This is a genomic window from Pseudoalteromonas sp. MelDa3, assembly GCF_002863625.1.
GTDB lineage: Bacteria > Pseudomonadota > Gammaproteobacteria > Enterobacterales > Alteromonadaceae > Pseudoalteromonas > Pseudoalteromonas arctica.
Map to the genome: position 1 here is coordinate 1 of NZ_PJBR01000015.1, position 46,926 is coordinate 46,926.

Here is a 46,926-nt window from a genome sequence, read left to right on the forward strand (position 1 = left end):
AATTATAACGATAACTGATTAGTTAGATGGTCCAATTCTTTCGTTAATGCTCTATACTAATAACAATAAAAATTTATGGTGAAGGTAAATGCTAAAAAGAAATATTTTGTTGAATGTAACAAAAAATAATAAATTAATGCTCGTTGCAACAATAATATTTGTTCTTATAGCTTTGCCTTCTCTATATATGTTCGATCAAAAAGTAAGAAGTGATGTTTACCATTCAGCTCAAATAGAATTAAAACGTGAGCTTGAAACAAAAAGCCTTTCACTAAAAAACCATCTTAAAGATAGTGTTACCGCTATTCGCTTTTTAGACGCAACGCCCCCGATTAAAGGCATTACTCGCGCCACTGAAAACAAGAAAATAGATCCCTTGTTAGGCACGCGCATTGACGTTTGGGAAGAGCGCTTAGCGAGTATTTTTAGTGGTTTTATGCGCACAGACGACAGCATACTTCAGGCTCGCTATATTATTCTCGCAGATGGTGGGCAAGAAGTTGTCAGGGTTGATAGAAACCAACTCGGAGAAATTAATCGGCTGCAAGGCCTGCAATTACAAAAGAAAGGCCAACGCGATTACATGATAAAAGCGAGTATGCTCGATAATAAAAGTGTTTATATTTCTCCTATTAACTACAACCGTGAAAATGGGCAGATACAAGAACCTTATATAAGTACTTTTCGTGTAGCTAAGCCTGTTTTTGATGAAAAAAATAAAATTTTTGCAATATTAGTCACTAACTACTTTGCTGATAAATTAATAAAAAGTTTAACGGTTGAATCTCCACAAGGAACACAAATTTACCTAATGAATAATGAAGGTGAATTTTTATATCATCCAAACTCTCAATTACGCTTCGGTTTTGAATTTAATAAAGCAAAAACATGGACTGAAGAATTTTCCACTGCAAGCACAATGGCAGAGCAAGGCACTTTACCGCTAAGTAATTACCCAATTGCTTACACGTTAAAAAAACGTATTTCGCTTGATGGTGATATTGCCATGTTACCTTTAGAGCTTGGTGTAAGTGTTGATACTAAAACGTTGTTTGCAAAGGTGAACGAAAGGCGTCAAAACTTTATTGCAATGCTAGTGGTATTCTTTAGCGTATTTTTAGTTATTGCCTTTTTATACCAACGTTTTATAAACCGTAAGTTGTTAATTAATTCTCTAAAAGAGCAAAACAATAAAGTAATAGAAAATTCTTTGGATGCTATTTTTACAATTGAGAAAAACGGCGAAATTGTTCACTTTAATAATACAGCTAAAGAGGTTTTCGGTAATTCAATCTCAGGCACTAGCCCTGACTTTGTTTCTTTATTTAACTTAAATGAAGCCGATAATAACTGTATAGAAGAGACTATTTCAAACGGATCAAAAATGCCGTTTGAAGCTATCTACACAGATGGTTATGGCAACAAACAATACTTTTCAATTACACTCAGTAGTATTTTTGATGTCTACAATAACCGTTATCAGGTAGCGGCTATTTTAAGAAATATTAGCTCATTAAAAAATACTCAATCAGAGCTTGAAGGCTTAAACAGTACTTTAGAGCTAAAAGTATCACAAAGGACTGTTGAGCTAGAGCGAGCAATTGATCAAGCATTAGCAGCGAGCCAAGCAAAAAGTGACTTTGTAGCAAATATATCTCACGAAATACGCACACCGATGAATGGCGTTTTGGGTATGCTTGAAATGCTCAAAGAAGATGGCTTAAGTGAACAACAATACCATTACTTAAAATTAGCTAATAGTAGTGCTAACTCTCTGATGAATTTGATTAACGATATTCTCGATTTTTCTAAAATTGAAGCGGGTAAGCTTGATATTGATAATCATACATTTGATGTTGTTACAGTATGTAGCGATATGATTAGCTCTTTAGCGTTACAAGGCCAGCGCAAAGGTCTTGAAGTATTTTTAGATACTAAAGATGTAGTAGACAGAATGGTTATTGGCGACAGCCATCGCCTTAAACAAATTTTAATTAACTTAGTTAATAATGCTTTTAAATTCACTCACCGAGGTGAAGTAAGTTTAACAATTGGTTCTAAGTACATTACCGACTCAAAGTTATTAATGAGCTTTACAATAAAAGACACTGGTATTGGTATAGCACCAGAGAACATAGACAAACTATTTGAAGTGTTTACACAAGAAGACTCAAGCACAACCCGCCACTTTGGTGGTACAGGCTTAGGTTTATCTATATGTAAAAAGCTCGCTCAGTTAATGGGTGGTAATATCACTGTTATAAGTGAAAAGGGCGTTGGTAGTACATTTACAGCAACGGTTGAGCTACACGTCGCACAAGAGAAAAAACTAAACACAGGTATTGAACTTGCTACTAGCATTAGCGTAGCTGCATTAATAGCGCGCGATAATGTCTATCAAAATGTGTGCGATTTATTGCTATTAACTTGTAAAGTAAATGCAGAAAACATTATAAGACTCGACTACTTTAGTGAGCATAAAGAGTTTGAGGCTGACTTATTATTGATTGATGATGAGCACCCTCAAATTGATGCCCTTATTAATTACTGTAAACAGTTTAATAAAAAGTATGTTTTAATTTTACGCGACATGGTGACCGATAAACCAACTAAAATGGTGTTACCTGAAGGTAGCCATATTTTAAATAAACCGCTTACCCAAGATCAATTCAGCTATAAGTTAGCCAGCTTATTTGGTGCTAGTAATGACTGTATTATAGCGCCACCCAAAGGCTTAACAGAAGAACAAGTAGAGCCTGACCTTTCTGCTTATCATATATTATTAGTAGACGATAATATGATAAACATTGAAGTAGCTAAGGCGATTTTAAAACGTACTAAAGTAAAAATTACCTGTGCATCAGATGGCGTAGAAGCATTAGAAGCATTGAGAGAAAACACAGAACAATCCTTTGATGTAATTTTAATGGACTGCCAAATGCCTAATCTAAATGGGTACGATACAACGAGTGAAATCAGAAATAGCAAAGCCGGAGTCGATTACACACACATTCCTATTATTGCTATGACAGCAAGCGCGATGGAAGGTGATAGAGAGCGTTGTTTAACTGCAGGCATGAACGACTATATTACTAAACCAATCAAGCCAAGAACGCTAAAAGATAAGTTAATCACCTGGCTAAGTTAATAGTTATTAATTGAGAATCAGCTGCTTATGCAGCTGATTTTTTTGGTTTAGCATCCGTTGATATATTTAACTTTGTTATGTCGGCGCTATCGAGTACGGATTGTGTGTCTGACCAATGTAGTAATTCAATTTTTCCATCTTGCTGCTCTACTAGCGCTGTACAGCTCTCAATCCAATCTCCATCGTTACAATACATAATTCCGTCATCAATTTTTATTTTGGGATGATGAATGTGTCCACAAATAATACCGTCTACGTTTTGCTTTTTAGCTTCATGAATTGCGGCATCTTCGAAGGCTTTAATTGCTTCACGTGCTTTGTGTACGCGAGCTTTTATCCATGATGCAAGCGAGTAGTAATTACCACCAAATAGCTTTCGAATACGATTGGTCCAGCGGTTTAAAAATAATAAAAAGTCGTATCCTGCATCACCCGCGATACTAATAAGTTTGTTATAGCGTGTCGCCGAATCAAAATCATCACCGTGTACGAGTAAAAAACGTTTATTAGCTTTAGTAGTGTGAATAAACTGCTGGTGGATTTCAATACCAAATAACGTTTGATTTATATAGTTCCTAAACGTTTCGTCATGATTACCGGGTATATAAATGACGCGTGTACCGTTAACTGCTTTTTGTTGTATACAGCTCAATACTTGATAATGCGAAGGGTGCCAATAAAACTGTCTTTTCATCGACCATAAATCAATAATATCACCCACTAAATAAAGTGTGTCGGATTCTACCGAGTTTAAAAAATCGAGCAAATAATCGGCTTTACAGTCTTTGTAACCTAAATGAACATCTGATATCCAAATAGTAGGGTAGTGTTGCTTCTTACGCTGTTGATTGTTTGTCATGCCCGTTATCCATAGTGTAATAGTTAACACTGTAGATAAACCCAATGACACTTATGAGACACTTTAGCGAAGCCTCTATGACAATTTATACAAAGTCATGCAATTAAAATATTTATATAGAGCTAGGGCGTGTTGACCTTTCGTGATTGATTTTTACAGCAGACTGTTTGGTTTTTCGGCAAGGAAGAGAATATGTAGCGTGGTTATTCTCCATAAATAGGCGATAACGCAGTATAAATGCCAAACATGCGCTGCCCTTTGAGTTCTTATAGGGACTATTAACTCTTTGTTGCCTACATGGATGTCGGTAAGGGGCGTAAGCAGGACGCGGAAGCTTTGCTCGGCTTTACTTATTCTTACATGGATGTAAGTCAGTAGAATAACGCAGGAGCAGTTATCGAGTCTACTAGGTTACAAACTTCGCGCTGCGATTAAATCGTCCCTAGATTGAGCGAATTTCAACCACGAGATCAATGCGCCTTAGGAAAGGTGAGTTGATGATCAGCTACCATTACGCATTGCTATTAATTGCGCATAAAAAAGGCCGCATTTTAAATGCGGCCTTATAGTCTGTTCTAAGCGAGGGTGTTATTAACCTTTAACGGCTGCTTTAATTGCATCAATTGCTGTATCGATATCAATCATTAGCTTTTCACCTGTACGGCGGTTTTTAAGCTCAACTTTATTCTCGTCAAGGTTACGCTCACCAATTACTAGCGTAAATGGCACACCAATTAGCTCCATGTCATTAAACATAACGCCAGGGCGCTCTTTACGATCATCAAATAACACATCAAGACCTGCATCTTTTAAACCTTGGTAAAGGTTATTTGCAATATCAGGAATACGATGCGATTTGTGCATGTTCATTGGAACAATTGCTAAATCGAATGGCGCGATTGATTTTGGCCAAATGATCCCGTATTGATCGTTGTTCTGCTCAATAGCAGCGGCAACAATACGTGAAACACCAATACCGTAACAACCCATAGTCATGGTTTGGTTTTTACCACCTTCGTTTAACACGCCGGCTTTCATGGCTTCTGAGTATTTAGTGCCAAGTTGGAAAATATGCCCAACTTCAATACCGCGTTTAATTTGCAAAGTACCTTCACCACATGGGCTCATATCGCCTTCAATAATATTACGAATATCAGCAACGTCGTAATCAGTTACGTCACGATCCCAGTTAATACCGCTGTAATGCTCGTCGTCTTTATTTGCACCGGCAACAAAATCAGCAAGTATGTTAGCTGTTCTGTCAACAATAATAGGCATTGATAAGCCAACAGGGCCTAATGAGCCAGGCTTTGCGCCAATAGCAGCAACAATATCCGCCTCTGTTGCCATTTCAAGCGGAGAGTCTACTAAAGGGTGTTTTTCAGCTTTTAGTTCATTTAATTCGTGATCGCCACGAAGTACAAGTGCCACTAAACCACGTACTTCATTTTCATCAGGCGTACCATAAACAATTAACGTTTTAACACCGCGATGTGGCTTAACACCGTAGTGTTTTTTAAGCTCATTAATAGTTTTAGCGTCAGGTGTTGGAAACGCTTTAAGCTCTTTTGATGCTTCAGGGCGAGCTTCAATAGGTGCCAGTGCTTCTGCTTTTTCAATGTTAGCGGCGTAATCACTGCCATCACTAAATGCAATGGCATCTTCGCCCGATTCAGCAAGTACATGAAACTCATGCGATACGCTACCACCAATAGAGCCTGTATCGGCTATAACAGGGCGGTAATCAAGGCCTAAACGCTCAAAAATGTTACAGTATGCTTTGTGCATTGCTTGATAAGTTGCATCTAAACACTCTTCACTTAAGTGAAAAGAGTAGGCATCTTTCATTGTAAATTCACGAGCACGCATTACACCAAAACGAGGACGACGTTCGTCGCGTACTTTAGTTTGTACTTGGTATAAAGTAACCGGTAGTTGTTTGTAGCTGCTTATTTCTTTACGAACAAAATCTGTAATAACTTCTTCGTGTGTTGGGCCAAGTGCAAACGTACGGTTATGACGGTCTGTAAAGCGCATAAGCTCAGGACCAAATTCATTCCAACGACCAGACTCTTCCCACAAATCAGCAGGTTGAATAACAGGCATTAGCATTTCAATGGCTCCAGCTTTGTCCATTTCTTCACGTACAATGTTTTCTACTTTACGTAGCACGCGTAAACCAGAGGGTAACCAAGTGTATAAACCCGAAGCGACGCGACGGATCATACCGGCTCTAAGCATTAACTGATGCGATACAATTTCAGCATCTGATGGCGTTTCTTTAAGTGTTGCGAGTATATATTGGCTTGTACGCATGTTTTTTCCGAAATAGAGTAATTATATTCTTTTAATAGAGCTTAAGTTTACCAGCGGATGCTTTTACACTAAAGCGCTAAGTGAGTTATTTAGTTTTTTTCTATGCTTGTTACTAAGTTATGTGCATCATTAACCTGCCAGCGAATATTAAAGTCATAGAGAGTCATCCCGTAGCTTTGCATTTCTTCTTTTTGTTTTTTATAAGCAGGGCGAGGATCTTGTTTTAAAACATTGGCTATAAAATCATGTAAGTCTGGGTATTGTGATTGGGCATTAACGAACTCAATTGCCTGAGGGCTAAATTCAACCGTCATTTGTGTTTCAGGGCGCGTGTCAGCAAAGCCAGCGCTTGCATCGGGCATTGAGTCTGAATAAGGTAAATACGGTTTTATATCAATGATTGGTGTGCCATCAAGTAAATCAATCCCAGCAAGTAATAAGCTAAGTTGTCCGTTTTTATATTCAATGCCTTCAAGTTTTACTGCGCTCATTCCAATCGCGTTGGGTCTAAATGTAGCGCGGGTAGCGAATACGCCTTTTCGCTCATTACCACCTAATCGTGGAGGGCGTACCATAGCAGAATAACCTTTATCAGCTGTTTCGTGAAAACGAAATAGCAACCAAATATGAGTAAATTCATCGAGCCCGCGTACAAATTCTTCGCGATTAAAATCAGGTGCAAAAATAAGCTTTGCTTTAGCTTGGGGCACTAAACGCGGTTGCCTAGGTATAGCAAACTTTTGTTTATAAGGAGATTCAATGTGGCCAATAGCCGAAATGGTGTAATCGCTCATAGTACTCGGGTACAAATAAAATAGAGCGCTATTCTACCCGCATTTAGTCTTTATCGCATTAAGGTAAGAAAGTTTATTACTTATAAACCGCTCGGTTTAAATCTTTAATTAGACTGAATGGTTTATATGATTGTATTAGTTAAAAAGAGCCTGAAACAAAAAAGGTAAGCCCTTAGGCTTACCTTTTATACATGTTAAATATTAATTAAAACATGTACTGAACTGATACAGATGCTACATCCATATCTGGATCAATATCGTCATCAAGTTTGTAGCGTTCGTACTCTAAACGAAATTGTACATTTGTTGTAAGTGCGTATTCAATACCCGCACCATAAAACGCATCACCACCATCTGTAGAAGCTGTTACACCGCCTACTGGTAAATCTTGTGTGTAATCAGCATCCCATTCAAGCCAACCGCCTTTTGCATACACAGAAAAGCTCTCAGTGATAGGATAGCCCAGACGTGCGGCAAGCGATACGCCATCAATTTCAGCTTTGCTGTCGATATCACTCACTTCATCAAAGTTTTGATATGCAAGCTCTAAGCTTAAGTATTCATTAAATTGTGCACCAACGTAACCTTTAAGCATTTGTGCATCGTCGTCAAAATCAGTGTCGTTATCGCTATCTTCAAATTCAAAAGAATATTGACCGTAACCAATACCTGTGTAGATACGTGGAGAATCGAAATCAGAAATGTCAGCGTGTGCTGCAGAGTTAAAACCCATTGTTGCTAAAGCAAGTGCAGAAAGAGAAAGTGTTTTAATCATTGAATAGCTCCTTTAAAATAATTTAAATGTTTGATTAAACTTATCAAACGACAATTATCTAGTTGCAGCGAACATGCCAATTTTAAAAATGATATTAAAACGCCATAATAGCTACTTTTGTATTAGTTATTATGGCGTTTAGATTGTTTTATAAACAAACTGAACTTTTTGATGATTTTGTTTTCAAATATAAGTTGTATGTTTTACAAAACATTATGAGTTTTTTACATGCCTATTGGATACATTCTTAAATGATTATTTTGGCACCTAAACTGTATGAAGCAAGTTTTCTGTTTCTATCGCAATTTCTTTCATTTTTATAGCGTAGTTTTCTAATTTAATATCTTCTTCGGTCACGGCTTTAAACGAAGGCACTTCTATTGGGTAACCCGTTTCATCCATAGCAATAAAGCTGATAACACAATGATTTGTTTCAACCATATTTTGTGTTTTTGGATCGCCACAACGCACTTGAATAAATATTTGCATGCTACTTCTACCCGTATGGGCAATTTTAGCTTCTACTTCGACTATTTGACCCACTAAAATAGGGCGTCTAAATTTAACACCCGCAACCGAAACCGTTACGCAGTAGTGACCACTCCAACCCGCAGCACATGCATAGCCTGCTTGGTCAATCCATTTCATGACGGCCCCACCATGAACTTTACCACCAAAATTAACATCGGTAGGCTCTGCTAAAAAACGAAAAACAACTTTTGACGACGGCATAGCTAACACTCTTATTATTAAAACTACTATTAGCATAACGTAAAAAAGGGGCCGAAGCCCCTGCAATTTAGGATATGTTTATAATTTATATGTAAAAAAAGTGATTATATGTGTATATAACGCATAATTTAGTTACATATTAGGGTAGTTTGGCCCACCAGCACCTTCTGGGGTTACCCAGGTAATGTTTTGGCTTGGGTCTTTAATATCGCAGGTTTTACAGTGCACACAGTTTTGGGCGTTAATAACAAACTCTTTATTGCCTGCTATTTCTTGTACTTCGTAAACGCCTGCTGGGCAATAACGCTGTGCGGGTTCATCAAATTTAACTAGATTTACGTTAATAGGAATTGACGCATCTTTGAGCTTTAAATGACAAGGCTGTGATTCTTCGTGGTTAGTATTTGATAAAAACACACTTGAGAGTTTATCAAAGCTAAGGTATCCATCTGGCTTTGGGTACGCTATTTTGTCAGCAGCGTTAGCATCTACAAGGGTCGAGTGATCGGGCGTATTATCTTTAAATATAAACGGTAAACCACCATTAAAAATGTTTTGATCAAGCGTGTTATACGCACCACCTATAAATTTACCTAATTTGTGCATAGCAGGGCCAAAGTTACGAGATTGATATAACTCTTTATATGCCCACGATTGCTCAAACGCAGTTTGATAATTAGCTAAATCGGTATTTGCCAACTCATTTTGCAATGCTTCAAAAATAACCTCAGCGGCAATCATTCCTGATTTCATTGCGGTGTGATTACCTTTAATTTTTGCAAAATTAAGTGTGCCTGCATCGCACCCTATAATTAAGCCACCAGCAAAATGCATTTTTGGTAATGAATGTAAACCGCCCTTAGCAATAGCACGCGCACCGTAAGCAATGCGTTCTGCGCCTTCAAGTACGTTTTTAAATACTGGATGGTGCTTCATTCGCTGAAACTCATCGAACGGGCTTAAATGTGGGTTTGAGTAATTTAAGTCAACAATTAAACCTACAACGACTTGGTTGTTTTCACTGTGATACATAAATGCACCACCATTAGTATCGCCGCTAAGTGGCCAACCAGTACCATGAACAACTTTGCCAAGCTCATGCTTACTTTCATCAATTTGCCAAATTTCTTTAAAGCCTAAACCGTAATGCTGCGGCGATGAATCTGCATCAAGTGCAAACTCATTAATTAGCTGCTTACCTAAATGACCTCGGCAGCCTTCTGCAAATATAGTGTATTTTGCACGAAGCTCCATGCCTGGCATGTAACCGTCTTTTTTATTACCGTCTTTGTCGACTCCCATATCGCCAGTGATAATGCCTTTTACTGCTTTATCTTCAATTATTAAAGAGTGTGCGCTAAATCCTGGAAAAATCTCTACGCCTAAGCTTTCAGCTTGTTCTGCTAGCCATCGACATACATTACCCATAGATACAATGTAGTTACCATCATTATGAAATGTTTTTGGCGTAGCAAAGTGGGGGATTGATGTCGCTTTTTGCTCGTTATTAAACCAATAAATTTCATCGTTAGTTACTTTGGTTGTAACCAGTGCGCCAAGCGCTTGCCAATTTGGTAGCAGTTCATCCAAAGCTTTGGTTTCAAAAATAGCGCCTGAGAGTATATGTGCACCCACTTCAGAACCTTTTTCGACGACGCAAATCATGCACTCTTGTTGTTTTTCTTGTGCTAATTGCGCGAGTTTAATTGCACTTGAAAGCCCCGCAGGGCCAGCGCCAACAATTACTACATCAAATTCCATGGTTTCACGTTCGACCATAATAACCTCTTTATATATGACGGACTTATTCGAATGTTTACTACGCATTTAAATAAGGTGTACAGCCTATTTTTAACCTTGCAAATTAAACGTTACAGACTGTGAATAGTTAAAGGTTATTTTAGGTTGACGTTTACGTCAACAGGAAGTAGTCTAATTTCATAAAATAAATAAGTTGACGTGCACGTTACCTTGTAGGTTTAAATAATTATGGAGTTCCTATGAAAGTTCTCGTACCAATAAAAAGAGTGATTGATTACAACGTAAAAGCACGCGTTAAAAGTGATAACAGCGACGTGGATTTAACCAACGTAAAAATGGCAATGAACCCATTTTGTGAAATTGCTATAGAAGAAGCAATCCGCCTTAAAGAAGCCGGTACAGCCAATGAAGTTGTTGCTGTTACTATTGGTCCTAAAGCATCGCAAGAGCAATTGCGCACAGCATTAGCACTGGGTGCCGACAAAGCCATTCACATCGAAACCGATGAAAAGCTCGAGTCACTCCATATTGCAAAGCTACTCGCTAAAATTGTAGAGCAAGAAACGCCTGAACTTGTTATTTTAGGTAAACAGTCAATTGACTCAGATAATAATCAAACAGGTCAAATGCTTGCTGCGCTTACTAATCGTGGGCAGGGTACATTTGCATCCAAGGTTGTTATTGAAAATGGCAAAGTAAACGTGACCCGCGAAGTTGATGGCGGGCTGCAAACGGTAGCACTTAATTTACCGGCGGTTGTTACAACTGATTTACGCTTAAACGAGCCTCGTTACGCATCACTGCCAAATATTATGAAAGCCAAACGTAAGCCGCTTGAAGTAGTAGCAGCTGATTCGCTTGGTGTTGATTTAACACCGCGAATGCAATTAATAAGCGTAGAAGAGCCAGCTAAACGTACCGCAGGAATTATTGTTGAAGACGTTGCACAGCTTGTAGAAAAATTAAAAACAGAGGCAAAGGTGATTTAAATGAAAACACTCGTAATTGCAGAGCACGACAACGGTGCCTTAAAACCAGAAACCTCAAAAACTATTAACGCTGCAGTAAAAATGGGTTTTCCTGTTGATGTGCTTATTGCAGGGAACAGCCTAAGCGCAATGAGCTCACAAGTGGCCAGCATTGTTGGCGTAGCTAATGTTTTAGTTGCCGATAATAGCGTTTATGAACATCAGTTAGCTGAGAGCATGACCGATTTAGTTTTATCGCTTAGCGACACCTACAGCCACATTGTTGCAAGTGCTACTACAACAGGTAAAAACTTTATGCCACGTGTTGCTGCGTTATTAGATGTTGCGCAAATTTCTGAAATTATCGCAGTAGTGGACGCCGATACATTTAAACGTCCAATTTATGCAGGTAATGCAATCGCAACGGTTAAATCACTCGACAGTAAAAAAGTAATTACCGTACGTGCCAGTAGCTTTGATTTACAAGGTGAGCAATCAGCTGCTGCTATAACAAGCATTGATACAGTGTCTGATTCGCAATTAAGTAGCTTTGTAAGTGTTGAACAAACCGAATCAGAACGCCCTGAACTTACGGCTGCCACTGTCGTTATATCGGGTGGTCGCGGTATGCAAAACGGTGAAAACTTTGCACTACTTAATGGTATTGCCGATAAACTAGGTGCAGCTATTGGCGCATCGCGTGCAGCAGTTGATGCAGGCTTTGTACCTAACGACATGCAAGTAGGGCAAACAGGTAAAATTGTAGCGCCTAATTTATATATTGCAGTAGGTATTAGCGGTGCTATTCAGCATTTAGCCGGTATGAAAGACTCAAAAGTAATCGTTGCGATTAATAAAGATCCTGACGCACCTATTTTTCAAGTTGCAGATTACGGTTTAGTGGCTGACCTATTTGAAGTACTTCCACAGCTAGAGAATGCTTTATAGCAGTTAACTTAAAATTTATTCTGGTTGAAAGCCGTTGTGCTCTTTGTGTGCAGCGGCTTTTTTATTCGGTAAATTAAAGACACAAAAAAACCAGCCAATTGGCTGGTTTTTAGTATTTATAAACGGCTAACTTAGTATTAGTAAGTTGCGCTGCCTTTAGTACGAGGGAAGGCAATAACGTCACGTACGTTGCCCATACCTGTTACATAAGCAACTAAGCGTTCAAAGCCTAAACCAAAGCCTGAGTGCGGCACGCTACCGTATTTACGTAGATCGCGGTACCAGCTGTAATCTTCTTTGTTTAAGCCCATTTCTTCTAAGCGTGCATCAAGTACATCAAGGCGTTCTTCACGTTGTGAACCACCAATGATCTCACCAATACCTGGTGCTACAATGTCCATTGCGGCAACGGTCTTACCGTCTTCGTTTTGGCGCATGTAGAATGCTTTAATGTCACGTGGGTAGTTTTTAATAACTACCGGTGCTTTAAAGTGCTCTTCAGCTAAGTATCGCTCGTGCTCAGACTGTAAATCTACACCCCATTCAACAGCGTACTCAAACTTTTTACCACAGTTTTTAAGGATTTCTACTGCTTCAGTGTAATTTACCTGCGCGAAGTCTTTTTCTACAAATTCTTCCAAACGCGTAATTGCAGTTTTTTCTACACGTTGTGCAAAAAATTCCATGTCATCACGGCGCTCTTCAAGTACGGCTTTAAACACATACTTAAGCATATTTTCAGCAAGTTTTGCGATGTCTTCTAAATCAGCAAACGCAACTTCAGGCTCTACCATCCAAAATTCTGCAAGGTGGCGTGATGTATTTGAATTCTCTGCACGGAATGTTGGGCCAAACGTGTAAATTTTTGACATTGCAGACGCGTAAGTTTCGCCATTTAACTGGCCAGATACAGTAAGGAATGCTTCTTTACCGAAGAAATCTTCGCTGTAATCAACTTCGCCTTTGTCTGTAAGCGGTAAGTTTTGCATATCAAGCGTAGATACACGGAACATTTCGCCAGCACCTTCACAGTCACTTGCCGTAATAATTGGCGTGCTGATCCAGTAAAAGCCTTGCTCGTGGTAAAAACGGTGAATAGCTTGTGCTAAACAGTTACGTACACGAGTTACCGCGCCAATCATATTTGTACGAGGGCGAAGGTGAGCGTGCTCACGTAAGTACTCAATGCTGTGGCGCTTTGCCGACATTGGGTATGAATCTGGGTTTTCTACCCAACCTAATACAGTCACTGTATTAGCTTGAATTTCGTAAGATTGACCTTGACCAGCAGATTGTACTAAAACACCAGTAACAGACACAGAACAACCGGCTGTTAAGCTAGTAACTTCATCATAATTATTCAGTGAATTAGGAACTACCGCTTGAATAGGATCAAAACACGAACCGTCATGAACGGCTAAAAATGAAATTCCTGCTTTTGAATCGCGGCGAGTACGGATCCAGCCCTTAATTGTTACTTGGCTGTCTACCGCAACATTGCCTTTTAATAGCTCTGAAATCGCTAAATGGCTCATCTTCACTCCAATGATATAAGTTGCCTAACTATTTTATTTTAACTGTGCGCAGCACTCGGGCATAAATTGCACATAAACGGCGCTGCACTTGAACCCTGTATCTTACCTAGTAAAGTTGAATAAAAAAACTATTGTGGGCAACTCTTTAAAAGTTTTTATGCATGCGGTTTATTTTTAAACAGTTTTTAGAGTTTAATTGCTACTATTATGATTTGTTGCTCTTAAATTTAATGATTTTGTGGCATTATTAACAAACAAATCAAATTAATATTTATTCACACTTAAAAAATCGATGCTATGAAACAAGTTTTTATTTTACGAGGACTACCAGGAAGCGGTAAGTCTTACTACGCGCAAAGCCTTGCTGACGAATTAGGTGGAGTTGACGAAAGCCAATACCTAATCTGCTCAACTGATGATTACTTTATTAATGAGCTGGGCGAATATCATTTCGATAAATTTAAATTGTCGCAATTTCATAATTTAAATTTAGCGCGCTTTATAAACGCACTTGCTCAAGGTATGCCATTGGTGATTGTAGATAACACCAATATTAAAAAGTGGGAATTTATAGCTTACACCCAAGCTGCTGTTGCTTTAGGTTATCAAGTAAAAGAAGTGATAGTGGGTGAAGTGAAAGACAAATCAATGCAGCACTTATATGCTAAACGTAATTCGCATAATGTCCCGCTTAAAACAATAAGCAAAATGGCCTACATGTTTGAGTGGTAGTGCTAAATTTTAGACTGCACGTCTAAATTATTTTGAGTTATAGTATCTAAGTGAGCAGTGATTTTATCATTGCTCCAATCCCACCAAGCTATATCTAGCAGCGTATTTATTGTTTTATCGTCAAATATAAAAACCTACTTAAGGAAAACCTTCCATTGGTGAAGGATTATCGGGGTTTGGTCCGTTCATTGGGTTTTCTCTAATTAATTATGGACGTGTTACTTTTCAGTATACTTTTGTTTAATTGCTAAAATCTCTTCTTGAACTGCAAAAAAAGCATCCACTACTGCGGGGTCAAAGTGCTTCCCACTACCTTCTTTAATAATGGCAAATGTTTTTTCTTGTGAGAATGATTTTTTATAAGGACGTTTTGACGAGAGAGCATCAAATACATCAGCTATAGCAACTACGCGTGCTGCAATTGGAATTTCATTACCTTTTAAGCCATCAGGATAACCAGAGCCGTCCCATTTTTCATGATGTGAGCGGGCAATAATTTCACCGAGTTTAATAACCTCAGAATCAGAACCTGAAAGTATGCTGGCGCCTACAACGGTGTGCTGTTTCATTATTTCCCATTCTGCAGCATCTAATTGTCCTGCTTTAAGCAAAATATGGTCAGGTGTAGAAATCTTTCCGAGGTCATGCATCGACGCTGAAAATAAAATATTTTCAACTGTTCCCTCATCTAGCCCTACACTGCGTGCAACGGCCTCAGAATACAAACTCATGCGTTGAATGTGCGCACCCGTTTCTTCATCTTTGTATTCAGCAGCTTTGGTTAGCCTATTAATTGTTTCTAGTGATGCGGCTTTAATGCTTTGCATTGCTTGCTTTAGTGATTCAGTTCTTTGAGCAACTTCAGCTTCTAATTGTTTCTGATAATTTGTTCTTAAATCGTTATAGTCTTTAATCTTAAGAAGGGACTTAACGCGCGATAATAGCTCGTTTTTATCTACAGGCTTTGTAATAAAATCATCGCAACCAGCATCAATCCCTTTAACTCGCTCTTTTGTCTCTCTTAAAGCAGTAATAAGGACGATAGGTAATAGCTTTAATAGGGCGTCTTCTCTAACACGGCGTGTTACTTCAAAACCGTTCATACCTGGCATCATTATATCAAGTAAAATAAGGTCTACAGGTTGTTGTGCTAAGATATCTAATGCTTGTTTCCCGCCAGTCGCTGTTACTGTTTTATATCCCTTGGGTTCAAGATAAGCTTGCATGAGTTCAATATTTTGAAGGTTGTCATCTACAACCAAAATTAAAGGGCTATCTTTCATTAACTGTTCCTGTGTATAAAGGTTTAAATAATTGTAGTCATTACTTTATATATAAACTTATTTGTTGAGCAAACGTGCGTGTATCTATAGGCTTAGAAATATACGCACTGTTAGGTATACACAGTAATTGGTCTATATCTGCGGGTAAAACAGAAGCGGTAACAAAAACAATAGGAATATCTGCCGTTTCTTTTTCATCACGCAAAATTTTCGCAACTTCTGTTCCAGACATATCTGGGAGTTGGACATCTAATATAATAATTTTTGGAGTCTCACGCTTTATTGTTAAAAGCGCATCTCTTGCATTCATAGCAGTGAATACTTCAAAATTTGCCATGAGTAAAAGATCTTCCTCTAGCAATAGGTTATTCGCATTATCATCAACTATAACTATTTTGGTTTTCATTATGCTTTACCACAGACTTTTGTTTAATTGGCAAAGTTATACGAACCGATGTGCCTTTATTAACACCTTCAGATTCAATAACAAACTCGCCTCCATGCAACTTTACTAGACTTTTTGCGATTGGCAGCCCAAGTCCTGTACCTTCTGTTAATCTAGAATAGGGGGTTTCTATACGGAAAAAACCTTCAAATATTTTTTCCATATTTTCAGCAGCAATACCTATACCCGTATCCCAAATTATTATTTCTATTTCTGTATCAGTATGTCGTGTTTTAACGCCAATTTGACCCTCATCGGGTGTAAACTTCACTGCATTTGAAAGCAAATTATAAAGTATCTGTTTAACCTTAAGGGAGTCAGCTTCAATTGGTGGCAAGTCATCAGCAATATCAAGACACATATTCAATTTTTTCTGGTTAGCTGTATCTGCTGTAAGCCCTGTAATTTCGTGCAATACTTGGCGTATCGGCAAATGAGAGATAGTGAGACTCATTTTGCCTGCTTCAATCTTTGCCATATCCAGTATTTCATTAATAAGTAACAGTAAATGTTTGCCGCTCACCAATACATTTTTAACATACTGTTTTTGTTTGTCATTTAAAGTGCCAAATGTCTCATCGTAAAGCACCTCAGAAAAACCATTTATAGAATTAAGTGGGGTTCTTAGTTCATGCGACATATTTGCTAAAAACTCTGATTTAACTCGAGCAGCACTTTCCAAGTCACTCGTTAGCACTTCTAGCTCTTTATTCGCTTTTACGAGTCCTTCTTGAATCGCGTTACGTTCAGTAATGTCCTCGATAGACAATAAAATAATACGATCTTTTGACTGAGTACGTTTAATTTGCCTTGCGTTGAGCAGCATTGTACGCCAACCAATTGTTTTAAAATTGTGCTCAACTTTATAATCATCAAAGCTCGTTTTTTGAGGCAATATGGTTTCTAATAATTCACGAAGCTTGGGAATGTTCCATTGATTATTACCAAGGTTGTATATTAGTTTCCCGACTGTGTCTTTATGATTAGCGCGAAAAAACTCATAAAATGAGCGGCTTGCCGTAACTACTCTTAAGTGTTGGTCTAAAACAATCAGTGGTTCTCGAACCGTGTTTACAATACTTTCAGAGTATTCTAAGAGTTCTTTCTTGGTACTTATTTTATTCACTATCTAGATCCTTTGTACCATTAAGGGCTGAACAACTTTATAAACGTTTAAAGGATAATTAAGGTTCAGCAATGCTTGAATATAGCTTTATTTTTATAATACGTTCGCTAAAAGCAATGCTTAATAATGTGTTTTAATGTTTGTGTGTGGTTTTAACTAATATAAAAGACGTAACCTGATAAGTGATATCTGAGAGGAACTGTTTAACATTAATCTTTGTTCAGTAAACAGCAACAGCTGATTAATAGCAAGAGGTTCATAATTTAACCTGCATATTATTATTGTTTATTGACTATAGTGAGTTTTTTAAAGGTAAAAAGTATTAGTTTTAAGCGAAATAGGGTTTTAACGGAGAACGTATTTAAACTGAATTTTGGGTCTAAATAGTAAGTATTGATGTAGGTATTAATGTTTAAATTAATGCCTACATCAATATTTTAATCAGTCTATAGATTTATAAACCGCTAATGGGTGCGAGGTACTTAGTGATACATGCACTTCGTCGCCAGGGTTTACCACAACTTCATGGCTTACTCGGCTAGTTACAACCGTAGAGCACGCAAGTTTTACAGCGCACAAGCGGCTGCCACCTTCAAAACGTACCCAAATTACTTCGCCGTTATTGCCAACACTGCTTTGTACAAGTAACACATCGTCTGGTCGAAGTAGTACATCAACGTCGCCACTTTCACAGTCAACGCCATGAGCGGGAGCATTACCAATTGAGGTAGTGGCTTGTCCTTGGCTAAATTGGCCGCTAATAAAGCTGGCTTCACCTAAAAAACGTGCTACAAAGCGATTGTTTGGGGTACTAAAGCAGCGCTCGGGTGTATCGATTTGCTGAATTTTACCGCCTTTAAGCACACCAACACGATCGCCAACTGAGAGTGCTTCTTCTTGGTCGTGTGTTACCCAAATCGCCGGTACGCCAGCGGCTTTAAGTGCGTTTCTAATATCCCAACGAAGCATGTCTTTAAGGGCGGCATCTAAGTTTGAAAGCGGCTCATCAAGTAATACAAAATCTGGCTGATGGGCAAGGGTACGCGCCAGTGCTACACGTTGCTTTTGTCCGCCAGAAAGTGTTGCTGGTTTTTTATCTCTAAAATCGCTCAGTCCAAGTAGGTTTATCCAATACTCGGCAGGGGCTGTATCTTTTAATCTAAAGCAAATATTTTGCTGTACGGTTAAGTGCGGAAATAACGCAAAATCTTGAAAAACCATACCTACACTGCGTTTTTCAGGAGGTATTGTTAATTTGGGTGTAGCGCGCCATTTACCTGTGTTTATTTCGCCTTCGCTAATAGGTATAAGGCCAGCAAGGGCTTGTAAAATTGTACTTTTACCACAACCTGTTGGCCCTACAAGCATAAGGATTTCGTTTTCACCCAGCGATAAGTTTAAATCGCTTACTACGCGGTTACTGCCATAATCTATAGACAACTGACTTACAGATAGCATTGTTTCTTAAATCCTTAATGTTCAAACTGGTTGCGTTTTTCGCCAGACATCATAATAGCTAACCCGCAGGCAGATATCACTACTAACAATAATCCAGGAATAGCAGCGCGACCAAAGTAGCCCGCTTCGTATACACGCCATAAATAGGTAGAGAGTGTTTCAAACCCTGTTGGGCCAAGGAGTAGCGTGGCTTCTAGTTCGCGCATTGACTCTAAAAACACCAATGCTGCACCGGCAATAATACCGCGCATAGTTAAAGGCAGTGTTATACGAGTAAATACTTCACGTGGGCTTGCCCCTAATACGCGCGCAGACTTTACTAAGCTTGGATCTAAGTGTTCAGTGCTTGTTCTAACAGAGCCTACAGCAAGTGGTAAAAATCGCAGCATATAAGCAATAATAAGCAATCCCAGTGTTTGATATAAAAACGGTAACTGCAAACCACCGTAAACAAGCGCTGTGCCCATTACTATGCCCGGAATACCAAAACCAAAGTAAGTAACACGCTCCATTATACGACCCGCTTTTCCACTCAGTGCGGCATGTGCAACGGGGATCGCAACGATAACAGCTACAATTGCCGCAATACCCGATGCATACGTAGAGTTCCACGCAATATTAAAATCAAATGAGCTAAAACCATCACGAGCTAACCAAAGCGAAAATATAGCCAAAGGCAAGCCAATAGCAAGCAGTAAAACAGGTGCAAACGTAATAAATATTGCACTTAACTGTAGTTTGCTTGGGAATAAAATTAACGGGCGACCTTGGCGCTCAGGGGCTGTTTTTATTTGTGATTCAACTAAAAGTAAAAAGCCAACAATAACCATCAGTTGAAGCGAAAGCATGGCTGCACGCCCTAACGCAAAAGCGTTGTATTCAACGTAAATTACGCGGGTAAAGGTATCTAAGCGCATCATTGCGGGTGTGCCAAAGTCTGATAACGTATAAAGCGCGACTAACAAAGAGCCTGCTGCAATACCGTTAACTACACGCGGTAGTATTACTTTAAATATACTTTGCGTCATCGACATTCCAAGCGTTCGTGCAGCGTTAACCATGCTTGCATCAAGGCTCAGTAAAGATGAGCGAGTTGTCATCATTACAAATGGGAAGGTATAAAGCGTCATTACAATGGCGGCACCGGTTAGGCCATACATTGATGGGGTTTCTATTCCTGTTAAGGTGTTTATTTCGCCACCGGGGCCAAACGCTGCATAAAGGGTAAATGCGCCAATATAACTGGGGATTGCCAGCGGCGCCGCAAAAACAACCAGCCAGAGTTTTTTAAATGGTAAATGCACATACGCGCTAATAAACGCCAGTGGCACGCCAATTAAAATAGATCCGAGTACCGTTAAACCCATTAAGGATAACGTGTTACCTAAAATTTGAAGATTGTGGGTGTCAAACACTGAGCTTGCATCGCTTGCAAGTACAATTAATACATAAACAGGGGTAAGCGCAACAAGCGCTGCAAGCAGCGCCATTGGGTAAGAGGCCGGTATTTTCATTACAATACGCCGCTGCTTCGCATCAAATCTATAGTAGGGCGTAAATCAGCTAGCTGTGTTAAATCTACTTTAGGTGGAGAAATATTAGCAAGTGATGGTAGACCCTCAGGTTGAATAATACCATTTACTAACGGAATTTCGTACGCTTCACTGGCTAAGTAACCTTGTACTTCTTTACTTAGTAAGTAACGCATAAAGTTTGTTGCAAGCGGATCGTCGTTAAGCGCTAATACACCCGATGCATTAACTAAACAGCCCGCATCATTTTGTGTAAATGCTAAATCTAGCTTGGCATCAGGTTTACCTGATTTTAAACGCAAAGTGTAATAGTGATTTGCAAAACCAATATCAACTTCACCGCGTTCAACGCCCATAACAACGCCTAATTCACCAGCGTATGTTTTAGCACGTTTTTTAATCTTTTTAAGCCACTTAGCGGTTTTGTCATCGCCTTCTAAAATTCGCATTGCGGTTACAAACGATTGAAAAGAAGCGTAGGCGGGCGCCCAACCAATACTTAAATCGCTGTCGGCAATTTCCATAATACTTGTTGGAATTTGATCTTTAGTTAAACGCGACGTGTTATATGGCAATGTACGAATGCGGCCAGTTACAGGTGCCCACTCTTTATATCTAAATTGTGGTTGTAACTGAGCAGATAAATCACCTGGGATAGGTTGTGCAAGACCAGCATCGGTTACCAAACCTATAGCGCCTGAATCAACCGCCCAAAATAAATCAGCGCGGCGAACACCGGCTTTAGCTTCTGCAACAATGGTATTTGCTAAAGCAGCAGTAGGACCTCGGCGTATACCGAGTTTGAAGTCTGGATTTTTTTTCTGGATTGCTTGTAATACGTTTTCATACAAACCACCTTCGCCTCGACCTAAATAAAGGGTTAACTCACCTTTAAGCTTTGGTAAATCATCAACAGAAACTGGGTTTGCTATATCAGCGGCTAGCGCACGAGAAAGAGGTAGTGGCAATGAGCCAACCACCCCTAACGCAGCTAGGCCTTGAATAAAGGTCCTACGCTTCACTTAAAATACATCCTTACGGGCTTTTTCTGCTTTTTCTATAAGCGTTTTAGCGCGGTCTAATTTTGTTTGCATATCACTGATCACATCGCGTACTTCATCTACGCTTTTGCTGTTTTTAATTGCTAGTGGCAGTGTTACGTTAAAGTCTTTTTCCAGCACTTCAACTAGGTTAGCGTCTTGCTCAATAAGTGTACCTTCAACGCCTTCAAACAGGTGTAGGTAAGTGTCATGAACAATTTCAGTTGCTTCGTCTTGTAAACGCTCAGCAAATTTAGCTACTACACGGTCTAATTTGTGCTTAATTTCATCAATTGTGGCACTTTGTGTCATTTCTTTTGTAGCGGTTGCTTTTACTGTGTCTAACAAGCCTTTTTGCTGGAATTTTGCAGCAAGCTTAACAGCCCCAAGGCCTTGCCACAAGGCTATGTTCATCGCTTTTTGTTGTTTACGAACTTCCTCAGCAGGCTGCTTATTATCAATGGCCATTTTTACGCCATAAAGACCCTGCCAAATAGAAGCGTATACCGGTACAAAGTTAGTTTCTATTGCGCTGTGAAACTTAACTGATTCCCAATATTCAATTAAATCATCAGTTTTTACAGATTTTGCGCCTTTAGTATCGTAGTCGCTTACCATGGTATCAACTTTGCCTACCATCCATTCTACTTCTTCTGCGTAACTTTTAAGGTTAGCTTGAAGATGATTAACATGCTCGCCAATAGGGCCGTTAGCTAATACTGGTTGAGCCATAAACGCCGAGGCTAGTAAAAGGCTTGCACCTAAAGTTTTGGCTGGTTTAAATAGTAATTTCATAGCAAAGAAGTCCAAAAGGTAATTGTAAATGATAGCCATTATCATATAGTTTATGCTTAGCGAGATCAATAACCACAAACTCGCTTAATAGATAAAAACACTAAATGTAGCGGTAGGTTACAGTAAATAGCGCTATAACCTGTATTAAGGCTAGTAATTGAGACCGGCTATTAAGCGTAATGCTTGCCTTTAATGGCATTATAAATGGCATCACACAGTGTTTTTATACTGGTGTCGTCACTTATATACGGTGGCATAAGGTAAATTAGTTTACCGAATGGGCGTATCCATACGCCTTGCTTTACAAAATAAGCCTGAATTTTAGCAACATCAACATTGCCCGCAGCCTCGTTGAGTTCAACAACACCTATTGCGCCTAAGGTACGCACATTGGCAACCGCATCTAGTTCACTGCATTTATTAAGTTGTTGTAGTTGGGTGTTTATTTGATTTATTCGTTGTTGCCAGTTTTGCTCTAGTAATAAATCAATACTTGCGCAGGCCGCTGCACAGGCAAGCGGATTACCCATAAAAGTAGGGCCGTGCATTAAAACACCGGCTTCACCTTCGCTAATGCCAATGGCTATTTTATCGCTAGTTATAGTGGCCGATAACGTCATTGAGCCGCCAGTTAATGCTTTACCAATACACATTATATCGGGCTCTATATTGGCGTGCTCTACAGCAAATAATTTACCTGTACGGCCAAAGCCTGTGGCTATTTCGTCGCAAATTAGCAGTACATTATATTGGGTGCACAATTTACGTACGCAGACTAAATAATCAGGGTGGTAAAAGTTCATACCACCTGCGTTTTGTACAATAGGCTCAATGATAAAGGCGGCTACTTGGCTGTGGTTTGCTTTAAAGTATTCTTCAATCTCTTTGGCTTCAGCTTGGTTAAACTCGCTATCAAATTTACTAACCGGTGCAGGCACAAAAACGTGTTCAGGTAAAAAGCCTGAATATAAACTATGCATTGAGTTAACGGGGTCGCATACGCTCATGGCTGCAAAGGTGTCGCCATGGTAGCCCTTGTAAGGCGTCATTAATTTTTGTTTTGTTGTAATGCCTTGGCTTAACCAATATTGCAGCGCCATTTTTATTGCCACTTCAACACTTACCGAGCCGCTGTCGGCTAAAAACACTTTAGTTAAACTAGACGGCGTTATATTTACTATTTTTTTGCAAAGCTCTACCGCGCTGTTATGTGTAATACCGCCAAACATAATGTGGCTCATATTATTAATTTGCTCAATCATGGCGTTATTTATAACAGGGTGGTTATAGCCATGTATTGCGCTCCACCACGAGGCCATGCCATCGATTAATTGCTCGCCAGTTTCGAGGTAAATAATGTTGTGATTTGCATGTGTAACGGGGTATACCGGAATTGGCTTTGTCATAGAGGTATATGGGTGCCAAATGTGCTCACGATCAAAATCAAGGTCAATCGTATTCTTTTTAATCATATGTAAACTTTAACTTGGTGGGCTTCGTTGACAATGGTACTTCAACTCGTAGACTAAGCCAATATCACCGCTGAGAAAAAATAAGAGAGTATTATGGAACTTGCACCTGTTCGTCACGATTGGACCCACGCTGAAGTTAAAGCATTATTTGAAATGCCATTTAACGATTTACTGTTTAAAGCCGCATCGGTTCACCGTTCTAACTTCAACCCAAATGAAGTGCAAATTTCTACGTTGTTATCAATTAAAACAGGCGCTTGCCCAGAAGATTGTAAGTATTGCCCGCAGTCGGGGCATTACCGAACTGATTTAGAACGCGAACGCTTAATAGAAGTAGAAAAAGTAGTAGAGCAAGCACGCCTTGCAAAACAAAAAGGCGCGACCCGTTTTTGTATGGGCGCTGCATGGTCAGATCCAAAAGACAGAGACATGCCATACATTTCGCAAATGGTTAAAGAAGTAAAAGAGCTAGGGTTAGAAACCTGTATGACGCTAGGTAAACTCACTAACGAAAAAGCCCATGAACTTAGAGACGCAGGGCTTGATTACTACAATCATAACCTCGACACGTCTCCGGAGTATTACGAGCAAATTATATCAACCCGTACTTTTCAAGACAGACTAAACACCATTGACCACGTACGCGATGCCGGTATGAAAGTATGCTCGGGCGGAATAGTCGGCATGGGCGAGCAAGCAAGCGACCGCTTTGGACTACTTATGCAACTAGCTAATTTGCCACAACAGCCAGAAAGCGTGCCTATTAATATGCTGGTTAAAGTTAAAGGCACACCGCTTGAAAACGTAGACGATTTAGATCACTTTGAATTTATACGCACCATAGCAACAGCGCGTATTATGATGCCACACAGTTATGTACGTTTGTCAGCAGGGCGTAACGCCATGAACGAGCAAATGCAATCTATGTGCTTTTTTGCAGGTGCAAACTCAATATTTTATGGTGATAAACTACTTACCACCGAAAACCCAGACGCTGATGCTGATATGAACCTAATTAAAAAACTAGGCATGAACCCAGAAAAACGTCACGACTATTCAGATGAAGCCGTAGAAGCCTCGCTTTCATCGCAAGTAGCCGACAAAGCAACGTCTGAATTGTTTTACGAAGCGTAGGCTTTTATATCTATGCCTTTTGATTTTATAAATACGCATCTTGAGGCTCGCCAGCAAGATGCGCTGCTTCGTAAACGCAATGTAGTAGAGCACGCTACAGCGCGCACCATAACGGTTAATAATAAAACCTATCTTAATTTTGCGAGTAACGACTACTTAGGTTTTGGGGATGAGGCTGTAAACCTTAATGACCCCCAAGCATTAGGCAGCCACAGCTCAGCATTGGTTACAGGTTATCAGGCGCAGCAAAAAGCGCTTGAGCAATACTTATGCGAGCAATTTGGTTATGGCGCAGGCATGTTGTTTAACTCAGGGTTTAGTGCAAATAGCAGCGTAATTAAAGCGTTGTTTCAAGATAAAGCTGCTGCACAAAACAGTGCTATTTTTCAAGATAAGTTAAATCATGCAAGCTTGATTGACGGTGCTTTGCACTCTAATGCTGCTTTAGTGCGTTTTAATCACAACGACCTAAACCATTTACGTTCACGGCTCGAAAAATCAAAAGCGCAAAACAAGCTTATTATAAGCGAAGACGTGTTTTCGATGGATGGCGATACCGCGCCGCTTAAAGAATTACTCGTCTTAGCAAAACAGCACAACGCATGGCTAATGATTGACGACGCACACGGCTTTGGTGCATTAGGTAAAACAGGTTTGGGCAGTTGCGAAGTACTTTTAGAAGAGGGCGTTACACTTCCAGATATATTAGTTATTACCTTTGGCAAAGCCGTTGCCAGTAGTGGCGCGTGTGTATTGGGCAGTAAACAGTTTATTGATTACATGCTGCAGTTTAATCGCGATTATACGTACTCAACTGCTATGTCGCCGCTAATGGCAAGCCACACACTTGCGCGTATTAAAAGCATAAAAACAGCTGATGATAAACGCGATAAGCTAAATGCCAATATTGCATTATTTAAGCAACTCGCTAAAAGCCATAATATTGCTGTGATGGAATCAAACACAGCCATACAGCCCATTGTATTAGGCTGCGCTGAGCAAACGTTGCAAGCGGCAGATAAACTTAAGCAAGAGGGTATTTGGCTCACTGCAATTAGACCGCCCACAGTGGCACATAACACCTCACGTTTGCGCATTACTTTAACAGCCGCACATACCGAGCAAGACATAATGCACTTAGTGAAGCATTTAGTAGGTGCAATAGCATGATTGCTCAGCCAGTATTAAAAACAGACCTAGTGCAAACACAACTTGTAAAACCGTGCCTAGTAAGTAGCGATTTAAATAGAGAGTTAAACAAGGATTTAAGCAAGGAGCTTAAAAAGTCCACCCAAAGTAAGTTTTCAAAGGCGGCGGCGAGTTATAACGCCCATGCAAATGTACAAAAACATGCTGCGAGTGATCTATTTGCACTCATAAAACCAGGCTTTAATAAAAATATGCTTTGTGTTGATTTAGGCGCAGGCCCACTTGTTAATACGCATACCTTACAAAGTATGTTTGCAAGCGTTATTGCCATGGATTTGAGCTTAAACATGCTACAAAGTAGTGATTTAACCACAACTAAAATATGTGCCGATATGGATAACTTACCGCTGCAAGCAAACAGTGTTGATGTTATTTACAGTAACTTTGCAGTGCAATGGTCTGCTAATTTTTCGACTTTAATGCAATCACTTTACAGCATATTAAAACCAGGCGGGCAGGCGTACATAAGCACTGTGGTAGAGGGCTCACTTAACGAAATAAAAACAGCGTTTGCAGCGCTTGATTCAAACAGCCACATAAATACTTTTAATAGTGAATTGCATATAAACCAATCAGTCCAAAATGCAGGGTTTATTATTAACAGTGCAAAAAAATGTATTTATACCGATGAATACACAACACCTTTAAAAGCGATTGCTTCAATTAAAGCTATAGGGGCAACTACGCAAAATCATACCAATACGCGTCAAGGGTTACTTACCAAATCTGCGCTACAAAAAGTGTGCAGTGCGTATCCGCTTATAAATAACAAAGCATGTGTGTCTTATCATGTGGTGCTGTTATCATTAGAAAAACACTAAATAAGCCCAAAGACATTAAAGGCAACGCATGAAAGAATTTTTTATAACAGGCACCGACACCGATGCCGGAAAAACCCACGTTACCAGTTTGCTATTAAAGTTACTTGCCCAACACAAAAAACAAGCCATTGGCTTTAAGCCTCTTGCTGCTGGCTGCGAAATGGCGTTTGATCAGCTAGTAAATGCTGATGCTCTCATACTAATGGAAAGCGCAACAGTAAGCGCTAAATACGACGTAGTTAATCCGTTTGCGTTTGCACCCCCTATTGCACCGCACATAGCTGCTGATCAAGTTGGGGTGAGTATTACTGTCGATAAACTAAGTGATGCTTATAAAAACGTAAAACAACAAGGTGCTGACATTATCCTTACTGAAGGTGCGGGTGGATGGGCACTACCAATTAATAATACCGACTATTTATACGATTGGGTAAAGGCTGAGCAGCTACCAGTCATACTCGTTGTAGGTATGAAGCTAGGTTGTTTAAATCATGCATTACTAACCGCTGCGCATATGCAAAGCATGGGTATAAACTGCGTTGGTTGGATTGCAAACCAAGTCGATAAAAATATGGACGAGTACCAAGCAAACCTAGATTCACTCAAAGCACGTTTACCGTTTCCAATACTTGCCATAAGCCCATACAGCGAGCAAACGCCTAAGTTACAAATATACAAAAGCTTGCTTAGTGCGTTATCTATAAACACTTAAGCGGTTTTAGAAAGATTTACTTTTTTTAGGTAAATATTGAAATAGTCAGCCTTAGTACACATATAAACATTTATAAATACAAAGCTTGCTCAAAAACAATGTTACTAAGGACATAACGACTATATGACGCACCCATTTATTGAAAACTACGCCCCAGATGCGCACGTAAGCGCTGAGCCAAAAGCACTAAACTATGGCTTACCTAAAAAACGCGTAGGCATAATTGGTGGGGGCACAGCTGGCGCCACAATAGCCATTAGGCTTGCTGCGTTAGGGTTAGAAACTTATGTACTTGAAAAGAAAAAGTCGTTAATTGATGGCCCTCCAATGTGCCATTTGCATGCAGGTGGCAACTTATACCGTGAAATACCCGACGAAGACTGCATAGATTTACTCAAGCAATGTATAGATATTGCTCGCCTTTATCCTCACACCATCGATGTTCGCCCCACAGTATTTGCAGTGCCTAAGCGCGACGACGACTCACCGGAGGATTTATTTCCGCGTTTAGATAAATTAGTAAAATCCTACAGCGAGCTTATTGAGCAAGACAGCGCTAATAAAGTATTAGGCGAGCCAGAGCATTATTATCAGTTATATAGTCGCGCACAAATGCTAAAGCTTGCTAAGCAAAAACAAGTAATCAAGCCAACGTCGTTAGATGAGTGGATGATACCCGTCGCTAAGCATTTAGATTTAGATAAGCTAAAGTTTCCGCTTATTATTGCACAAGAATATGGTTGGAATATATTTCGTTTATCGGCCAGTGCTCAACTCGCGCTTGCCGAGTATAAACGTGCACACGTTTTAACCAGCACCAGCGTTAAAAATGTATCGCCAGTTATAAATACCAATAAAGATAAGCAAACACATAAGTGGCGCATTGAATATCAATCAGAGCCAAATCTTAACACGCAAACTGATTCACAAGCCGATACACAAACCATTGAGGTAGATTACCTAATTAACGCGTGTGGTTTTCAAACCGGTATTATTGATGACTTGGTTGGCGTAGATGTTAAACGTATGGTTGAATTTAAAGCCTCTTACATCACTCATTGGCAAGGTGCTGGTGGGCAAATACCCGAAATTATTATTTACGGTAACCGTGGCACACCAGAGGGCATGGCGCAGCTAACGCCTTACCCAAATGGATATTTTCAAATACACGGCATGACCAACGACATTACGTTATTTAATGATGGCTTAGCTGATGCAACACCAATGAGTGCTCAACCTAAACTCCCCGATAAATACCTGCACTATATTAAAGATGGGTGGGACAAAACAGCATTGAAAACACGCACCCAAACAGCAATTGATTATGTAGCCGAGTTTGTACCTGCGTTTAAAAGTGCTAATACACAAAATAATGCCTTGTTTGGCGGGCAACAAATCCCAGGGGATGACGACACTTTGCGCGTAGCCGATGTAAGTTTATATTCTGATATTAGTTACGCACGAGCCGAAAATGTTAAAGCATCATCAGCGTTAATAGCTGCAGATCAAATAGTGTCTGAGTTTATAAAATTGGGAATAATAAGCAGTGATCCTGCTGTAAATCATCACCGCAGTACCCACCAATGGTCGTATCTTAAACATAATAGTGGCGAAAAAATTGGCGAAGTTGCACGCATATTGGCACACGAGCGTGGTTTTCCAATTGATATGGCAGAACTAAATAACAGCTTGTAATAAGCTAATTTAAAAAGAAACTTTAGTCTTAAACTTGCTGTAAAACGCTTCTTAAAAAAATTATCAATAAACACATAAATAACACTTGTGTTATGACATAGTTTGTCACAAAATAGCGCTAACGTTATGACATAGTGTGTCATAACGCAGTGATTGCTTTAACCTAATTTAATTTTATGTTCGGTGATCAAACCTATTTTTGTGAGGACAATATGAAACGTATATTTTTGTTTTTATTAACTAACCTAGCGGTTATGTTGGTATTAGGTGTAGTGCTTTCAATAATAATGAGCGCGCTGGGCTTAAGTCATCGTAGCCTAGGCGGAATTTTACTTATAGCCACCGTATTTGGTTTTGGTGGATCGTTTATTTCGTTATTTATGTCGAAATGGATCGCTAAAAAATCAACAGGCGCGTATGTAATTACGCAGCCTCGAAACGAAACCGAACATTGGCTTGTACAAACGGTATCTGCGCAAGCACAAAAAGCAGGTATTAAAATGCCAGAAGTGGCTATTTACGACAGCCCAGAAATGAATGCGTTTGCAACGGGCCCTAGTAAAAACAACTCATTAGTGGCAGTAAGCACAGGCTTAATGCACAACATGACCAAAGATCAGGCCGAAGCCGTACTTGCCCACGAAGTATCGCACGTGGCTAACGGCGACATGGTAACGCTTACCCTAATACAAGGCGTGGTAAACACCTTTGTAATATTTGCTGCAAAAGTACTTGCAGGCATAGTAGATAACTTTATTAATAGCGATGAAGAAGAGGGTGGTAGTAGTTGGACATACTTCTTATTCGATATGTTATTCCAAGTATTATTTGGTGTGCTAGCAAGCATAGTAGTGGCAAGTTACAGCCGTAAACGTGAATTTGCAGCCGACAGCGGCGCAGCAAAACTAGTTGGTGCCGATAAAATGCGATCAGCCCTTGAGCGTTTAAAGCAAAACCATCCTTCGCAATTAGAAGGCTCAATGATGGCCTTTGGTATTGCAAGTGGGAAAGGTGTTGCTGAGTTGTTTTCGTCGCACCCACCGCTTGATGCTCGAATCGACGCACTTCGTAAGTAATTATGTAAATTAGTTAATATACTAAGCCAGCTTAATCGCTGGCTTTTTTATGTTTACGCAAAATGCTAAAAACAACAGCGCTGTTTGTATATACAGTTGTTTTTAATGCCAGCTAAAATCGCTACTTATTTAGGCTATATGTGTTTACGGAGTTACTATGTATGAGTAAACTAAAATACCTTAAAGCCAGCAATACTACTGGTTTTAATACTTAACATTTAATACTTAACATTTAATACTTAACATTTAATACTTAACATTTAATACTTAACAAGGATGCTTATTGTAGTGGAAAAGATGCAGCAAACTAAAGAATGCATTATGTGTTTTAGCGCTATAGATTCACGCGCTAAAAAATGCCCGCAATGCACCTCACTTCAAGCTAAATATTCTAACTTAGAAAACAATCCCATTATTATTGGTGCATTGGCCTTAATTATTGTTGGTATTTTTGGGTTTATTTTTTATCAAAATATATATGTAGCAGGGCTTGAAGAACAAGCACAAAAAAACCTAACTGCTAATGTAAACCAAATAAGCACTAAAAATGAAACCGATGGTTTGTATGTTGCCTGTATAGGGCAAATAAAAAATGAATCAGATTTTTCGTTTAAAAATATAAAGTTTAAGATCGATTTTTTAACAAATCAAAACGCACTAGTCGATACGCTATCAATAACCGACGAAGACCTAATTCTACAGCCTAATGACTCAACAAACTTTAGAGTAAGAGGGATAGCCCAAAAGTCTGCTAATAGTTATAACAAGTGCCAAGTAACAATAACCGATGCTTGGGCCTATGAATAGCTAATAATTTAAAATTTTTTAGGTTTTGTTACCTCTCGAAATAGTGAGGTAACAAAACCTAGTAGCAATAAGATTGATAATTAATTGCGAGTATGGACTGTTCTATACCTATTTAGCTGCGCAGGTTCTCATTATGCTTAGCCAATTAGGAATGTTTGAGTTACCTATTTCTCCCATTCCATACGCATTAACTGTAGTTTTATCATTTGTTACTTTCAAAACTTCAATAAATAAGTAGTAATAGTTATCATAACTCACGGTTATTTCAGCAACTCCCAAGTCCGAATATATATTGGTATAAGTAGCATTTGAGAAGTTAATCTTTTGTTTTTCTGCTTTCTCGTCCCAACACTTAACAAGAGCCTGATAGTTAGCGTTAAAAGTTAAATTATCTTCCCTTATATCAGGAGAGTAGCGAAGGGCATCCTTATTATCTCTTGGAATGGTCACCATCGAACTACAACCTCCGAGAAAGATTGCGAATAGAATTACTACTTTTAACATTTTTACTTCCCTTATATTTTTATCCATGAATTTAGCCCAACATTAAAGTAAAAATATTAGGCTTCAGTTAGTTATAAAACTATAGCAGCTCATTATTACTGAGAAAGAATAATTTCAGTAATTCCCTCAGCAGAGAGTATTTCAATCCAGTAGCCATCAGGATCTTTAATAAAGGCTAAGCCTTTCATTGAGCCATCATCTGGTTTTTTTACAAACTCTACATCGTATTTTGCAAAGCGCTCACAGGCCTCGTAAACATCCGGCACGCTAATACCAATATGGCCAAAGCCTTTAGGTTCTTGATTACCGCTGTGGTATCCCTCAAAACTGTCATCGTTTTCAGTGCCCCAATTATGGGTTAACTCAATCAACGCAGGGCGATGAAACACCCATTCAGCTTTTGCCTTATCATCGCCTTCTGGCAACTCTTGTTCGTAGCCTAAAAAGTAAAGCGTAAATTTCATACCAGGAAAGTCATACTTACCTAAAAGCTTCATCCCCAATACATTTTGATAAAATTCTAAAGACGGCTTTGGATCTTTAATACGCAACATAGTTTGCTGCATCACATAGCCTTGCGTGGCTTGTTCAATTTGCTCTGGAGATTCGTTATAGCTAGACATGGTGATCCTTACTGAAAATAATAAAGCGGAATAATATTTATTGACCCATCATAATCAACCGTAAGGTAAATTTAAACAGCTTTAAGTTATTCAAGAGTAATTCTACGTGTAAGAAGTAAATTTAATATAGTAAAGTGAAACTCTTCGATTTAACTTTTAAAGTAGTAACTTTTAGTTACTTATATTCAAAGGAGAAGGTATGAAAACACTAAATATTATTTTTGGACTCGCATTACTCTTTGCTATTACAAATGCTAACGCAGTAGAGGGACTAATTTCAGTAAAAAGCTCATTAAGCGCTACAGCCACTATGGATAAGTTTGAGCATTTAGCAAAACAAAAAGGGCTAAATATATTTGCACGAATAGATCATGCTGCTGGTGCTAAAAAAGTAGAACAGCAACTACGCCCAACAGAGGTTCTTATATTTGGTAACCCCAAAGGCGGCACACCTCTTATGCAGTGCGCACAAACAATAGGTATTGATTTACCGCTAAAAGCACTGGTATGGGAAGACGCACAATCGCAAGTGTGGTTAAGTTATAACGATCCTACTTATATAGCTGAGCGCCATAACGCAGTAAATTGCCCAGCGGCTAAAAAAATAGGTAAAGTATTAGCAGCACTGGCAGATAAAACTGTTGGACCATAAAACTAACTTTAAACAATGCATTAGCTAAATTAAGGATGATTTTGAAACAATCTTCAATCGTATTTTTAGCCGTAGTAAGCCTGTTTTTACAGGCTTTTTTGCTAATCTCGCTAATTAGTTTTTTTACAAGTATTTACAATGCTTATGTAACATTTGCTGGTGGCGATCCTCAATTAATAGCAGGGCATATTTCATCAGGTATTGTAATTTCGTTAATACAAATTGCACCAGCAATAGCTGGCTATTTTATAAGTTACACGTTGATTAAAAATAAACGTGTAAATGACTTTGCATTGCTTAAATCTGCTTTAAAGTTTTATGCATATCTATGGCTTTTATTTATCCCCATTGGTACGATTTTAGGTGCAAAGCTATTAACTCAATTAAAGAAGGGTTAAATTTAATAGCGGCTTTAAAAATAAAGGAGTAACTATGTTTTTTGATGATGTTCAGGGTTTAGTGCGCGTACTTATTATTGGCGTATTGGGTTATGTAGCGCTGGTGTTTTGGTTGCGTGTATCGGGCAAGCGAACACTATCTAAATGGAACGTGTTCGACTTTGTAGTCACCATTGCGCTGGGCTCTATTCTTGCCTCGGTAATTATTTCAAAAAGTGTCGCGCTGCTTGAGGGTATATTGGCCTTTGTTGTTTTAATAGGGCTGCAATATTTAATTACCTGGCTTAGTGTTCGCTCATCTAAATTTGCAGCTTTAGTAAAAGCTGAGCCCACGTTGTTACTGAGTGATGGTGAATATTGCACCGCTGCACTTAAATCGCAGCGAGTAACAAAATCAGAAATTCGCGCTGCTATTCGTGGTGCGGGTATATTAGCCATAGAAAATGTAGCCGCCGTAGTGCTAGAAACCGATGGCAGTTTTAGCGTACTTAAGCAAAATAACAGCGGCTCTAAAACCGCGTTAAGCGATGTAGTGAGTGTTAAATCGTGATAGAGAGCATTAAAGAGTAATAAAAGAGGAGACAGGTGTGATTGCCTAGCCGATTCAAGCCTGTCTCATTTAATTTATTTAAGTTACTTACTTAGCGGGTTCTAATAAACTAAATGTAGGTAAGCGCCACTTAAAGCGTATTGATGCCATACGTATTAAGTAACCTGCAACCAAGCTCACAACAATGCTTATGTTGTCGTCAATATTGTAGTGGTGCAATGCTAGGTATAAGCACGCTACAAGTAACGATACGCTTGCATATAGCTCATTGTGTAATACCAACGGTGCTTGGCGACAAATCAAATCGCGCAGTAACCCACCAAATACGCCAGTAACAACGGCGGCCACTACACAAATACCGTAATGTAATCCCATATTTAGACCCACTTGGCAGCCAATAATACTAAAGGCAGCTAAACCCAGCGCGTCTAGGCGCATAAATATGCCTTTAAATTTAACTACCCATTTAGCCAGCCACGTAGTAACAATACCGGCAATACAGGTAATTAATAAATACTCTGGGTGTTGTACCCACGTAAGCGGGTAATTGCCTAGTAATATATCTCGAACGCTACCACCACCAATTGCTGTAGCGCTGGCTACTAGCACTACGCCAAACCAATCCATTTTCATTCGTCCTGCGCTAAGTGCGCCGGTCATGGCTTCTGCGGTAATACCAATAATATAAACAACGGTTAGTAACATGAGATAATCACTTAAAATACGTGCGTAAAAATAAGGTGTGGATTGTATAGATAAGTTAAGTAAATAACGAATGAAAAATCATACTAAAAAAGCATCATTCAGATAGAAATAACTAATAACAAAAACCAGTGTAAACAAGGTGTTAATCTAATGAGCGAGTCCGCAGTGGTTGTGATGAATCAAAGGACATATGGCCGCAAATTATAAATATAATAGGTTGGGTTTAGTTGTTTTTAGTGCGTTTATTTTTCTGTAATTTTAATAGATAAGACGTGAAAATTAACGCAATATGAATAATTGGTTGCATGGTTTTAATTTAGGAACGTATAATAACAAATGTTAACTAAATGGAATTTTCCTAAAACGCAGCTTAAGCATAACAGGCGGATACATGCACAAAGGATTGTTAAAGACGTGGAAAACCGACAAAGGTTTTGGTTTTATTAAATCAGACACCCTAGAGCACGATACCTTTATACACATTTCAGCGCTCAAACACATGAGCCGCAAGCCTAAAGTTGGCGACACCATTTATTTTGAAATTGCAACACAGCCCGACGGTAAAATCAAAGCAATTAACTGCCGTATAGAAGGCGTTGCAGAGCTTAAAGCCCCTTATCAAAAACACAATCAACAGCCGCATCGCATTGCCAAATCTAATTTTGCCAGTAGCTTTTTAGGTAAAGTTGCCTCAATTGCGCTTATTGCTGCACTTTGCTTTTATGCGATTAATAAATACAGTTCTCACTCAAACACTATAAATTTAAGTAGTGTTCGTTCAAATAATCATGCATCGTTGATGAAAATATCTGAAGATTGTTGTTCGTAAAATAACACAAAACGTTACCTCAAGTGGTAAGCAATACTGTAATCAAACATAGAATAAACCTCGCCTTAACAAACAGGAATATCATGATGAATAAAAATATTTTAAAAGCATTAATCCTAACGGTGGCATCGCTATCACTTGTGGCATGTGGCGGCGGCGGTGACGAAAAAACTCCAACTCCAACCACCCCAGTTACACCTCCAACTGGTGGTGGTGATGACGACGATACTGGTGGCGATACTGGTGGCGATACTGGGACAATAAAAGATTTCAAAGTTAATATCGTGGTTGATGTTAATACTGTTGGAGAGGGAGAGTCATTATCATTCCCGGTTACATTGACAGATGCAAACGCAGACATTGTTACTGCTACAATCAATAAAGCAATTCCAGATAACACGTACAGCGTGGTCTTTACCCAGCTAACAAGTACTACAGGGGTTATAGATGTAACTGTTGGTGAATTGATTAGAGATTCATCTACGTCATTCAAGATCTACTTTGACGACACAAAGAATGTCATTAACTCAACGATATCAATCAATTTAATCAACACGTCAGCAATTGCGATTCTTAAAAAGTCGGAAAGTGCAGTAAGGAACGTTAACGCCTTACTTTTGATGACTCCAGAAACAAAATTAATTAACCGAATTTCAGAATTAGCCCAAATCGTTGATAACGAAAACTACACGAATTTCAGTTCGAGTTTCAGTTCTACGGAGGCAGCTTACCTTGAAGAACAGACAAAAGAGCGACTTTTAAACATAGCTGCAACACTAGATGAAGCCAATAAACGTTACTTCGCCCAGCAAGGTAGTGAAAATGACTTTCCTGACACTTTAGTCTCATTTGAACAAAACTTGTCAGCACTAACATCAATAAAGGTCGAAAATATCAACCATCAAATTGAGCAAACTGGAGGGTTGGTTAGTGAAATTAAAACTGGTGGTTATGAGTATTCAGAAGAGTATGACACTTTCTCTCTATTTATTGGCAACGAAGAATTAGGCTCTTATAACGACGATGGAACATGGGTGTTTAAAAATGAATTCAAATTATTAACATCAGTAGTAATCCCTAACATCGAAACTTGTGAAGCACAATAAGGTATATGAAAATGAAAAACTTTAAAATGAAAGCACTAGCAGTAATGACATTAGCCCTTGTAGCTTCACCATCAATGGCAAGTGATACAGTTCGACTTATGGTTTTAGATAAGAACCCGATGCAAAAAGTGAGTTCAAAAAAAGCTCAAATTAGCACATTTAGCCAAGCATCATTACCTAATGTAGGTGAATCTTGTTTAACAACGCCAGATGGAAATAATGAATGGTGTATAACAAAAAAAGCCAATAAAGTTGGTATGAGTTACAACACAGCTTCTCAGCAGAGTTCTGTAAGTTTCAATTCAATGGAAGTAGTTGAACTACCTTCTTATGGCTATGACGCAAACAGTGTTGCTGAAATATTGAACGAAGATGGTCGGTTTGGTTATGTTGAAGTTGACTATGAAGTAACTACTGATGATTTCCAAAAAATTGTTGCGAACCAAGAATCAGTTGATTCGCCAAGAAGTAACGATCCTAACTATAGCAGTCTTAATGATTACTTTACTTCTGTCGAAGAGTCGCCTGTAGGAATGGATATATTTAATGCATGGGACAAGTACCCATTGTTTGATAAAAAAGATAGTATTGATGTTCTTGTTTTTGACTCATCTTTCTTTCTAAATGACGATCTTGATTACCATGTTGCCGGTGGACGTAGTTTTTCTTCAATCCCACTTTCAGAAGGTGGTGTATTTCAGGATCGTGGTAATACTTTCGCTCCACCACAAGAAGCTCTTGATTTGGGGATTTGTACTGGTCATGGCTTAAGTGTTGCGGGTATTATTGCTGCTACAAACAATAATGGTATTGGTGCTAGCGGAGTGTTGAATAATGTAGTACTTCACCCTATTCGTGTTATGACTTGTGGTAAAGGATTTCTATCTGATTCAATAGAAGCTTTAGAATGGGCTGCTGGTAAACCTATTGAAAACGTTAATCCATACGAGGGTAAGCCTGGTGTTATTAATATAAGCCTAAGAGCTATTAGTGAGCGTTGTGGTGATATATTACAATCAGCAATTAATAACGCAACTGACGCTGGTTTCACTGTCGTTGTTGCGGTTGGTAATGATAACGCTAATGACAGATTGGCAGTGCCGGCATCTTGTGAAAATGTAATATCTGTAGCATCACTTGATAAGAGCGGCTCTAAATCATCCTTTTCTAACTATGACGAAAACGTCAAAGTATCAGTTTTAGGTGAGTTTTTAGCGACACCGTGTGATGAAACAAACGACTCTTGCCTTATTTCAGGAACCTCGACGGCATCACCTTTAGTTGCTGGTGTTATCGCTGCGACGCGACTAAAGGCTAATCCAAGTCGAGAAGTTTTAGATTTAGCACTGAAATTTAGCTCTAACTCATCTGTGATTAAAGATGATTGTGTTATTGGTGGTGTTAGTATGTGTGGTTCGGGTGTTCCAAATCTAATGAAAATGATTGATATTTCAGAAAGAGCGGCAAATGGCACTTTGAATACAATTGAATTCGTTTTAGATAAAGATGGTGCTTGTGATGATACTTGGTTGTTAAATAACTTTAGTGACGCATTACCGATTTGTGAAATTCAAAAAGTAACGTTCTTTGCGGGTAACATTGCTTTTAATACTACATTTAAACTTTTCGAATCAGCAAAGGGAACTACCGAAGAAGCTACTCTTATCGGTGAATACACCAAAAGCGAAGCTTATGTTAGTGCTTTAAATGTAGCTGAAAATGACTATACAGTTCAGTATTGTGAGTCAGGTGTTTGTAATGATACTTTCTTTGAGGTTAATACAGACTTGGCTGCAGAAGAGTTTAAACCTGAATCTTGTAAGTAAAAAATCATGTTATCAAAAACGCACTTAGGTGCGTTTTTCCCTTTCGGGGAAATATATTTAACAATACACCGATCCTAAATTGTGCACCTAATTAAACGAATTACTAAGCTTTAATAAGTGTGAATAAAGCTATGAATAAATTGATCACTACAACCTTACGAGGTCAAATTAAAGTGAATGCGCAATGGCAACTGTATTGCCTTGTTCATAATATAGAAAAGCTGAAAAACACGATGAATTAAGAAGAGTAAGACCTTTCAACCTAAAATAAAGCCACTCAAAGACTAATAACACTTTCAAAAATGCCAATTAAAACAATACCAAACACTTATTTTTATGCTGCATAAAGGTACGGTAATAGATTGAACCAAAATAGGAACTCAGCTATGGTTTGTTTATAAATAAAAACATATAAAAACGAGTTAATCTACTGGCTCGTTATAAATCTTAATAAAGTAATGGAGTACACATGAAAATTAACTATCTAATAATGTCTACACTAGTCATGATCTCAGGCTGTAATGAATCGGATTCCAACAATGATATCGAAGTGTATATAAGTACGGGGGAGCTACAATGTCAGGAAAACGGTTTATCTATTTCAGTAACTAAGAGTTATTTACTCGATGCTAATGTAGAAGTGAAAAATGAAAGTTGTGGTTATTTAACTCAATTTACTTACGCTGCGGTGTGTGGTGGGGGAACAGGGAAGTTACATGTATTCACTATTGATAAAACCGATTCACAAGTTGCAGAAAATATAGGTTTTACTATACCTGACAGCTCAGTTTCTGAAGATGATTATATAAAATTAGAGTGTGGTATCTAACGATTTATAACTATAAGCTATTTAAGCAGGACTTTGCTCTTTTCCCGTTTTAGTGGAGACTGTAGTGGTCAATAATGGAATTAACAGTGGAATTAACAGTGACATATATGGACGCTCCCTTGAAGTCAAGACGAGCTAATGTCTAAACATCAAAATTGATGCCTTTATTTAATTGTCATGTATCCCATTTCACAGTCATGATACGTCACAAGCTTGCTGAAAAGCAAAGGTACTGACATATATTCGAGCTATGGTGTCATGATTGTCATGCGCCATGCTCCTAATGAGCTTCGTACCAAGGGACCTAAAAAATATTCACCCAAACGAGATTAAATCTCGAGTCTTTATCTGGTCAACCTTGGTTAGCGTGCGCTTTTTGTTTCATTATAAGTGAAGTACATACAGGATAAGCGTATGTTACGACTTAAGTGCCCAAACACCCACTCAGGTTTTAAAACCTATGTCATAACCAGGCTGTCTTAAGTCGTAAACTCGGGTGTGATTGGCGTGTAAAATACGCATAATTAAGCATCCTTGTGTGTATTTTGCACATACTGAGGAGAGTAGAATGTTTGCTTGGTCAGCAATATCCACATCAGTCGCGCCAATCTGTGTGCGGTGGCGACCACCACACAATTAAAGTGTTTTTTCTCGCGCAACTGGTTTATCCACTGGCTTAGCGCATCTGTTTTATGGTGGCTTCTGGCGATAAGGGCGCGAGCACCGTGAATAAGTTGTTTTCGTAGGTAACTGTTGCCGCGTTTAGTAATACCAGACATTTTACTTTTATCGCCTGATGCGTATTGTTTAGGTGTTAATCCTAGCCACACACCGAGTTCTTTTGCGCTCTTAAATGCCTGACCGTTCCCGATTGATGCTGCATAGGCTGAGGCATTGAGTACACCCACGCCAGGGATAGAGTGAAGTATTTTAGCGTTTGTATCCCGTTCAACGTGTGCAGTAAGCATCGCTTCAATAGCTTTAATGCGTTTAACAAGGGTTTTGTATTCGGTGTAAATATCACTCACCATTATGCGCAGCTGAGGGCGAAGCTCAGAATCACTTTCTAAGGCAATTATCCCTTGCTCAAACGCCTTAATACCGACAGGAAATACATACCCAAAATCGACCAATAAACCGCGTAACTGGTTGGTTGCAGCAATCCTGTTTTGCAGAAGTCGCTCACGTATCTTATGGAGCATGAGTATTTCTTGCTGAGCTTCGGTTTTAATAGGAACGAATTTAATATGAGGGCGTAAGCTTGCTTCATAGATAGCAAGTGCATCGTTACTGTCGTTTTTATTACCGCGAACAAAGGGGGTAACGTGTTGTGCAGGAATAAGGTCAACGGTATGACCGTAAGACGAAAATACTCTTCCCCAGTAGTGGGAAGAATAACAGGCTTCCATCACCACGCGGCACGGAGGGGTATTAGCTAAGAAGGCGTTGAGTTTAGCTCTGTTTAAACGTTTATTGCATTCTCTTTTATGGTTAGAATTAAAGCCAGCGACTTGGAATACATTTTTTGCCAAATCAATTGATAATGTGCTAATTTTCATGACGGACGTTCCCTTTTGACTGAGTGAGTTCAATTACCAGTTTGGCGCATTGACGCCGTTTTGGGGAGCGTCCATCTCATCACCCATCTTAAATTTCAGCTTAGTCAGCAGTGCAGAGCAAGTTTTCGGAGTATTAAAAAATGGACTTTGTTATATACTTAATTTTATTTTTATTGTTCTATATTTTAGTCAATTATATCCAAAGCATTATTGGGTATTACCCTAAACTAGCTAGAGAATATAAAACGGATTTAATTATTTCTGATTCCTCACTTTTAAAATCAAGCAGTATGTACTTGACGAATGTGGCAGATATTTCTCGTGAGAAAAACAGTGAATATCGGACTTGGCTAAATATTAAATCATTTCAGCAAGGTATATTTATAAGCCAAAAACGGATGTTGATTCTACTATTTCCCAGGAGTTTTTTAATACCATGGGAGCAAATTAGTTTAATAAAAGAAAAAACTAATTTTCTTAAAAATCAATATCTTTATAAAGTCGAATGTAAAAAAGAACCTGTTTATATCATTACGAAATTCGATTTATTAAAAAGCGTAAGTAACAAGAATTTACGAGAATAAATGAAGTCAAATCTTGACTTCACACACCAAAGCTTAACTGAGTTAAATCGCTTTGATATAAGCCATTATCCTCTTTAAAAGCGAAGCGCCTTATATCCTCTTTGTGAATTAGTCTTTAGATTACTAAGAGGGAACAAACTAGGAATGCGCTGAGCGTATACTTTAAACGTAAAACATCGGCGAATTAGATCTCTAATACACGCCGATGTTTATAATTTATTTAAGTAAGCACATTACTTGTAAGGTATTAAGCCTTAGTCTTGTTTGCGGTTAAGACTAATCAAACATATTGCTAAAAGTAACGTTGCAATCATGCCTGAAGCGCCAGCAACACCTGATGGAAGGAATCCATCACGGCCAAAGATGATTAATATAGCATTGGCAAACATAGCAACCACACCAGCTAAGGCAGTAAGGCCGCCAATTGCTTTGCCACCTTTAGCGATAAAAGACAGGCCAAAAACAAGAGCTGCTAATCCCAATAATAATTTAGCTGCGTAGTAAATCATGAATGACAAAGAAACCACGCCACTTATTAAAGGTTGTGCGCCTTCTACGGCACCCGCTACTTTTCCAAATGTAGAAAACAAAGTAAGGCCAATGCTTACCTGCACTATGTTAAGAATCGCGCTAAATGTTATAGCCGACCATCCTAACTGAGCGTTTTGTGCTTGCACCATAGCAGAACCCGCAAAGGCAACAAGTAGAGTGAAAACTACGGCTTCTAGTCCCCATGCATACTGCCTTGAAAAACTAATTTCTGCACTGTAAAGGGCAGTAAAAACGGCCTGTGTTAACGCTAATACCAACAATAAAGATGCCGTAATTAGCATGGTGCGTTTATTCGTAAATTCCATTATGTACCTCTTATAATTTTATATTTTATGCTTTTGAAAAACTGTAATAGCTCTCATACTTGGGTAGAAGACAGGTAAAGCTATTTAATTATTTCACTCAAACCTACAAAAGTAATAATTAATAACAAATAAGCTCAAGCTACGGATTTTAATTAAAACTTAAATCGGCAAAGTCGCTTTGATTCAAGCCATTTATGCCTCTAAAAGCGCAGGGTCTCACACTCTCTTTGTGAATTAACTTTTAGATTACTAAGAGGGCATTTTACACGTATTCTAGTAATGGACATAAGCGACTTTTAAAAAGTCACTTATTGTAGTCAGGTAATGCTGTAAAAAGGCTTAAAACCTACTTTGTTAAGATAGAAATATAAAGTGAGACCAATCACTTAATGCTGTGATAGTTTGTTCTGTAGGGGGCGCAACATAGATTAAACCTGCAATTGCAATAATTGAAGCTAGCGTAATTAACTTATTATCGAAGTCAGCTATTTTTAAAGCGGTGCCAAAAGAGCGTTTAATTCTGACATTACTTAAATCTACACTGTAAATTTCATCCAGCAATAAATGAATTAATCCACCTAGTAAAATAAACCCACCCGTTAACCAGGCAAAGACGGCAGCTTGTGTGGTTGATTGGTCATTCAGTTTCCATGTTACTTGAGTCGTTAATAGCGCGCATAACAGTATAAATAGTAAAGAGTGGCAACTACCTCTATGTACTGTGATCCATTCAAAAATTGGTCTAATAATATATTTCATAAATCCGTAAACCAATAATGGCACTACGATTAACTCGATAAAGCTAATTTCAATAATGAGCTCGGTGGTTATGTAATGCAGTACCAGTAATACAGCGCTGAGTGCGAATAAGTTAAAAATAGTATCGAGTGATGTTGAGTTATCTGAATCTATATCTGGTAATAAGCCGCCGATTGAGCCTAAAAACCATAACCAGAGTGCGCCCTTTAATTCAATATGTCCTGCAGATAATAAGGTGGCTGAGGCTAAGCCTGTGATGATTACGGCAGTATTAAGATGAGTATTGAAGTTTGCCATTGTATCTCTTGATGGGAAAAAGTAGGGCATTCTATCAATTGAAAAGTTTATTGTTCAATGTTCTTTAAAAATTGGGCTTAAATAACCTTGGCTCTGCTTATAAATCACTCTCTAGTAGCCATTTTTAGTGCTAACTGCGTTGAAAGAGCTCAATTAACCATCTTACTTTTTAAACTCGTCATAAAATGCAATTTGCCCTCGACCTGTTTCTTTTACGTGGTAGAGCATTTTGTCACCATTGATCATTAATTCGAGTAGCTCTTCACCATCATTAGGGCCTACTGCAATACCAATGCTTGCACCCACGGCGCATGTTTTATTTTGTGAAATATAAATGTCTTGTTGTAACTCGTTTAGCAAAGCGATGGATTGCTCACGCGTTGTTGCTTTGTTGTAGGTATTAACTTGCCTTGCAACAATAAATTCGTCACCGCCTAGTCGGATACATATATCGGTTTCTTGATTAAAACGCTTTTTAAATCGGTGCGCTATTTCAATAAGTACTTTATCTCCGGCTTCGTGGCCGTAGGTGTCATTTATTGGTTTAAACTTATCTAAATCAATCATCATTAGTACAAGGTGCTGATTATGTTTAACGCATTCACGAAGCACTTTTTTAAGGCGTTTTTCTCCCGCGCGGCGGTTAAGTAGGTCGGTTAGTGGGTCGTGATCGGCTTCAAAACGGGTTTGAAATTCGCGTTCTGCGCGCTCAGTTACATCATGTAAAATTACTTCAACTAAGTGTTCTTGATGGGCGCCTCGCTTTGTTTCACGTTGCTCTGTTAATCTAACAAATAAGCAGTGCAACCAAATGGTTTTATGGCCCACTTTACACTCTATATCTAGGGTCGCTTGTGGCGGGTTTTTATCACAACGAATATCTGCAAGCAGGCTTTGTAACTCATCAACGTTATTTAATAGAGCGGGAAAGTGCAAGGTTGATAATTCTTCTTCGCCGGGTACGGTAAAGTAATGTTTAAACGCTGGGTTAAAGGTGGTGATAATATTATTGTCATCTAATAAACAAATACCGGCGCTGGCTTGTTCAAAAATAAGTCTAAATTTTGCTTCTAGTTCTTGGGTTTTTTTACGAAGGGATTGCTCATTACTAATGGTTAGCTTTAACTCATGCATTAGAGCGTTTATACCATGCGTTAGCCTGCTTATTTCGTCTCGCTTACCTTGTTTAAATTCTAGCATTGTCATGGTTTCGGGATTAGTGGGGTCAATTGTCGCAAAGCTGTCTGTTAGGTTTTGAATAGGCTGAGTAAGCCATTTGCGTACAACTAACGATACAAAAAAAGCGATGACGATTGATTGAATCAGCATTAAAAGAAATTCTTTTATAAGTGATGACTTTGCTTGCTGTTCAATAAATTTATCGTCGGGGTATATGGCAAGTACACCTATGAAGGAGCCTTCTATAAAGGGGTGAATTAATTTAATTAAAACAGCTTCATTTTTTTTGTTAGTAGAGCCACTTGCAATAAATAACTCCATTTCGCCTTTTGCGTTTGCTTCTCCTTCTAGGCTTGCGCCTTGCACTAAATCGTTACTTAGTAAGCCATTAATAATTTCTTGGCTTAATTCACGATCGTTTAAGTAGGCAGCTATTGCGGCTGTTTTTCCCATTGTTTGTGCTAACTGCTGCACGAGTAGGTAATTGGTGTTTTTCTTTTCTTTAAAACCCGAGTAATAAGAAAGAGTTGACGATACTAACGTAACTACAATAGCGACAATGGCGATTGATAGAGCAACGCGTACGTAGAGTGCTTGGCTAATTTTTATCAAATGTGTATACCACTTTTACTGCGTCTGTAACCTGCGATTGGGGAATATAGCCAATTGCAAATTGTGATGCCGCTATTTTGTTTAACGCGTCTTCAACGGATGTTGAGGGTGTTGGGGGCTTTGCGCGCCCTGAAAACAATAACCTAGCCCAATAAGCATTAATTTTTTGCTCATCTTTGTTGACCAGTTGTAGGTAAAAGTCATTTTTTAATGTTGATTGCGCCGGCAAATCGAGTGGTTTAGAGGTTTCACCATCAGGGAACGTTAAATAACGGCCCATGTAAATATCAATAACTTCGCGCTTGGACAAGGCGTTAATTGTATTGCTTTTATTTACCACCACTACAAATTCTGTAGATTTTGCATTAACACTAACAAGGAGCAGGCATAGCGGCTGCAACAGATAAAGGAGTACGTTACGATAGCTCATCATTGTTAAAACACCATACTAGCGTTCAAACTTAGCATATGTACTTTGTGGCCTTCGTCTACATCAGCCGGATTACTAATGCTCCATAACCCCGCGCCTACGGGCTTTATATCAAAGCGGTCTAGTTGGGCTTTTAGCACTAAGCGCTCCGATAGCTGCCATTTTACACCTATGTTAATTGAATGCTGATGAACATAAGGCACTTTTATAGCAGCTTGTGTTGCAAGTGTTAGCTGTTGTATTGGTTCTGAAATTTGCTCGGGTGTGCCTGGTGAAAAAACAGGAGCGTTTACTTGTATAACATCATGACGATTTCTTGCTGCTGAAAAGCTCGTGTAAAATATTGCATTGTTTACCCTATACCCAGCGCTAATATAAGTGCTGAAAACTGAGGGGGCAATTATCCAATCGGATTCTGAAATACCTACTTCAGATTGAATAAGCCAATTATCATGATCGTAGGTAAGTCCAAACGCGGCATATTCTATACTGTGGCCTTTGGTATTAAATTTGTTAGATATAGTCTCTGCTTGTGGCCATATACTTTGTGGGACAGCGTCTAGTAAAGCTAAAAACTCATCTAGTGAGTCTAGCTTATAGTCACCAAAATCAGACTTTGAAAGTGAAAAGCGCACTGTCCAAGAATCCAGTGAATAGGTAGCACTTAAGGTTGTTAAATTATCAAAATCTATAAAAAAGTCTTTGTTGTATGCTTGCAGCTTTGCAGTAGAGCTCCCATAGGCGAGCTTTAAGCGTAAAAATCCTTCATCAATGGCTTTACTGTATTCAATATCCACGCCGTCGTAATTTCCTGCAATGTTTGCAAAAGAGTAGTATTCGTGAGGAGGGCGTATCCATAAGTAGGCGTATCCTACATAAGGATATTCAGAGAGTAAGTAAAGATCGCTATTTAGCCGACCAGCACGGATAGCCCAATGGCGTGAGGGGCGGTAACGTACAAAGGCGAGCTCTAAAAAGTTATCAAGACTTTTAAAGGTATGATCTTGTAAAACGACTTGTACCACGGAGTCCCAGTTTTTTGAGAGTGAGATATTAGCTTGCCCACCTAAAATTGAATCACGCGTTGCTGAAAAGCCTGTATCGTTTTCGTTTAAGTAATTAGATGCAAAGGCGATATCTGAATCGTCAGTGTAACTGAGTGTTAAGGATGCAAAACCGCTAAATTGCACGTCTATTTCATTTGCATAGCTTTTATTAGCAGCAGAAATAACCAATATAGCTATGGCAATTGTACCTCGGAACAACATGTTAGCGCTTATTTTTATGATATAGATAATAAAAAGATAGCACATTTTTTTAAATTACCAACTTTACTAACATACGTTTTTACCATAGGCATTAGGATGGCATGGACAGGCAGCTTACATTCTTTAGTGTTGGTTTTTAATTTAACTTAAATTGTAAATTTAAAATATAACACTATTCTAAGTTTC

The 46,926-nt window shown here is 38.8% G+C and carries 43 protein-coding genes and 1 pseudogene; 20 read left to right on the forward strand and 24 right to left on the reverse strand.

From position 1 onward, the window contains the following. Nucleotides 1-88: 88 nt before the first annotated feature. On the forward strand, nt 89-3,148 hold the full coding sequence (locus CXF89_RS05225; RefSeq protein ID WP_180961381.1) for an ATP-binding protein: 3,060 nt from the start codon (nt 89-91) through the stop codon (nt 3,146-3,148). A 25-nt stretch (nt 3,149-3,173) separates the two neighbouring features. On the opposite strand, the gene CXF89_RS05230 is transcribed toward CXF89_RS05225, so the two are convergent. The 6 genes from CXF89_RS05230 to CXF89_RS05255 all read right to left on the reverse strand — a co-directional run bounded on the left by CXF89_RS05230 (nt 3,174) and on the right by CXF89_RS05255 (nt 10,403). After that, nucleotides 3,174-4,007, reverse strand: coding sequence for a UDP-2,3-diacylglucosamine diphosphatase (locus tag CXF89_RS05230; RefSeq protein ID WP_121953991.1), 834 nt, complete (start codon nt 4,005-4,007; stop codon nt 3,174-3,176). Nucleotides 4,008-4,598: 591 nt separating this feature from the next. Beyond that, nucleotides 4,599-6,323, reverse strand: coding sequence for a proline--tRNA ligase (locus CXF89_RS05235; protein WP_121953992.1), 1,725 nt, complete (start codon nt 6,321-6,323; stop codon nt 4,599-4,601). 89 nt (nt 6,324-6,412) lie between these two features. Beyond that, nucleotides 6,413-7,117, reverse strand: a complete 705-nt coding sequence (tsaA, locus tag CXF89_RS05240; RefSeq protein ID WP_121953993.1) for a tRNA (N6-threonylcarbamoyladenosine(37)-N6)-methyltransferase TrmO — start codon at nt 7,115-7,117, stop codon at nt 6,413-6,415. A gap of 205 nt (nt 7,118-7,322) precedes the next feature. Further along, the gene (locus CXF89_RS05245) at nt 7,323-7,892 is read right to left on the reverse strand and encodes an outer membrane beta-barrel protein (protein WP_024599554.1); all 570 of its coding nucleotides are present in this window, start codon (nt 7,890-7,892) and stop codon (nt 7,323-7,325) included. Between the two features lie 267 nt (nt 7,893-8,159). Beyond that, nucleotides 8,160-8,624 carry an acyl-CoA thioesterase gene (locus tag CXF89_RS05250; RefSeq protein ID WP_007586808.1) on the reverse strand — a complete coding sequence of 155 codons (465 nt, stop codon included), beginning with the start codon at nt 8,622-8,624 and terminating at the stop codon, nt 8,160-8,162. Between the two features lie 132 nt (nt 8,625-8,756). Beyond that, the gene (locus CXF89_RS05255) at nt 8,757-10,403 is read right to left on the reverse strand and encodes an electron transfer flavoprotein-ubiquinone oxidoreductase (RefSeq protein WP_121953994.1); all 1,647 of its coding nucleotides are present in this window, start codon (nt 10,401-10,403) and stop codon (nt 8,757-8,759) included. A gap of 221 nt (nt 10,404-10,624) precedes the next feature. On the opposite strand from CXF89_RS05255, the gene CXF89_RS05260 reads away from it, so the two are divergent. Together CXF89_RS05260 and CXF89_RS05265 are read left to right on the forward strand one after the other, a co-directional pair. Then, complete coding sequence (locus CXF89_RS05260) at nt 10,625-11,374, forward strand: electron transfer flavoprotein subunit beta/FixA family protein (protein ID WP_121953995.1); 750 nt, start codon at nt 10,625-10,627, stop codon at nt 11,372-11,374. Next, nucleotides 11,375-12,301, forward strand: a complete 927-nt coding sequence (locus tag CXF89_RS05265; RefSeq protein WP_121953996.1) for an electron transfer flavoprotein subunit alpha/FixB family protein — start codon at nt 11,375-11,377, stop codon at nt 12,299-12,301. 137 nt (nt 12,302-12,438) lie between these two features. Here the strand turns inward: CXF89_RS05265 and asnS are convergent, their stop codons facing one another. Continuing rightward, the gene (asnS, locus tag CXF89_RS05270; RefSeq protein ID WP_010552735.1) at nt 12,439-13,836 is read right to left on the reverse strand and encodes an asparagine--tRNA ligase; all 1,398 of its coding nucleotides are present in this window, start codon (nt 13,834-13,836) and stop codon (nt 12,439-12,441) included. A gap of 297 nt (nt 13,837-14,133) precedes the next feature. On the opposite strand from asnS, the gene CXF89_RS05275 reads away from it, so the two are divergent. After that, nucleotides 14,134-14,568, forward strand: a complete 435-nt coding sequence (locus CXF89_RS05275; RefSeq protein ID WP_121953997.1) for an ATP-binding protein — start codon at nt 14,134-14,136, stop codon at nt 14,566-14,568. Nucleotides 14,569-14,786: 218 nt separating this feature from the next. Here the strand turns inward: CXF89_RS05275 and CXF89_RS05285 are convergent, their stop codons facing one another. From CXF89_RS05285 to bioA, 8 genes are all read right to left on the reverse strand, one after another. Continuing rightward, nucleotides 14,787-15,851, reverse strand: a complete 1,065-nt coding sequence (locus tag CXF89_RS05285; protein WP_121953998.1) for an HD domain-containing phosphohydrolase — start codon at nt 15,849-15,851, stop codon at nt 14,787-14,789. Nucleotides 15,852-15,891: 40 nt separating this feature from the next. Next, a complete protein-coding gene (locus CXF89_RS05290) occupies nt 15,892-16,257 on the reverse strand; it encodes a response regulator (protein WP_010552738.1) in 366 nt (121 codons plus the stop codon). Next, nucleotides 16,232-17,422 (reverse strand): sensor histidine kinase, encoded by a 1,191-nt coding sequence (locus CXF89_RS05295; RefSeq protein ID WP_010552739.1) that lies wholly within the window; start codon nt 17,420-17,422, stop codon nt 16,232-16,234. The genes CXF89_RS05290 and CXF89_RS05295 overlap by 26 nt, the downstream gene beginning before the upstream one ends. Nucleotides 17,423-17,863: 441 nt before the next feature. Continuing rightward, a complete protein-coding gene (locus CXF89_RS05300) occupies nt 17,864-18,880 on the reverse strand; it encodes an ABC transporter ATP-binding protein (RefSeq protein ID WP_007586793.1) in 1,017 nt (338 codons plus the stop codon). A gap of 14 nt (nt 18,881-18,894) precedes the next feature. Continuing rightward, the gene (locus CXF89_RS05305) at nt 18,895-20,394 is read right to left on the reverse strand and encodes an ABC transporter permease (RefSeq protein ID WP_121953999.1); all 1,500 of its coding nucleotides are present in this window, start codon (nt 20,392-20,394) and stop codon (nt 18,895-18,897) included. After that, nucleotides 20,394-21,434 carry an extracellular solute-binding protein gene (locus tag CXF89_RS05310; protein ID WP_121954000.1) on the reverse strand — a complete coding sequence of 347 codons (1,041 nt, stop codon included), beginning with the start codon at nt 21,432-21,434 and terminating at the stop codon, nt 20,394-20,396. The genes CXF89_RS05305 and CXF89_RS05310 overlap by 1 nt, the downstream gene beginning before the upstream one ends. After that, nucleotides 21,435-22,247 carry a hypothetical protein gene (locus CXF89_RS05315; protein ID WP_024599542.1) on the reverse strand — a complete coding sequence of 271 codons (813 nt, stop codon included), beginning with the start codon at nt 22,245-22,247 and terminating at the stop codon, nt 21,435-21,437. Between the two features lie 170 nt (nt 22,248-22,417). Further along, entirely contained in the window at nt 22,418-23,719 is a 1,302-nt protein-coding gene (gene bioA, locus CXF89_RS05320; RefSeq protein WP_121954001.1) for an adenosylmethionine--8-amino-7-oxononanoate transaminase, read from the reverse strand. A gap of 93 nt (nt 23,720-23,812) precedes the next feature. On the opposite strand from bioA, the gene bioB reads away from it, so the two are divergent. The 7 genes from bioB to CXF89_RS05355 all read left to right on the forward strand — a co-directional run bounded on the left by bioB (nt 23,813) and on the right by CXF89_RS05355 (nt 31,173). Then, nucleotides 23,813-24,853: a biotin synthase BioB gene (gene bioB / locus CXF89_RS05325; protein ID WP_121954002.1), complete on the forward strand. Its 1,041-nt coding sequence runs from the start codon at nt 23,813-23,815 to the stop codon at nt 24,851-24,853. A 12-nt stretch (nt 24,854-24,865) separates the two neighbouring features. Next, nucleotides 24,866-26,023 (forward strand): aminotransferase class I/II-fold pyridoxal phosphate-dependent enzyme, encoded by a 1,158-nt coding sequence (locus CXF89_RS05330; RefSeq protein ID WP_121954003.1) that lies wholly within the window; start codon nt 24,866-24,868, stop codon nt 26,021-26,023. Beyond that, nucleotides 26,020-26,883, forward strand: coding sequence for a methyltransferase domain-containing protein (locus CXF89_RS05335; protein ID WP_121954004.1), 864 nt, complete (start codon nt 26,020-26,022; stop codon nt 26,881-26,883). The genes CXF89_RS05330 and CXF89_RS05335 overlap by 4 nt, the downstream gene beginning before the upstream one ends. Before the next feature lie 28 nt (nt 26,884-26,911). Continuing rightward, nucleotides 26,912-27,595, forward strand: coding sequence for a dethiobiotin synthase (bioD, locus tag CXF89_RS05340; protein WP_024599599.1), 684 nt, complete (start codon nt 26,912-26,914; stop codon nt 27,593-27,595). Between the two features lie 123 nt (nt 27,596-27,718). Further along, nucleotides 27,719-29,290: an FAD-dependent oxidoreductase gene (locus CXF89_RS05345; protein WP_121954005.1), complete on the forward strand. Its 1,572-nt coding sequence runs from the start codon at nt 27,719-27,721 to the stop codon at nt 29,288-29,290. Nucleotides 29,291-29,502: 212 nt separating this feature from the next. Beyond that, nucleotides 29,503-30,366 carry a protease HtpX gene (htpX, locus tag CXF89_RS05350; RefSeq protein ID WP_121954006.1) on the forward strand — a complete coding sequence of 288 codons (864 nt, stop codon included), beginning with the start codon at nt 29,503-29,505 and terminating at the stop codon, nt 30,364-30,366. Between the two features lie 297 nt (nt 30,367-30,663). Beyond that, nucleotides 30,664-31,173, forward strand: a complete 510-nt coding sequence (locus CXF89_RS05355; RefSeq protein ID WP_231612876.1) for a hypothetical protein — start codon at nt 30,664-30,666, stop codon at nt 31,171-31,173. A 108-nt stretch (nt 31,174-31,281) separates the two neighbouring features. On the opposite strand, the gene CXF89_RS05360 is transcribed toward CXF89_RS05355, so the two are convergent. Then, nucleotides 31,282-31,704 (reverse strand): hypothetical protein, encoded by a 423-nt coding sequence (locus tag CXF89_RS05360; protein ID WP_121954007.1) that lies wholly within the window; start codon nt 31,702-31,704, stop codon nt 31,282-31,284. Nucleotides 31,705-31,772: 68 nt separating this feature from the next. Next, nucleotides 31,773-32,300, reverse strand: a complete 528-nt coding sequence (gene gloA / locus CXF89_RS05365) for a lactoylglutathione lyase (protein WP_121954008.1) — start codon at nt 32,298-32,300, stop codon at nt 31,773-31,775. A gap of 199 nt (nt 32,301-32,499) precedes the next feature. Between gloA and CXF89_RS05370 the strand changes: the two genes are divergently transcribed. The 3 genes from CXF89_RS05370 to CXF89_RS05380 are packed head-to-tail and all read left to right on the forward strand — an operon-like array spanning nt 32,500 to nt 33,900. Next, nucleotides 32,500-32,952 (forward strand): DUF302 domain-containing protein, encoded by a 453-nt coding sequence (locus CXF89_RS05370; protein ID WP_121954009.1) that lies wholly within the window; start codon nt 32,500-32,502, stop codon nt 32,950-32,952. A gap of 41 nt (nt 32,953-32,993) precedes the next feature. Then, nucleotides 32,994-33,350: a hypothetical protein gene (locus CXF89_RS05375; protein ID WP_257983179.1), complete on the forward strand. Its 357-nt coding sequence runs from the start codon at nt 32,994-32,996 to the stop codon at nt 33,348-33,350. 34 nt (nt 33,351-33,384) lie between these two features. After that, nucleotides 33,385-33,900: a DUF421 domain-containing protein gene (locus CXF89_RS05380; RefSeq protein ID WP_121954011.1), complete on the forward strand. Its 516-nt coding sequence runs from the start codon at nt 33,385-33,387 to the stop codon at nt 33,898-33,900. Nucleotides 33,901-33,987: 87 nt separating this feature from the next. Here the strand turns inward: CXF89_RS05380 and CXF89_RS05385 are convergent, their stop codons facing one another. After that, nucleotides 33,988-34,605 (reverse strand): trimeric intracellular cation channel family protein, encoded by a 618-nt coding sequence (locus CXF89_RS05385; RefSeq protein WP_121954012.1) that lies wholly within the window; start codon nt 34,603-34,605, stop codon nt 33,988-33,990. Nucleotides 34,606-34,996: 391 nt separating this feature from the next. Here CXF89_RS05385 and CXF89_RS21555 point away from each other — a divergent pair. From CXF89_RS21555 to CXF89_RS05410, 5 genes and pseudogenes are all read left to right on the forward strand, one after another. Continuing rightward, nucleotides 34,997-35,213, forward strand: a pseudogene (locus tag CXF89_RS21555) (cold shock domain-containing protein); the annotation flags it as partial. Between the two features lie 304 nt (nt 35,214-35,517). After that, nucleotides 35,518-36,540, forward strand: a complete 1,023-nt coding sequence (locus CXF89_RS05395; protein WP_145990800.1) for a hypothetical protein — start codon at nt 35,518-35,520, stop codon at nt 36,538-36,540. Nucleotides 36,541-36,551: 11 nt separating this feature from the next. Further along, a complete protein-coding gene (locus CXF89_RS05400; protein ID WP_180961382.1) occupies nt 36,552-38,366 on the forward strand; it encodes a S8 family serine peptidase in 1,815 nt (604 codons plus the stop codon). Nucleotides 38,367-38,497: 131 nt separating this feature from the next. After that, on the forward strand, nt 38,498-38,608 hold the full coding sequence (locus tag CXF89_RS05405; protein ID WP_257983180.1) for a transposase: 111 nt from the start codon (nt 38,498-38,500) through the stop codon (nt 38,606-38,608). Between the two features lie 227 nt (nt 38,609-38,835). After that, complete coding sequence (locus CXF89_RS05410) at nt 38,836-39,195, forward strand: hypothetical protein (RefSeq protein ID WP_121954015.1); 360 nt, start codon at nt 38,836-38,838, stop codon at nt 39,193-39,195. Between the two features lie 524 nt (nt 39,196-39,719). Here the strand turns inward: CXF89_RS05410 and CXF89_RS05415 are convergent. Beyond that, on the reverse strand, nt 39,720-40,754 hold the full coding sequence (locus CXF89_RS05415; RefSeq protein WP_121954016.1) for an IS110 family RNA-guided transposase: 1,035 nt from the start codon (nt 40,752-40,754) through the stop codon (nt 39,720-39,722). A 140-nt stretch (nt 40,755-40,894) separates the two neighbouring features. On the opposite strand from CXF89_RS05415, the gene CXF89_RS05420 reads away from it, so the two are divergent. Beyond that, nucleotides 40,895-41,338 carry a hypothetical protein gene (locus CXF89_RS05420; RefSeq protein WP_121954017.1) on the forward strand — a complete coding sequence of 148 codons (444 nt, stop codon included), beginning with the start codon at nt 40,895-40,897 and terminating at the stop codon, nt 41,336-41,338. Nucleotides 41,339-41,592: 254 nt separating this feature from the next. Here the strand turns inward: CXF89_RS05420 and CXF89_RS05425 are convergent, their stop codons facing one another. From CXF89_RS05425 to CXF89_RS05445, 5 genes are all read right to left on the reverse strand, one after another. Further along, nucleotides 41,593-42,195, reverse strand: coding sequence for a thiamine biosynthesis protein ThiC (locus CXF89_RS05425; protein WP_121954018.1), 603 nt, complete (start codon nt 42,193-42,195; stop codon nt 41,593-41,595). A gap of 354 nt (nt 42,196-42,549) precedes the next feature. Further along, nucleotides 42,550-43,251 (reverse strand): metal-dependent hydrolase, encoded by a 702-nt coding sequence (locus tag CXF89_RS05430; protein WP_024593761.1) that lies wholly within the window; start codon nt 43,249-43,251, stop codon nt 42,550-42,552. Between the two features lie 162 nt (nt 43,252-43,413). Next, nucleotides 43,414-45,042, reverse strand: a complete 1,629-nt coding sequence (locus tag CXF89_RS05435; RefSeq protein WP_121954019.1) for a sensor domain-containing diguanylate cyclase — start codon at nt 45,040-45,042, stop codon at nt 43,414-43,416. Continuing rightward, the gene (locus tag CXF89_RS05440; RefSeq protein WP_024598374.1) at nt 45,029-45,475 is read right to left on the reverse strand and encodes a type 2 periplasmic-binding domain-containing protein; all 447 of its coding nucleotides are present in this window, start codon (nt 45,473-45,475) and stop codon (nt 45,029-45,031) included. Before CXF89_RS05440 ends, CXF89_RS05435 begins: the two co-directional genes overlap by 14 nt. Before the next feature lie 2 nt (nt 45,476-45,477). After that, complete coding sequence (locus CXF89_RS05445) at nt 45,478-46,740, reverse strand: hypothetical protein (RefSeq protein ID WP_121954020.1); 1,263 nt, start codon at nt 46,738-46,740, stop codon at nt 45,478-45,480. Between the last annotated feature and the right edge of the window lie 186 nt (nt 46,741-46,926).

Excerpts from the sequence above, each read along its gene's own strand:
- CXF89_RS05225 (WP_180961381.1), top strand. The coding sequence starts at position 89 with ATGCTAAAAAGAAATATTTTGTTGAATGTAACAAAAAATAATAAATTA.
- CXF89_RS05230 (WP_121953991.1), bottom strand. The coding sequence starts at position 4,007 with ATGACAAACAATCAACAGCGTAAGAAGCAACACTACCCTACTATTTGG.
- CXF89_RS05235 (WP_121953992.1), bottom strand. The coding sequence starts at position 6,323 with ATGCGTACAAGCCAATATATACTCGCAACACTTAAAGAAACGCCATCA.
- tsaA (WP_121953993.1), bottom strand. The coding sequence starts at position 7,117 with ATGAGCGATTACACCATTTCGGCTATTGGCCACATTGAATCTCCTTAT.
- CXF89_RS05245 (WP_024599554.1), bottom strand. The coding sequence starts at position 7,892 with ATGATTAAAACACTTTCTCTTTCTGCACTTGCTTTAGCAACAATGGGT.
- CXF89_RS05250 (WP_007586808.1), bottom strand. The coding sequence starts at position 8,624 with ATGCCGTCGTCAAAAGTTGTTTTTCGTTTTTTAGCAGAGCCTACCGAT.
- CXF89_RS05255 (WP_121953994.1), bottom strand. The coding sequence starts at position 10,403 with ATGGTCGAACGTGAAACCATGGAATTTGATGTAGTAATTGTTGGCGCT.
- CXF89_RS05260 (WP_121953995.1), top strand. The coding sequence starts at position 10,625 with ATGAAAGTTCTCGTACCAATAAAAAGAGTGATTGATTACAACGTAAAA.
- CXF89_RS05265 (WP_121953996.1), top strand. The coding sequence starts at position 11,375 with ATGAAAACACTCGTAATTGCAGAGCACGACAACGGTGCCTTAAAACCA.
- asnS (WP_010552735.1), bottom strand. The coding sequence starts at position 13,836 with ATGAGCCATTTAGCGATTTCAGAGCTATTAAAAGGCAATGTTGCGGTA.
- CXF89_RS05275 (WP_121953997.1), top strand. The coding sequence starts at position 14,134 with ATGAAACAAGTTTTTATTTTACGAGGACTACCAGGAAGCGGTAAGTCT.
- CXF89_RS05285 (WP_121953998.1), bottom strand. The coding sequence starts at position 15,851 with ATGAAAGATAGCCCTTTAATTTTGGTTGTAGATGACAACCTTCAAAAT.
- CXF89_RS05290 (WP_010552738.1), bottom strand. The coding sequence starts at position 16,257 with ATGAAAACCAAAATAGTTATAGTTGATGATAATGCGAATAACCTATTG.
- CXF89_RS05300 (WP_007586793.1), bottom strand. The coding sequence starts at position 18,880 with ATGCTATCTGTAAGTCAGTTGTCTATAGATTATGGCAGTAACCGCGTA.
- CXF89_RS05305 (WP_121953999.1), bottom strand. The coding sequence starts at position 20,394 with ATGAAAATACCGGCCTCTTACCCAATGGCGCTGCTTGCAGCGCTTGTT.
- CXF89_RS05315 (WP_024599542.1), bottom strand. The coding sequence starts at position 22,247 with ATGAAATTACTATTTAAACCAGCCAAAACTTTAGGTGCAAGCCTTTTA.
- bioA (WP_121954001.1), bottom strand. The coding sequence starts at position 23,719 with ATGATTAAAAAGAATACGATTGACCTTGATTTTGATCGTGAGCACATT.
- bioB (WP_121954002.1), top strand. The coding sequence starts at position 23,813 with ATGGAACTTGCACCTGTTCGTCACGATTGGACCCACGCTGAAGTTAAA.
- CXF89_RS05330 (WP_121954003.1), top strand. The coding sequence starts at position 24,866 with ATGCCTTTTGATTTTATAAATACGCATCTTGAGGCTCGCCAGCAAGAT.
- CXF89_RS05335 (WP_121954004.1), top strand. The coding sequence starts at position 26,020 with ATGATTGCTCAGCCAGTATTAAAAACAGACCTAGTGCAAACACAACTT.
- bioD (WP_024599599.1), top strand. The coding sequence starts at position 26,912 with ATGAAAGAATTTTTTATAACAGGCACCGACACCGATGCCGGAAAAACC.
- CXF89_RS05345 (WP_121954005.1), top strand. The coding sequence starts at position 27,719 with ATGACGCACCCATTTATTGAAAACTACGCCCCAGATGCGCACGTAAGC.
- htpX (WP_121954006.1), top strand. The coding sequence starts at position 29,503 with ATGAAACGTATATTTTTGTTTTTATTAACTAACCTAGCGGTTATGTTG.
- CXF89_RS05355 (WP_231612876.1), top strand. The coding sequence starts at position 30,664 with ATGCAGCAAACTAAAGAATGCATTATGTGTTTTAGCGCTATAGATTCA.
- CXF89_RS05360 (WP_121954007.1), bottom strand. The coding sequence starts at position 31,704 with ATGGATAAAAATATAAGGGAAGTAAAAATGTTAAAAGTAGTAATTCTA.
- gloA (WP_121954008.1), bottom strand. The coding sequence starts at position 32,300 with ATGTCTAGCTATAACGAATCTCCAGAGCAAATTGAACAAGCCACGCAA.
- CXF89_RS05370 (WP_121954009.1), top strand. The coding sequence starts at position 32,500 with ATGAAAACACTAAATATTATTTTTGGACTCGCATTACTCTTTGCTATT.
- CXF89_RS05380 (WP_121954011.1), top strand. The coding sequence starts at position 33,385 with ATGTTTTTTGATGATGTTCAGGGTTTAGTGCGCGTACTTATTATTGGC.
- CXF89_RS05385 (WP_121954012.1), bottom strand. The coding sequence starts at position 34,605 with ATGTTACTAACCGTTGTTTATATTATTGGTATTACCGCAGAAGCCATG.
- CXF89_RS05395 (WP_145990800.1), top strand. The coding sequence starts at position 35,518 with ATGATGAATAAAAATATTTTAAAAGCATTAATCCTAACGGTGGCATCG.
- CXF89_RS05400 (WP_180961382.1), top strand. The coding sequence starts at position 36,552 with ATGAAAAACTTTAAAATGAAAGCACTAGCAGTAATGACATTAGCCCTT.
- CXF89_RS05405 (WP_257983180.1), top strand. The coding sequence starts at position 38,498 with ATGAATAAATTGATCACTACAACCTTACGAGGTCAAATTAAAGTGAAT.
- CXF89_RS05410 (WP_121954015.1), top strand. The coding sequence starts at position 38,836 with ATGAAAATTAACTATCTAATAATGTCTACACTAGTCATGATCTCAGGC.
- CXF89_RS05415 (WP_121954016.1), bottom strand. The coding sequence starts at position 40,754 with ATGAAAATTAGCACATTATCAATTGATTTGGCAAAAAATGTATTCCAA.
- CXF89_RS05420 (WP_121954017.1), top strand. The coding sequence starts at position 40,895 with ATGGACTTTGTTATATACTTAATTTTATTTTTATTGTTCTATATTTTA.
- CXF89_RS05425 (WP_121954018.1), bottom strand. The coding sequence starts at position 42,195 with ATGGAATTTACGAATAAACGCACCATGCTAATTACGGCATCTTTATTG.
- CXF89_RS05430 (WP_024593761.1), bottom strand. The coding sequence starts at position 43,251 with ATGGCAAACTTCAATACTCATCTTAATACTGCCGTAATCATCACAGGC.
- CXF89_RS05440 (WP_024598374.1), bottom strand. The coding sequence starts at position 45,475 with ATGATGAGCTATCGTAACGTACTCCTTTATCTGTTGCAGCCGCTATGC.
- CXF89_RS05445 (WP_121954020.1), bottom strand. The coding sequence starts at position 46,740 with ATGTTGTTCCGAGGTACAATTGCCATAGCTATATTGGTTATTTCTGCT.